This is a genomic window from Faecalicatena contorta (genome assembly GCF_021531895.1).
In the GTDB taxonomy this organism is placed as follows: domain Bacteria; phylum Bacillota; class Clostridia; order Lachnospirales; family Lachnospiraceae; genus JAFBIX01.
In genome coordinates this window covers 1-57,671 of the sequence record NZ_JAFBIX010000010.1, presented here as the reverse complement: position 1 = coordinate 57,671, position 57,671 = coordinate 1, and the positions used below count along the sequence as shown (strand labels likewise).

Genomic DNA, 57,671 nt, shown 5'->3' with positions numbered 1-57,671 from the left:
GCCATGATTGCATCTTCAGGTACACCAGTAACAGAGATGATGGATTCTTCTTCCTCCTCTTCCCCTTCAGCAAAAACAGGTAAGGTGATCATCATACTGCAGGCCACTGCCAATGCCAGTGACACCCCACATAATTTTCTCATCCATTTTTTCATATATGTGTTTCTTCCTTTCTTAGAATGATAGAGATATTCATACATGATAGAAGTCTAGCATTTCTAGGTTTTCCCATCAATAAGGTGAAATTTAACATTTTTATTATCAATTGATTTCTGGCGTTGGTGTCCCTGTAGGTCTTCCGGATACGAATAAAGTTATAGTAGCAGGAATGTGTGTTGGAGGGATGTGAATTTACACACGTCAATGTGCGAATGTTATCTGGAGGATGAAGAATGAATCATTTATATACTACAGAGGGGGTTCTTGAGCTTGCGAGGGAGTGCCTTCATATGGGGATGCAGGAGCGCCCGGAACTTGAGTGGCTTAAGGAGAGGCATGTGCGGGTTCGCTGCAAATATCAGCTTAAAAGCAAGCAGGAAACGGATGCTTTTCTCTATGAGCGTATGTATGGACGTGCACCGGCAAAAGATTCAGAAGCTTTGAAGATACGATATTGGCGGACCGGCAGATATATGCCGGCGAACCGGGAGCAGTGTCTGCGATTGGGGAAGGCTTTGGAGCTGTTGCCGGAAGAAATGGCTTACTTACTGCAGAATTACTATGACCGGTGTCTGGATGTCTATGATGCGTCAATGGATTTGTCGGATGTCCGTTACCAGGAAAAGAAGGATTGTATGAAGAAATTGGCAGGGACATATATCCAAAATGCATCACCGAAGAGGATGATTTGTCTGAACATTTCACTGGAAAATCCACAGGCCTGTCTGAGGCATCTGTACTTTACGGATGCATTTCATTATATAGATACGGTTGTTCCGGCGGATTCTGATATTCTGCTACGGCATATTACCAGTACAAGTTATGAATCGGAATTTGCAAGACAGATGAAATTATTAGGTGAGATTCCAAGAAAGACCATGCTGCGGCATCTGATTATCTTTAATCTGCCACAGCTTACATTGGACATAATAAATCAACAACTTGCATTTCTGGGGTATCTTCCGCTTTGTGAAGAACATACCATGGCCGGCGCAGAGCGGCTGGACTGGCTGCTGATTCGTATCATTCAATTGTATGAAGCGTTATGTGATAAAACAGACGAAGAAAAGAGTCTTGCATGGTTTCAAAAGACCTGTCGCGTGCTGGATCGGTTTTTTGTCGAGGAAAAGGAGCCAAAGATGCGCTTTATGCATTTTAAGGCATTGGATCTGCAGTTGTGAGATGGCTGGTCTGTTATTCGGTTTATGAAAATGTGGAAAAATGGGCTTTTATTCTCTGGCATATCTTGACATCAAAGCCTTCGTTATGCTACGATTTTTATTACGGATAAATATGTAAACGCAGTGATGAAGAGAGTATGCAATAGGAAGTTCTACAGAGAATTCCCGGGGATAGAGATCCGAAGGCTGAGAGGGATGGATGGAATATGGCAGAAGATGGCTTTGGAGCGGCGTGGATGAGCGAAGTAAGAAGTGCGAGGCGCACAACATCGTAAGTTCATGAAGGGAACCGCCCTTTACAGCGGCAGGATGTTTTCGACACCCAATAAGGCTTTCTGTCGTGAGGCAGGAGGTAAACAGAAGTGGTAACACGGGATTTCTCGTCTTCTCTGAATCTTCCGGATATAAGATCTGGAGGAGTCAGAGAAGGCGTTTTTTATTCTATATGATTCATAAAATAATCTGTAGGATGATCTGATGGGGTATTTTGTGGGGCATTTTGTGGTGGCCATAAAGTAGAAGAGAGAACATCTGCGAAAAAAACCGTCTTGTGCGTCAGACATATTTATGAACAATGAAAAAGGAGAGGGAATTATGAGCGATAAACCAAAATATTATATCACAACGGCGATTGCCTATACGTCCGGCAAACCGCATATTGGAAATACCTATGAGATCGTGCTGGCAGATGCAATTGCACGTTACAAACGCAGCCAGGGATATGATGTGTTTTTCCAGACCGGTACCGATGAGCACGGCCAGAAGATTGAGCTGAAAGCGCAGGAGGCAGGCATCACACCGAAGGAATACGTTGATAATGTGGCAGGAGAGATTAAGAGAATCTGGGATCTGATGAATACTTCTTATGATAAATTTATCCGCACAACGGATGAAGACCATGAGAAACAGGTTCAAAAGATTTTCAAAAAATTATATGACCAGGGAGACATTTACAAAGGATCTTATGAAGGTCTGTACTGTACTCCTTGCGAGTCTTTCTGGACAGAGTCACAGTTAGTAGACGGCAAATGTCCGGACTGCGGACGAGAAGTAAAACCAGCCAAGGAGGAAGCATATTTCTTCAGAATGAGCAAATACGCAGACCGCCTGATTGAGCATATTAATACACATCCGGAATTCATTCAGCCGGTATCCCGTAAAAATGAGATGATGAACAATTTTCTGCTTCCGGGACTTCAGGATCTGTGTGTGTCCAGAACCTCCTTCAAGTGGGGAATTCCGGTAGATTTTGATCCAAAACATGTTGTCTATGTATGGCTGGATGCGCTGACCAACTACATCACCGGAATCGGATACGACTGCGACGGCGACAGCACAGAGCAGTTCAAGAAGAACTGGCCGGCAGACCTGCATCTGATCGGAAAAGACATTATCCGCTTCCATACCATTTACTGGCCAATCTTCCTGATGGCACTGGATCTGCCACTTCCGAAACAGGTATTTGGTCATCCATGGCTTCTGCAGGGAGACGGAAAGATGAGTAAATCCAAAGGAAATGTGCTTTACGCTGACGAACTGGTAGATTTCTTCGGAGTAGATGCTGTACGTTACTTCGTACTCCACGAGATGCCATTTGAAAATGACGGCGTTATCTCCTGGGAATTGATGGTAGAGCGTATGAACTCTGACCTTGCAAATACATTAGGAAACCTGGTTAACAGAACCATTTCCATGACCAATAAATACTTCGGCGGTGTAGTGACCGACAAAGGTGTTGCTGAGACAGAAGAAGAAAAGGCAGTAGATGCCGATCTGAAAGCAGTAAGAGACAATACACCAAAGGCAGTAGATGCCAAGATGGAGAATCTTCGTGTGGCAGATGCCATTACCGAGATCTTCACACTGTTCAAACGCTGCAACAAATACATCGACGAGACCATGCCATGGGCATTGGCAAAAGACGAAGCGAAAAAAGACCGTCTGGAGACCGTGCTTTACAACCTGATTGAAAGCATCAAAGCAGGCGCAAGACTTCTGGAATCCTTCATGCCAGAGACATCCGAAAAGATCCTGGCACAGCTTGGCGACGGCAAAGTAACCGAAAAACCGGAGATCCTCTTCGCAAGACTGGACATCAATGAAGTCATGAAAAAAGTAGAAGAACTTCACCCACCGGTAGAAGAAGAGCCAGAAGCTTCCGCAGAGGAAGAAGAAGTCATCGACATCGAAGCAAAACCAGAGATCACCTTCGACGACTTCGGGAAGATGCAGTTCCAGGTCGGAGAGATCATAGCCTGTGAAGAAGTTCCGAAGTCCAGAAAACTCCTGTGCTCACAGGTAAAAATCGGGAGCCAGGTAAAACAGATCGTATCCGGCATCAAGGCACATTACAAACCAGAAGAAATGGTCGGCAAAAAAGTCATGGTACTTGTAAACTTAAAACCAGCCAAATTAGCAGGCGTGCTGTCCGAAGGCATGCTCCTGTGCGCAGAAGACGCAGATGGCAATCTGGCATTGATGACACCAGAAAAAGACATGCCCGCCGGGGCGGAAATTTGTTAATTTGGGGACGTAGACCTTTTTAAAAGGTCTACGTCCCCAAATGAAAAATGTGGTGTACCTTTTTGTAAAACGGGGTGTACCTTTTTGAAAGAAAGAGAGAGGTTTGAAGGAATTATGGAGAAAATTAGAATTGGTATTGTAGGTTATGGTAACATCGGCAGAGGTGTGGAGCTTGCGATTGCGCGCAATGAGGATATGGAGCTGAAAGTGGTATTTACACGAAGAGATCCGGCGAGTGTGCAGATTCACACAGAAGGTGTGGCTGTAAAGCGTTTCGATGACATGCTGTCGATGAAGGATGAGATTGATGTGATGGTCCTTTGTGGAGGTTCTGCAACGGATCTTCCGGTTATGGGTCCTGAGATTGTGAAGAATTTTAACACCATTGATAGTTTTGACACGCACGCAAAGATTCCGGAATATTTTGCCAATATGGATCGCGAGGCAAAGGCTGGCGGCAAGATCGGAATCATTTCCGTGGGATGGGATCCGGGTATGTTCTCGCTGAATCGTCTGTATGCAGAGTCCATTCTGGTGCAGGGAAGTACGTATACATTCTGGGGCAAAGGTGTCAGCCAGGGACATTCTGATGCGATTCGCCGTGTGCCGGGAGTGAAAAATGGCATCCAGTACACAGTTCCGATTGAAGAGGCAGTTGACCGTGTCAGAAGCGGAAGTGAGCCGGAGCTTACTACAAGAGAAAAGCATCTCCGCGAATGCTATGTGGTACCGGAAGAAGGCGCTGATCTTCAGGCAATCGAAGAAGCTATCAAGACCATGCCAAATTATTTCGATGAATATGATACCACGGTAACATTTATCACTGAAGAAGAATTGAAGGAAAATCACAGCAAGATGCCGCACGGCGGATTCGTTATCCGAAGCGGTGAGACTGGCAATGCAGGCAATAAACACGTTATCGAGTATTCTCTGAAACTGGACTCCAATCCAGAATTTACCGCAAGCGTCTTAATTGCCTATGCAAGAGCAGCTTACAGACTGTCACAGAAAGGTGAAAGCGGTGCAAGAACCGTGTTCGATATTGCACCGGCAATGCTGTCGATGAAGACACCAGAAGAGTTACGTGCAAAATTGTTGTAATTTGAAAAGGGGACAGGGTAAATTGAAAAAGGGACAGGGAGATTTTAATCTGGGACGGAGGAAAACTCAAAAACCCCCGTCCCCAATGATCTTTGATTCGCATGCGCATTATGATGATGAGCAGTTTGATGACGACCGGGAGGAGCTTCTTGGTTCTATGGCGTCGCTTGGTGTTGGCACGATTGTGAATGTGGGAGCGTCTTTGCGAGGCTGCGAGAGGGCGATGGAGCTTGCGAAGCGGTATCCGTTTGTCTATGCGGCGGTCGGGGTGCACCCGGATCATGTGGGCGATCTAAATGAGGAGACATTTGCCGTGCTGAAAGGCTGGTGCCAAGATGAGAAGGTGGTCGCAGTTGGTGAGATTGGGCTGGATTATTACTGGGATGTAGAGCCGCGTGAAGTGCAGAAAGAGTGGTTTGTCCGGCAGCTGGAGCTTGCGAGAGAGCTGAATCTACCGGTGAATATTCACAGTCGGGATGCGGCTGAGGATACGTTCGTGATCATGAAGGAACATGCGAAGGGGCAGGAAGGAATCATTCATTGTTATTCTGGGTCAAAAGAGATGGCGTTGGAATATGTGAAGTTAGGATTTTATATAGGGGTCGGAGGAGTTGTCACTTTCAAAAATGGCAAGAAGTTAAAGCAAGTAGTAGAAGCGGTTCCTCTGGAATCTATCGTATTGGAGACCGATTGCCCGTATCTTGCACCGGAACCAAACCGTGGCAAGCGTAATAATTCTTCTTATATCAAATATGTTGCAGAAGAGATTGCAAGATTGAAGGGGATGACCGGTGAGGAGGTCATAAAACAGACTGAAATAAATGCAAAAAAAGTGTATGGACTGGATGACTAGTCCATACACTTTTTTACTCTTATAGAAATTGATATGCCAAAGGATGATTCATCGGTAAGACTGCGACCAGTTCATCTTCCGCCAGAAGATATGCTTTATATTTCTGTACCCACCAGAACCAGCAGGTCCACCAGAGTCGGCAAATATAAAGACCCGGGATGCCGCACTTTGCAATGATGAAGAATGTAATTTCTTCAGAGAATTTTGTTAATGAGAATAAAGAAGATGAGCACTAAAAATCAATCTCGGTAACGATCTGACCCGAACCATTGCAGAGAACGGTGTCGTAAGGAATCCCGAGATAATAGTGCAGACTGGTGCGGTACAGCTCCAGTTCATAATATGAATTCAGATATTTTCCATTTCGCATCTGGCAGTCATCCACAATTTCTCTGGCCAATACCTCCTCTTTGATTGGAAAAAGACGGTTGATGACAATTGTCAGATGCGTTTCCGTAAGATTGGAAGAAGTAAAAATGGTAGAATGCATGACTTTGTAAGGCTGGTTTTCAAACCAGACGAAAAACAGCAGAATAAGCATAAATACAATGGCCGTAAGCCGTATCTTTCGTTTCAATATCTTCACTCCCTTGTGGATAATAACAGGCACTGTATCTTATTACAGTGTAAATTAATATATCTATTTTTTCAATGGAAATATGGGTATACTTAACACAAAGAAATGGCATGGTGTTGAGTATGAGTAAGATAGTGATTGATTTGGAAAGAGTTCTGGCAGAAAAAGGTGTCAGCAAAACACAACTTTGTTATATCTGCAGGCTGCAGCGGACACAGTTGAACAACTACTGTAAGAACAAGGTTGTCCGTGTCGATTTGAACACAATTGCAAAAATCTGCGATTGCCTCGAATGCGATGTAAATGACATTTTAAAATTGGAAAAAGAAGAAGTATAGCGGCCGCTGCCTGTTACAGGCAGCGGTTGTTTTATACTGTCTTTCATAGAAAAATAAAATATTTTGTAATTTCTTCTTCCCTTTATAGTAATTTTAGTGTATGATAGTAAATGCACTAGATATAGTGCGCAGGTAAATAATTAAAACAATATTTAGTACAAAAGTGAGGACGAGTATGAGAATAGACGTAAAAACGAATGTAATTAAGCGAAATGGGGAAGAGGTATATTTTGACCTGACAAAGATTATCAATGCGATCAAAGCAGCGAACAATGAGGTGGACAGGATCCATCAGATGAATGAATATCAGATTATGGCCATTGCGGACAATGTTGCGGATCAGGTACAGGAGTCTACACATGCGGTTCATGTAGAAGATATTCAGGATATGGTAGAGCGCGGCATTATGGAGATGCGTGGCTACGAGGTGGCACAGAAGTATGTCCGCTATCGTTTTAAGCGAGAGTTGACTCGTAAGTCTAACACGACAGATAATGGAATTCTGTCTTTGATCGAGAATATTAATGAGGAAGTGAATCAGGAGAATTCCAATAAGAATCCGGTGATTAATTCTACACAGCGTGATTACATGGCCGGAGAAGTCAGCAAGGATTTGTCAAAGCGTATACTTTTGCCGGAAGAGATTGTAAATGCCCACGAAGCTGGAATCATTCATTTCCATGATTCTGATTATTTTGCGCAGAAGGAACACAACTGTGATCTGATCAATCTGGAGGATATGCTGCAGAATGGTACAGTCATCAGTGAGACGATGATCGAGAAGCCGCACAGCTTCTTTACGGCTTGTAATGTAACGACGCAGATCGTGGCACAGGTCGCAAGTAATCAGTACGGCGGACAGTCATTTTCACTGGCACATCTGGCACCGTTCGTAGATGTCAGCAGAAAGAAGATCCGTAAGAACGTCATTGCAGAGCGGGAAGAATGCGGCGAGAGTATGGATGAACAGATCATCGATAAAGTAACTGAGCGCAGATTAAGAGACGAGGTAAAGAGTGGAATCCAGACGATTCAGTATCAGTTGATCACGTTGATGACCTGTAATGGTCAGGCGCCATTTGTTACGATGTTCATGTATCTGGATGAGGTGGAAGAAGGACAGACCAGAGACGACCTGGCAATGATCATTGAAGAAGTGCTGAAGCAGAGAATGCAGGGCGTGAAGAATGAAAAAGGCGTATGGATCACACCGGCATTTCCAAAGCTGATCTACGTGCTGGATGAGGATAATATTACGGAAGATTCCAAATACTGGTATCTGACAGAGTTATCTGCACAGTGTACGGCAAAGCGTATGGTGCCGGATTATATTTCCGCTAAGATTATGAAGCAGTTGAAAAAGGGAAATGTATACACATGTATGGGCTGCCGTTCTTTCCTGACGGTCGAAGAGAGTCAGAAGAATCCGGACGGTTCTTATAAGTTCTACGGACGTTTCAATCAGGGTGTTGTTACGATTAACCTGGTGGATGTGGCATGTTCTTCTGAAGGAGATATGGATCGGTTCTGGAAGATTCTGGATGACCGTCTGGAATTATGTCATCGTGCACTTCGCTGCAGACATGAGAGACTTCTGGGAACCGTATCAGACGTTGCCCCGATTCTGTGGCAGCATGGTGCACTGGCACGTCTGAAGAAAGGTGAGACCATTGATAAATTATTATATAATGGATATTCTACGATTTCATTAGGCTACGCAGGCCTCTATGAGATGTGTATGCGTATGCTTGGCAAGTCACATACAGATCCGGAAGGAAGAGTATTTGCCCTGAAGGTTATGCAGAGACTGAATGATAAGTGTGCAGAGTGGAAAGCAGCAGAGAATATCAGCTATTCTGTATACGGAACGCCGATGGAATCCACCACTTATAAGTTTGCAAAATGTCTTCAGAAGAGATTTGGAATCATCAAAGGTGTTACAGATAAGAACTATATTACAAATAGCTATCATGTTCATGTATCCGAAGAGATTAACGCGTTTGACAAGCTGGAGTTTGAAGCTGATTTCCAGAAATTGTCTCCGGGCGGAGCAATCAGCTATATCGAAGTACCGGATATGCAGCAGAACATTCCGGCAGTGCTGTCCGTAATGCAGTTTATCTATGATCATATCATGTATGCAGAGCTGAATACCAAGAGTGATTACTGTGAAGTATGTGGTTATGACGGAGAGATTCTGATCAAAGAAGATGAATGTGGCAAGCTGATCTGGGAATGCCCGAACTGCGGTAATCAGGATCAGGATAAGATGTCCGTGGCAAGAAGAACCTGCGGTTATATCGGAACCCAGTTCTGGAATCAGGGAAGAACCCAGGAAATCCAAGACCGAGTACTTCACTTGTAAAAGGAATCTGATGTTATGAATTATGCAAATATTAAGAAATATGATATTGCAGACGGCCCAGGGGTGCGGGTGTCATTGTTTGTATCAGGATGCCGGCACCATTGTAAAGGATGCTTTAATTACGAAGCATGGGATTTCGAGTATGGAAGGTCATACACAGCCGAGACAGAGGCTGAGATCCTGGAAGCCTTAAAGCCAGGCTATATCGCCGGGCTTACCCTCTTGGGCGGAGAGCCCTTCGAGCCGGAGAATCAGGCAGAACTTGTAAAACTGCTCCGGAAAGTCCGGGAAACCTATCCAGAGAAAAGCATCTGGAGTTACACCGGATACGTCTACGATAAAGACCTGGTGCCCGGCGGGCGGGCATATACCGATGTGACAGACGAGATGCTGTCCTATCTGGACGTGCTGGTAGATGGGCCGTTCGTAGAAGAACTGAAAGATATTACACTACAGTTTAGAGGCAGCAGTAATCAGAGAATTATCAAAATGGATAAAAAAGGGACGTAGTATTTTGCAAAAATACTACGTCCCCTTTTGCATTTTGCCCTGTACCCAATTGAGCGATTATCTTTTTTTTCTATATTGTGATGGGGTCATCCCGTATCGTTTCTGAAAGATCTTATAGAAATATCCCTTATTATGATACCCGACAATATCGGCAATTTCTTCCACGCTTTTTGGGGAGGTGGTCAGTAGGTGTTCTGTCTTTTCCAGGCGGATTTTCTGCACGTAGGCGGAATAGGTCATGCCGGTCTTGGCTTTGATCAGGCGGTTGAAATAATCTTCCTGATAATGGAAGGTGTCGACTAACTGTTGAATTGTAATGTCGGCAGAATGCTGCTGGATGTATTCGGAGACTTCTTCGAAGATGATCCAGTTCATGGTCTTGCGCTGTTCTCTGGATAAGGAGAATTCGTATGTGGTGCTGAGCAGGCGGAAGATGCGAAGCAACAGGCCTTTGCAGATGTAGCGGGAGCCGATGGTGTTGCTGCATAGTTCTTTTAGCAGCAGGTACAGGCAGTCTTCTAATGCTTCGGTGGCATCAGCGCCCGGACGGAAATGTAGATATTGTTGTACATCTTTTTGCTTCAGCAGTGCAGATTGAAGAAAAGATATAATTTTCTGAGTAGTTACATTTTCATCCATGATCTCTGCAAACATATCGTTAGCAATCCCGAGAAACAGAATGATGGCGGGCTGATCCAGCAGATAATCCTGGTGCAGACAGTTCTTGTCGATCAGGCATAGATCGCCTTTTGCGAAAATGATATCTTTACCAAGAATTCGCTGGCGAAATTCTCCTTCTACTACGTAGGTCAATTCGATGTAATCGTGGGTGTGAAGTTGTGTCTTCTCGCCGGAAGAAAAAGGAAGCTGATAACAAAAGGGTGAAGGAGCAGGCTGCATTGTGGCGTAAAGATTCTGTGCAGAATCAATGTTCCAGCACAGGGCGAAGATTCGGTCCTGCTTTAGTAATGGGTAAGTCTTTACTTCCTGGACGGACTTGGAATATTCTGGACAGACGAGTCTGGGACCAAGTTTATGGTCTGCAGGAAGAAGACCCTGGTCGGAAGAAGTAACCTGCTGGCATAAATCGGAAAGCATCAAAGTGATATCCTCCTGTCTGTGATATAGAAAATGGCAGAGCTAAAAATCAGGGTGTGGCCTGATAGTATATGTCAATTATAGCACAGATAGGAGCGAAGGAAAATGAATTACAGGTCGGAATAGGTAACTTTGGGGAGAAATCGACAGAGTTATGAAATTGCGGAAAACTTCCGCATTTTCTTATAATAAAACCAGAAAATGACATAGCACGTATCGATTACATCAATCAGAAAACGAAGAAAAGGAGAGGAGACATATCCGTGTCATGCGTATCGCAGACAATATGAGAAATGTTGCAGTAACAGAAGGCGACAAAGTAGAAGCGCAGATCAGATTTGGCTGGGAAGTGGATGCTTATCCGGTCAATGAGATTGTGGAAGCTGTCAATGCAGTATCTCAGGCAGACATTGACACACTTGTGGAAGAATATTATGATAAATATGAGATTCTTCTGGAAGGCAGAGATGCGAAAGAATTCCGTGACCATGTAGCTGTTCAGGCCGGAATCGAGATTGGATTTGAGAGATTCCTGGAGGAAAAGAACTATCAGGCAATCGTAACTCATTTCGGAGATCTTGGTGGATTGAAACAGCTTCCGGGACTTGCCATCCAGAGACTGATGGAAAAAGGATACGGCTTTGGAGCAGAAGGTGACTGGAAGACCGCTGCCATGGTGCGTGTCATGAAGATTATGACAGAAGGAATGAAGGATGCGAAGGGAACTTCATTTATGGAAGATTACACCTATAATCTGGTAGCTGGAAAAGAAGGGCCGGCAGTTGCAACATCCTTGATTGACCTTGGCGACAGATTCCGCCTGATCATCAATAATGTCAATTGCAAGAAGACTGAGAAACCAATGCCAAAGCTTCCGGTGTCAACGGCATTCTGGACACCGGAACCGAACCTTCAGACGGGTGCCGAAGCGTGGATTCTGGCAGGTGGTGCACACCATACAGCGTTTTCTTATGATCTGACTGCAGAGCAGATGGGCGACTGGGCTGCATATATGGGAATTGAAGCAGTCTACATTGACAAAGATACGACCATCCGTCAGTTTAAGAATGAACTTTTGTGGAACAGTGTAGTATTTCGTAAATAATAAGAAGAGGTAGGAAAAGATGCTTGAAAAATTAAAACAAGAAGTATATGAAGCGAATATGCTTCTCCCCAAATACGATCTGGTAACATTTACCTGGGGAAATGTAAGTGGTATTGACCGAGAGAGTGGCTTGTTCGTCATTAAGCCGAGTGGAGTAGAATATGAGAAGCTGACACCGGAAGATATGGTGGTTGTGGATCTGGACGGTAATAAAGTAGAAGGAAGATATAATCCGTCTTCCGATACTGATACCCATGTTGTTCTTTACAATCGCTTCCCGAACGTAGGAGGAATCGTACATACGCATTCTTCATGGGCAACGAGCTGGGCGCAGGCCGGAAGAGGAATTCCATGTTATGGGACGACCCATGCGGATTATCTCTATGGGGAGATTCCTTGTGTGAGAAATCTGACAAAAGAGGAGATTGAAGAAGCATACGAGAAGAATACGGGAATCCTGATTGCAGATGAATTTGAGAAAAATGGACTGGATTACGCTGCGACACCGGCGGTATTGTGTAAGAATCATGGACCATTTACCTGGGGAAAGGATGCCCATGAGGCAGTACATAATGCAGTGGTTCTGGAAGAAGTGGCGAAGATGGCAGCACGCTGTGAGATGATCAATCCACAGAATCAGCCTGCGCCGCAGGAACTGCAGGATAAGCACTATTATAGAAAACACGGCGCGAATGCTTATTACGGGCAGCCGGGGAAATAAAAAATAAGAGGAGGCTAATGAACATGAGTGATGTAAAGCAATTGATCGAGAGCGGAAGAGCATTTCTTGGAATTGAATTTGGCTCTACGAGGATTAAGTCCGTATTGATCGATGAGAATCACAATCCAATCGCATCTGGAAGTCACAGTTGGGAAAATCGTTTCGAAAATGGTATCTGGACGTATACGCTCGATGATATCTGGACAGGTTTGAGAGATAGCTACAGAGATCTGGCAGAGAATGTGCAGAAAGAATATGGAGTTGTGATTAAAAAGCTTGGAGCAATCGGCTTCAGCGCGATGATGCACGGATATATGGCATTTGATAAGGAAGGAAATCTTCTGGCGCCATTTGCAACCTGGAGAAATAGTAATACAGGTGCAGCGGCTGAGGTTCTGATTGATCTGTTCCAGTATAATATTCCTCTGAGATGGAGTATCGCACATCTGTATCAGGCAATCCTGGATGATGCAGATCATGTAAAGGATATTACCTATATGACGACACTTGCAGGATACATTCACTGGAAGATGACGGGAGAGAAAGTGCTGGGAGTTGGCGATGCTTCCGGTATGTTCCCGATTGATATGGCAACCGGAGATTATGACGAAGAGATGATTCAGAAGTTCGATCATCTCGTGGCAGATAAGAATTATCCGTGGAAGATTCGAGAGATTCTGCCAAAAGTGCTGGTGGCAGGAGAGGCAGCCGGAGTCTTGACGGAAGAGGGAGCAAGACTTCTGGATGAATCTGGCAATCTGGAAGCTGGAATTCCGTTGTGTGCACCGGAAGGAGATGCAGGAACCGGAATGGTAGCGACCAACAGCGTTGCCAAGCGCACCAGCAACATTTCCGCAGGAACATCCTTCTTCTCTATGGTAGTACTGGAGAAGCCATTGAAAAACCTGCATACAGAGATTGACATGGTTACGACACCAGACGGAAGCCTTGTGGCAATGGTACACTCCAATAACGGAACCACTGACCTGAACGCCTGGGTAGGCCTTTTCAAAGAATTTGCAGACAGCATCGGTGCAGATGTAGGCATGGATAAGATGTATGGTACCCTTTATAACAAAGCGCTGGAAGGCGATGTTGACTGTGGAGGAATCCTCTCTTACGGAAATTATGCAGGAGAGCCAATTACAGCGGTTGAAAAAGGAAGACCGATGGTAGTAAGAACCCCAGAGAGCAAGTTCACCCTGGCAAACTTTATGCGCTCCCATCTATATACAGCGTTAGGCGTCATCAAAGTCGGAATGGATATCCTCACCAAAGAAGAAGGCGTAGAGATTGATACCGTCCTGGGACACGGCGGATTGTTCAAGACCAAAGGCGTAGGACAGAAAGTCCTGGCAGATGCCATCAATACACCGGTTGTAGTCATGGAGACCGCAGGAGAAGGCGGCCCCTGGGGAATGGCAATCCTTGCGGCATACATGGTACAAAAAGAAGAAGGCGAAGCATTGGGCGATTATCTGAATCATAAAGTATTCGGCGAAGATGCAGGCTCAAGAATCGATCCAGACCCAGAAGGAGTGGCAGGATACGAAGTATTCATGGAAAGATACAAAAAAGGTCTGGATATAGAGCGGAAAGCATGTGAAGAACTATAAAAAGGTAAAAAGGGGACGTAGTATTTTTGCAAAATACTACGTCCCCTTTTGTAAAATGCCCTGTACCTTTTTGCACATATTTAGCGGTTGTTTCATATTTGTGTTTCAAAATGTTAACAATTAGTTTGCATTTTCATCACATTTTCATCACAGATTCTGGGTATACTATAATTGTTCTAAGGAACAACACTTAAATTCTTTTTCATAACTTTTTCCTCAGGGCTGCACTCCTCCCAAACATGCAGTCCTATTTTATTGCTTATATGTAACTATGTATATCTGACATAAAAAATCGTCGCTTCGAAGGCAACGATTTTTGCATTTTATACTGTTCTTATACTGTTGTATATAGATCGATACATTGTCCGGTCATGACCAGAGGTGCATCGGTCAGTAAGTAGACGATGGCGTTGGCTACATCTGTGGCGCTTCCCATAACCGCATCATCCTGTCCGACGGAGTGATTATATACGCGCTGTCCCGGAGTGTCGACGATTGCCGGTGCTACTGCATTGACTTGGATGCCGTATTCTTTGGTCTGGATAGCGGCTGTCTTGGTCATGGTGACGATGGCGCCTTTGGCGACAGAATAAGCACCCATCTGAGATGCAATTCTTCCCATTCTGGAAGAAACGCTGACAACTCGTCCGCTGCCCTGCTTTATCATTACTGGCAGAACATGCTTGAAGCAGAAGAATGGAATCTTGATGTTGGTCTTGATGATCTGATCCCATTGTTCTTCGGACCACTCCCAGAGTTTGATTGCCTGATGCTCAATGTTCTTATAGATTTCCTTTGGATATCCGCCGGCATTATTGACCAGAATGTCGATCCTTCCGTATTTTTCTACTACAGTATCTACCATAGCCTGGACTTCAGCCTCTATGGTAAGGTCGTGGGACAAAGAGATTGCCTTTCCACCGTTATCTTCGATCATTCTTACTGTTTCATCCAGGTCTGCCTGTGTTCTTGCGACAGCAACGACGGTGGCACCTTCAGCGGCGACAGCCAGTGCGGCTTCACGTCCGATTCCCTTTCCGGCGCCGGTTATGATGGCGATTTTTCCTTCTAATTTCATGATGATTCCTCCATATTATATGTTTTGATCATATTGGTTAAAAAATTCAATGGTTGCAGGGTATATATAACTGGAGCCGATATCATGCAACAGGATAATATTTAACTTGTTGTTCAGATTTTTCTTGTCAAGAGCAATTGCTGCGGTCAGATCTCGAAGCGGCAGATTGCACGCATGAGGCAGACCATATATATCCAATACTTTTCGTATGCGGTCAGCGGTTCCGGAGGCGGTCAGACCCTGGGCTTCGGCCAGCAGCGTGAGCTGGTACATGCCGATGGACACGGCCTCTCCATGGCTTTCTCTTCCATAGTTAAAATGTTGTTCGATGGTATGTCCGAGCGTATGTCCGAAGTTCAGGAGCATACGTTCGCCAGTGTCGAATTGATCGTGTTCTACAACCACGCGTTTGATATCTACGCATCGTTGAATGATGGCAGGCAGTTCTTCTTTCAGATCATCAAAAGAACTGTGCGATTCCAAGGTGTGGAATAATTGTGCATCTTTGATACAGCCGTATTTGATAACCTCTCCCATACCATCGCTGATAAATCGTTCCTCCAATGTGTTCAGTACCAACGGATCAATGAGTACCAGTGCGGGCTGATAGAATGCGCCAACCAGATTCTTTCCTTGTGGCAAGTCTACAGCGACCTTGCCGCCGACGGAAGAATCTACCTGTGCGAGAAGTGATGTTGGAATCTGTACCAACTTGACACCGCGCAGGTAACTGGATGCGGCAAAACCAGCCAGATCACCAATGACGCCGCCGCCAAGTGCGATGACCAGATCACTCCGGGAGATCTTGGCGTTAAGCATAGCACTGTAGACGCCGGGGAGTGTCTGGAAATCTTTTGTGGCTTCTCCGTGAGGAAGTACAACATGGTGGCATTCGTAACTGTCTGATAGTCCGGCAATGAGTTTCTCTCCATAGAGAGGAAATACATGATCATCTGAGATGATCATGATTCGTTTGCCAGAGAACACGTCAGCGATATAAGAAGCGGCCTGGGACAGGATGTTATTTTCAATATAGATGGGATAGCTGTTTTTTCCCAGATTCACGGTTAACTTCATAGGTTACTCCTGATTATGACATCTGCTTCCCGATCACTTTGGCAATCTGGGAAACTTCTTTGATAAGGGTATCGTATTTGGCGGGTTTTAATGACTGCGCACCATCACACAGCGCACATTCCGGGTCATTGTGGACTTCTACCATGAGTCCGTCTGCGCCTGCAGCGATCGCAGCCTTTGCCATTGGTTCTACAAGCCACCATTTACCGCCGGCGTGGCTTGGGTCTACGACAACAGGGAGATGTGTCAGTCTGCGGAGCACCGGAATGCTCTGGAGATCCAGAGTATTTCTGGTGTAAGTTTCAAAAGTACGGATTCCGCGTTCGCAGAGGATGACATTTTCATTACCGGCAGCCATGATATATTCTGCGGACATGATCCATTCTTCATAGGTCGCGTTGAGACCTCTCTTTAAGAGAATCGGACGGTCAAGCTGTCCTAACTGCTTTAAGAGATCGAAGTTCTGCATGTTGCGGGCGCCAATCTGGATCAGATCGACTTTTTCGTTGAAAACATCCAGATATTGTGGGGACATCAGTTCTGTTACGATTGGAAGACCAGTTGCAGCTTTGGCTTCACATAAGATGTCCAGACCTTCCAGTCCAAGGCCCTGGAAAGAATAAGGGCTGGTTCTAGGTTTGAAAGCACCGCCTCTTAATAAATTAGCACCGGAAGCTTTGGCAGCCTTTGCAATCTCCAGAACCTGGTCAACAGATTCGACAGAGCAAGGACCGGCAATCAATGCCAGATGACCGCCGCCGACCTTAACACCAGATACATCTACGATGGAGTCTTCTGGATGGAATGCACGGTTCGCCAGTTTGTAAGGTTCTTGAACGTGCATAACCTTATCAACAGCCTTGTCTACTTCAAAGAGTTTCGGGTCAACCTGCGTTGTGTCCCCAATACATCCGATGATGGTCATCTCAGCACCTTCCACAACATGAGTGTCCAGACCCTTCCTCTTGATCAATTGCTCGACACGGGACAAGTCATCTTTCGTCGCGCGTGGTTTTAATACAATAATCATAGTACTCCTCCATATATTTCAATACTTGTCAGATTGTCTAAATATTCACACTGTAAAACTTTAACTGTTTAAAGTGCGAAAAACTAATGTTATACTAACGCATGAATATTTGAATGTCAACACTTTTTTGGAAAATATTTTATAATCTGTGGTACACTACATATATAATAGTAGAAATAGAATTCCTATAAGATCGTCAAAAGTGCAGGAGGCAATTATGGTAAGAGTCTGGATGGCAGATATCACCCCATTATTAATAGAAGAAACATATCGGACATATTATCGAGAACTTCCCGAATGGCGTAAGGAGAAGGCTGACAGGCATCATCATCTGATTGACCGGGCACAAAGTGTAGGAGCGTGGAGTCTGTGGATGCGGGTAAAAGAACGGTATGGTTTACTCGATGAGGTTGTCTATAATCTCTCTCATTCGGGAAATTATGTGCTGTGTGCGTTCAGTGATACGCAAGGAGCCAAAGTAGGGTGTGACCTGGAAGTGGTCAAGGACTTGCGGGAAGCGGTGGCAAGGAGGTTCTTCTGTCAGGCGGAATATGAGCACCTGATGCAGACTGAGGAGCAGGAGCGGACACGACGATTCTTCCGGTATTGGGTGTTGAAGGAGAGCTTTCTGAAGGCAACTCGGCGGGGCATGGCGCTGGATACACGTTCATTCGAGATTGGATGGGATGAGAATGACAGCCCTTATCTAAAAGATCAGCCGGAAGAATTCCCAGAGAGATATTATTATCAAGAGTATCATAGGGCCAATGTGGATGCAGGGATTGCAGTCTGTACCACGGATCCAGAGATTGATAAGCAGCTTTATCTATTAGAATTGTAAGGAGTGGATGTGATGAAAAGACTTCGGACAAGGTGGGCAGACCGAGTAGATGAGAATCATGTGTTAGAGGAATATCCAAGGCCACGGATGGAACGAGACAGTTATGTGAATCTGAACGGGCGTTGGGACTATGCTATTACCAGAGAAGGAACCAAACCAGAGGTATATGATGGCACAATTCTGGTGCCTTTTTCTCCAGAAGCAGATCTTTCGGGAGTGAACCGCCAGCTGCAGCCGACAGAATATCTCTGGTATCATCGGGCACTGCCCGGGCAAGTGCAGCCGACAGAAGGAAAACGGTGGCTGTTGCATTTTGGTGCGGTAGACCAGTATGCGGTCGTGTATGTGAATGGAAAGCTTCTGAAAAGACATCTGGGAGGATATCTGCCTTTTACTGTAGATGTGACGGAGGCTTTGTCGGATACAGCGAATGAGTTGCTGGTGATGGTGCAAGATTACAGTGATGCTTCTTATTATAGTAGGGGCAAACAAAAGCTGAAGCGCGGAGGTATGTTTTATACGGCGCAGAGTGGAATCTGGCAGACAGTATGGATGGAAGAAGTGCCGCAGCAATATATTACGGACATTATCGTCACACCTCTTTATGATCAGAATGCCTTGCAGGTCAAGGTGACGGCTTCTCAAAAGGAATTGGCAGAAGAGGTGACGATTACCGTATCGTCTGAGGAAATGCAGCCACTTCAGGTGACCAAAGGGGTGGGAGAAGAGATTCTGATTCCGCTGTCGCAGGCACATCCCTGGAGCCCGGAAGATCCATTTCTATATAATATAGAAGTGCAGATGGGAGCGGATCATGTGCGAAGCTACGCTGCCATGCGAAAGATTAGTGTGGCAAGAGATCCGAAAGGAATTCCAAGAATATTTTTGAATAACCAGCCGTATTTTCAAAAAGGGGTACTGGATCAGGGATATTGGCCGGAGGGGCTGTATACACCGCCTTGTGATGAGGCGATGATCTACGATATTCAGACAATGAAAGATCTGGGATTCAATATGCTCAGAAAGCATCTGAAGATTGAACCGCAGCGGTGGTACTATCACTGTGACCGCCTGGGAATGTTGGTGTGGCAGGATATGGTCAATGGAGGGAATCCATACAAGGCCTGGCATGTGACGTACCTGGCGACTGCAATGGAATTCTTACATATAAAAATGAAAGATTCCTATCTGTGGCTGCTGGGAAGGAGAAATGAACGCGGACGGCGTCAGTTTGTGGAAGAGATGCGAAGAACCATCGAGCATCTGTATAGCCATCCGTCCATTGTAACCTGGGTCATCTTCAACGAAGGATGGGGGCAGTTTCATGCCAATGCAGTGACGAATATTGCAAGAGAGATGGATCATACAAGGCTGATCGATCAGGCCAGCGGATGGTTCGATCAGGGAGGTGGTGATATTCACAGTATCCACGATTATTTCTTCCCATTGAAAGTACACTCGGAGACCAGAGCGACGGCATTGACGGAATTCGGAGGATTCTCCTGGCGGATCCCAGAACATAGTATGTACCAAAGTGTCTATGGATATCGTGTGTATACGTCAAAGAAAGAATTGAACAGAGGTTATCGAGAACTGATAAAGAAAGAAATACTTCCCAACATCCCACGAGGATTGTCGGCAACCATCTACACCCAGTTGTCTGATGTGGAAGAAGAAGTAAATGGAATCCTGACCTACGATCGAGAAATTGTGAAAATTGACGAGGGGGACGGGGGTTTTTGAAAAAAACCCCCGTCCCCGTTTCGTACTATATTCTAAAATTGAAGTCTGCGTAAGCAGAAGAGCCATGTTCGTGTACATCCAGACCATCGATCTCTTCCTCGCGGGAAACTCGAAGTCCGATTGTCTTGTCGATTAACTTGAATACAATGAATGCCATTACGAGTACATACAATGCTGTTGCGCCAACACCAATCAGCTGTGTTACAAAATCACATCCGTCTCCAAATACTCCGGTAAGGATCGTTCCAAGGGCACCGCAGACACCGTGAACGCTGATAGCACCAACTGGATCATCGACTTTTACTTTCTGGTCGATAATCTCTACGGAGAATACGACTACGATACCAGCGATGATACCGATGATGATTGCTTCCCATTCACTTACTACGTCACATCCTGCAGTGATTGCAACGAGACCGGCAAGAGAACCGTTGAATGTCATAGATACATCAGGCTTACCATAACGAATCCAGGTTACGATCATCGCGAGTAAGGTTGCTGCAGCGGCTGCAAGGTTGGTTGTCATAGCGATATGTCCAAGGCTTGTTGTTGCAGCGGTTGTAGAACCACAGTTGAATCCGAACCAGCAGAACCACAGGATGAATACACCAAGCGCTGCAATTGGAAGGTTGTGTCCCGGAATCGCTTTTGCTTTGCCATCTTTGCCGTATTTTCCAATACGAGGTCCAAGGATCATGGCACCAACAAAAGCACAGATACCGCCGACCATATGTACTGCAGTAGATCCGGCAAAATCATGAAAGCCTAACTCTGATAAGAAACCGCCGCCCCAGATCCAGTGACCAGATACTGGATAGATGAAGATACTGATGGCTGCACTGTATGCCAGGTAAGCTGCGAATTTTGTTCGCTCAGCCATGGAACCAGATACGATGGTTGCAGCTGTTGCGCAGAATACAGTGTGGAAGATGATGAATACTCCGATTGGAAGTCCGTTAAACATTCCATCTGCATCTGCCAATGTGGTAGGATTAAAGAATCCTTTGATTCCAACGATTCCGTTCCAGTCATTTCCGTGCATCAGAGCAAATCCGAAGACGAAGAAGAGTAAACTTCCAAGAACGAAGTCCATCATATTTTTCATTAAAATGTTACCTGTGTTTTTGGCCCTGGTAAAACCGGCCTCACACATTGCAAAACCAGCCTGCATAAAGTATACGAGAATTGCACCGATCATGGTCCACATAATGTTCATGAGCAGGCCAGATGCTTCCGCCACATCCATGCCATTTTCTATTAAAGTTGCTAAATCCATAAAATTACCTCCTAAGCTTCTGTGTGAATGAAAAAGGAGATAATAGCGTTTTCTTATATCGCGATTATCTCCTTTGATAGTAGTGTATGTTCATGTTGTATTGGGGTGTATGTAGTTTACAAAGCATCGGATCCACGCTCACCGGTACGGATACGAACTGCATCTTCCACTTCATATACAAATATCTTTCCATCACCATAAGTTCCGGTACGAATCTCAGATGTAATCTTTTCAATTAATGTCTCAGCAATATCTGGTTCGATGACGGTCTCTACTTTTACTTTTGGCAGAAGGTTCACATTATATTCTGCACCACGGTATACTTTTTTGTGTCCTTTTTGATTACCGTAACCCATTACGTTGCTGATCATCAGACCATTTACATTACTTTCATCAAGTATGGTCTTCAGGTCTTCCAGCTTTTCAGGCTGAATAATTATTTCCAATTTTTTCATAGAGCCTACCTCCTTAATCTCACTCCGTATTCCTTTTTGAATCTGTCACCTTACAATGAATGCCTGAAATTGAACGCCTGCGATGACAGATTCATTCGGATACATCATAACAAAAATGGCGCCTTCCCCGAAAGGAAAACGCCTTTGTTTTTGATGTGTCTTATTATACACAACCGGAAAATTTTGTAAATAGAAATTTTATGAAAAATTAAGATTTTATGACAAATGTACAGAAAAATCAAAAAACTAAAGAAAATTTTGTTGGAAAATATGTTAAGAATCCATCACAATTTGGGCGAAAAAGAGAATATAGTTATATGTTTATAAAATGAAAACTTGTATAAGTAATATCGATAAAGTAGAATTGTTGTATAGAAGTTTTAGGAAAATGATAAAATGAGAGGTCAGAGAAATGAGTAGTGTAGTATATAAAAAAAGGAAAAATACTGATGCCGTGAAGTGGGACGGACTAAAGAAGAAGTTTGGACAAGATGATCTGATTCCGCTCTGGGTGGCGGATATGGATTTTGAAGCACCAGATTGTGTAAAAGAAGCCTTAAAAGAATATGTAGACTACGGGATATATGGTTATTATCAACCACCAAAAGGATATAAAGAGGCTTTTATCAGATGGGAAGAGACTTATCATCATTATCAGGTGAAAAGAGAGTGGATTCGTTTTGCACCGGGGGTTGTTCCGGGAATTAACTGGCTGTTACATGTTTTGACTAAAGAAGAGGATGGGGTTATTATTATGCCGCCAGTATATTATCCATTCCGTGATGCGATAGTTAATAATAATAGAAAACTAGTGGAAAGTCCACTGGTTCGTAAGGAACACAGATATGTAATGGATTATGAAGACTTTGAACAGAAAATTGTGGATAATAATGTGAAGTTATTCGTTTTTTGTACACCGCATAATCCTGTGGGGAGAGTATGGGAAAAACAGGAGATACAGAAAGTATTGGATATCTGTAAGAAACATAAAGTCTATGTGTTGGCAGATGAGATTCACCAGGATATTGTAATGAAAGGACATCAGCAGATTCCGGCAGCATCTGTGGGAAATTATAATGAGATTCTTGTTACTCTGACAGCGGCAACAAAAACATTTAATCTTGCTGGATGTCAGAATTCGATTCTTGTGATCCCTGATGAGCGTCTTCGTAAATTATATGATCAATATATGACTGAGATTCGGATAACGGGTGGCAATGCATTTGGTTATATAGCAGTGAAAAGTGCTTATGAAAATGGACGAGAATGGTTGGAGGAAGTACTTGATATCATTGAAGAAAATTATCATCTGATGAAGGAAACTCTGGAACGGGAGCTGCCGAAGGTGTGGATTCCTGAGCTGGAAGGTACTTATCTGATGTGGATTGATCTGGGGGCATATATAGAGCCAGAAGAGATGGAAATGGTTATTCAGGAAGAATGTGGATTGGCAGTAGACTATGGTGCATGGTTTGGAAGCGAGGGATACGATGGATTCATCCGCGTAAATCTTGCAACCAGTCGGGAGAATATCCAGAAAGCAGCACAGAATCTGGTTCGTGTATTGAAAGAGAAAAAAGGCTTAAGAGATAGTTGTTTGGAAAAATGAGTATTGTGGATCTGAAGGTGATGTTTTATAATAAATATAAGTACAATTGTTTGGTTGTTATGGGGTGAAAGAGATGAAAAAGAATAGGAAAAAGTTGTTAATATTTATTTTAACCATTGCATTATTCTGGGGGCTATTTCCGATGAGCCCTCAGTCAGGAATTCATGCGGAAGAAAAATATACGTTTACGAATTTGCAAATGTTCCATAAAACTTATGATGAATCGGTAGGAGATCAAATTGAGATCGGTACAAATGTTTCTACATTGGTTCTGCTTCCAGGCATGAGATTTTGGATGGATTTGTCTGATGAAGAAGGTAATAATTATACGATTCATGAAGAAGGATTTGCAGATAAACAGATTTTTCATGTTAATGATGGGCTTTATTATGTAAACGATGATGCAACTCCGGGTACATATACTATCCCTTATAATTATACGGATGAATCGAATCATACAATTACCAGTACTTTGACCATTACTGTGTTTGATAAGAAAGACTTGAGTTACAAAATTGGTTATTACAACGATAGTCCATACTATTACCAATTACTTGAGGATACAGCTCAGCAGACGACAAATAATCTTTTTAAAGTGGGTAGTCAGAAAGACCTGAAGTTGGTTGCGTATTATAAGTATACAGATGTTGATCATGAGCAATGGGTAGAGATTGTAGATGATAAGATGTTTCCTGTTTACAGTTGGAGTAGTAGTGATGAAAGTGTGGCTTCTATTGATAAAAATGGCACTTTGACGTTTAAGGGGGATGGAAATAGTACAATTACTTGTCGTGCGAAAGGAACAAATGGAGAGATTACTGTCACTGGTAACGTGTTTGGAAAAGAAGAAGGTGTGTATGTCACTAAATATTCCGATGTGAGTCGGATAACTTTAGGAAAATCTTTGGAGACAGATTGGTCAATAAATATTATTGGAGAAGGGTTGGTACCTGACTGGGCATATGGTCTTAGCAAATTATTGATGATCTTAGATAACAATACGATAAATATGTTGAATGAAAAATCACTTCTGGGTTATGATGGTGTTTTAGATCCTGAGAATCCGGTTATAACATTTGTCCCGGATGCTTCGCTTCATACTATATGGGCGATTAAGGGAAGTGGTAATTGTGCTCCATTTCTTGTGAGATGTAAAGATTTAGCTGGAATGACAATTACGGGAACGGTAGTTGTGCCTAAAAAAGAAGCATGTGATTATGATTTAATGACTCCTGAGAAGGCTATGTATGAAGCGTGCGATTGTTATAAGAATGAGGATAATTTGAATGATCTTCATATCACGAATCCAGACGGAACAACATACATTGCAAAAGCAATGCCGTTTACCATTGAATTCTTAGATGATACAGAAGAAAATAACATGGAGTTGATAGATGAAATTGAAAAAAATATATCTTCTGGGAAATATATTTCGGAAAAACAAAAGTTATATCTTGGAGATCTGTTATATCAATTAAAGCATGGATATAGTGTGTTTGATGAATATAAAGAAGAAAAAGAATTTCCGCTTCCGGAGTATTCTGCAGATAATCTTGGGCGAATTGAGAGCGTGATAAAATATGTTTTTGGGGCGCATATTTCTTGTAATATCCCGGAAGATGTACAGGTGTCGAATCTGACTTTATGTGGAGAAAGTTCTAATGGAAATGTTCCGAATCAGACGCTGACTTTAACAAAAGAGGATACTGTGACAAGTGATATCACGCAGAAGATGATGACCGAAGATCAAGAAACAGTTGCTTCTTATGATATTAATCTGTATCATCAAGTTGATGGTGAGGAAGAGACGCAGATTACTGAGACTGTGGTTCCATTGGGAATTACGATTGACACCAAGACAGATCTCGAAGGAAAAAATGTTGAAGTTATTCGTGAACATACGAATGAGGATGGTGTGACCACAGCAGATATCCTGCCTTGTGAAGTGAATGGCTCTCAGGTAAGTTTTTCGACTAATCAATTCTCAGCATATACAATTGTAACGTCGGAGGATAAATCCAATGGTAATCAGGGAGGAATTGAGGAGAATAAAGGAAATGGTACAATAACCGATAACAGTCAGAATGCGAAGGAAGAGAAATCAACTAATCTTACTAAGACAAATAAAAGTATAAAGACTGGAGATACAACAAATGTTCTGTTGCCGATGTTTTGTCTGACTTTATCAGTTATAGTTATTTTGATTTGCAGAAAAAAATTTTATCATAGGTAATCGGAACTATTAGTGAATAGAGTTAGATTAATAAATTGGTGCTTAGTGTGAATCTCTGGGCGCCAATTTTTATGTTATCATATATTTAAACAATAAAAATATGTTCCAGAAAGCATCCCAGAGGATTGTAGATGCATTGAAATATTAAGTCATCGGTTGACTGGATTTTTTTGATTTGTTAGAATAAGAAGGGGGAAAAAGCTAGATTTATCAAGCAATAAAAAAGTTTACAGGAGTATAATTTTTAATATAATAAGGAGGAAATGCAATGCTGGATTTAACATTTGGGGAGCAAGTCAAAATTATCTTAAGCCGTAAGGGCATGACGATCAAGGAACTCGCTGAGACGATTGAAAAACGTACCGGGAAGAAGATGTCTCGTCAGAATCTGACGCAGAGACTGGGACGAGATAATTTTCAGGAACAGGATATGCGTATGATCGCAGAGATTCTTGGCTGCCCATTTCAATTAAGTATTCTGGGCGATAATATTTCATCAGAGAAATCGAATAATAATATAGAAGAAAATGTACAGACGGACAAGGCTGATAATGCTGGTTCGATAGAGGTACCTGTTCAACCGCAGGCAGAGACTCATGAGAGGGACATTACCATCGGCGAACTTGTGGATATTCATGAGGAGCTGGACGCTATGATTGCAGAAGAAGGTGTGGGAGAACCAGAAGAATATATCGGTGAAGTGGATGCATATGTGTATGATGAAGAACCACAAGAGGAACAGATGGCAGGAGAATCTGAAGAGATTGTGAAGTCATTTGCGGAAGAATATGTTGAGCCACAAAGCGAATCGGTGGAAGAACTGCTGCAGGAAATCGAAGATATTGAAAGTGAGCGTAAGCCTCAGGAAGAAGAGAAGAAATCAGAAGAAAAAGAAGAGGAAGAGCAACTGCATGGGTGGAAAGCATATCTGATGAGACGTAAGAAAAAGCGTACGAAAGAGCAGGAGGAGCCAGTTGAAGATATGGCAGAAAACTCTGAAGCAATCCCAGAAGAAATCGCAGAAGAAATCTCTGCAGAAGAGTCACATGAAGAGCCATATGACGAAGCGGAAGAAGAATTTGCAGAAGAATTTGCAGAAGAATCTGCAGAAGAACATGCAGAAGAGCAGCCTGTAGAAGAACAATATACGGAAGAGCAATATACAGAAGAATATATGGATGAGGAAGAGGATCTGGAGAAGGGAGAGATTAACCCATACACTGGCAGAGAGTACGAGTCTAACAGTGTCCGTATGCATCCATCACGTATCGGTTATGTACAGGTCTATGACCGGTCAACTCATCAATGGACAGATATGACAGAGTGGGCATTTCTTGGCTATCAGGAACGTAAGAAGGTGTTACTTGGCAAGGATTATGAGCCGCCGATCTATCTGGATTAATCAGTATTTATAGAAGGAAAGTGTGAGAACGGGTGAATTGGGAACAGTTATTGTCAACGAAGAGAAATAGAGGCGGTTCGGGAAAGAACCGATTTGTGAGGAATACGGATCTGCGAAGTGAGTTCGAGAAGGATTATCATCGTATCATCGGAAGTGCATCTTTTCGCAGACTGCAGGATAAGACACAGGTGTTCCCTCTGGATAAGAGCGATTTTATCCGGACAAGGCTGACCCATTCATTGGAAGTATCGTCTTTTGCCAAGTCTCTGGGACAGAATATTGGAGAAAATATATTGGTATATAAGAAAGATTCCAGTTTTACACCGAGAATGAAGGAGGATATCTGCAGTATCCTACAGTGTGCAGGGTTGATTCATGATATTGGGAATCCGCCGTTCGGTCATTTTGGGGAGGACACTATCCGGGAATGGTTTCAGAAAAACCTGCCGGTGATGGAGTATCATGGAACTCCGATCGACACCATCCTTACGCCGCAGATGAGAGAAGATTTTTATCATTTTGAAGGAAATGCTCAGGCGTTGCGTCTGGTAAGCAAGCTGCATTTCCTGGTGGATGAGAATGGAATGAATCTGACGTATGCCTTGTTGAGTACGATTATAAAATATCCGGTATCTTCACTGGAGATGAATCCGAAGTCGGGAGATATCAAGGATCGGAAGATGGGATATTATTTTGCAGATCAGGAGATCTTTGAAGACATTTCCAAAGAGACGGGAACGAATGGAAAGCGGCATCCGCTGACGTTTATTCTGGAAGCGGCAGATGATATTGCTTATAAGACAGCCGATATAGAGGACGCATTTGTCAAAGGATTTTTAAGTTATCACAAATTATTAGAAGAACTTACAGAGCTTCAGGAATTGTATTTTCGAGGAGGAGGCGGCGGCTTCCAGCCGGCGGATAAATTAACGGAGCTATATCTTCGGGCGAAGGAAATGCATGTGGAGAATCCAGAAGAATATGCGATCAAGAATTGGATTGTCCGGGTGCAGGGATTTGTGATCAACTGCGCTACTTATGGATTTACATCGAATTATCAGGCAATCATGCAAGGGACTTACGGGCATGATCTGTTCTATCAGACATTTGCAGAGAAACTGATGGATCTGTTGGGAGATCTGGCTTTCCGGGAAGTATTTACTTCGGAGCCTATCTACCGCATGGAAGTCACCGAAGCGACCATGCTGGATTTCTTATTGGACAAGTTCATGACAGCAATTATAAAATATGATGATAAGACACAGAAGCTGGATTCCATTGATGAGCGTATGGTCTCATTTATCTCCAGTAATTATAAAAAGGCATATCATTACCATGCACGAGGGAAGTCGGAGATTGAGAGATTATATCTGCGAATCCTCCTGGTGACAGACTATGTCTGTGGAATGACGGACAGTTATGCCAAGAGATTATATCAGGAATTGAAGGCAATCGTATAAGAAAGGAATTTTTTTCGATTCTGGGGAATAGATTGTGATAAATAAACCAGAATGGGAAGTGGAAAATTGAAGCGTTTTATTCGTTATCTGTACGAATATGAACAAGGAAGAAGACTGCGAAATGTAGGATTTATTAAGGTAGAGCAGGGTGAAGATGATTGTGCGGTACATATTCATGGAAAGGGACTGCACATGAAGGGTGAGAAAAAGCTTCAGCTGTATCTGTTCTATGAGGAAAATGACGAATGTATAGGTGTATGGCAGGGAACAGTAGATAATGTAAACCCTGCCATTAATTACAGGCTGTATTACACGAAGGAGGATGTGGGCATACCGGAGAATTTTATGAAGATCAACGGTATGATCCTGGAAAGTGAAAATGGGCATAAGTACGCCGCAGTCTGGGATGATATGCCGGTAGATGTCGACCGCATGCGCGTATGGCAGCAGAAACCGGAGCGAGTTACGATTGTGGAAAAGCTGGAGCGTATGGCAAGAGAGAAGGATGCCGAGGAGGAAGAGCGTGCGCCAGAAGAAGCAGTCGTTCAAAAAGAGCGTAATCAGCCAGAGATGCATCGGCCTGTGGAGGAGCAAAATGAACAGCAGGAGCAGATGATTATGGCAGAACAGATTCCGATGGAAGAAGAACAGGCTGTAGAAGAGCAGGATGTAAAAGGACAGTGTCCCTCGTGCAGATTCCAATGCTCCAAGATTCAACGCAATGAGCTGGCAAGGCTCCCGCGGTGTGAGTGGAAACTGGCCAACAACAACTTCTTGTTGCATGGATATTATAATTACCATCATCTTGCTCTCATTGATGATGGAAAGGGATTAAGACTTGGCGTGCCGGGAATCTACCATCCGCAGGAAGCAAAAGCGGCAAGTGCATTTGGGTTCGCTGAATTTATCCCGATCCAGGAGATTGATCTGGAGCTTACGGAGGATGAGGGTGATGAATCGGAACAATTTGGCTATTGGTGTCGTTATGTAAAGGGGCCAAGAGCATTTTAGCTATAAAAGTTTATTGTATAAGATATGTATGGGGAGAAGATCATGCCGAGTGTAGATGAAAAGTACATGAAAGAGGCCATCAAGCAGGCCAGAAAAGCATATGCCATAGGAGAAGTGCCCATTGGATGTGTTATTGTATACCAGGATAAGATTATCGGGAGAGGATATAATCGACGCACGATCGATAAGAATACGCTTGCTCATGCGGAATTGATTGCTATTAAGAAGGCGAGTAAGAAGATGAATGACTGGCGGCTGGAAGAGTGTACAATGTATGTGACTCTGGAACCGTGCCAGATGTGTTCGGGGGCGATCGTGCAGTCAAGAATGACTCGTGTTGTGGTAGGATGCATGAATCCAAAGGCGGGCTGTGCCGGATCCATATTGAATCTTCTGCAGATGGAAGAGTTCAACCATCAAGTGGAGCTTACCACAGGAGTGCTGGGAGAAGAATGCAGCCAGATGATGAAATCATTTTTCAAAGAATTGCGGGAATCAAAGAAGAAAAAAGTTTAAAAAAAGCACTTTGTAAGCAGTGATGACTTGCAAAGTGCTTTGTTGTTCTCTTTTTCGTGCGATGCGCTTCGAACGCATTTTCACAGACGTTACCTTGACAGTTAACTCAGCTCAGGCACCCTCACGGCACCCGGAAGATTCTGCTTAGTGCTGCTTCGTTCCCGACCTGACACAGTTCACAGATTTCCGTCGCGTAAGACCCAGGCATCTACGCCACTTATCAAGGGCAGCTCTGCAAAAATGTGCCCTCTGCGCACCATACCCCTGCTATAGCGGATTGCAGGTACAAGGTACCGCTAACACCCCGGCTGCACGAGTCTTTATTTTACATTATTTTTGCAGAAATGTCAACCGGACTGAGCGGATTTGTCTCTGTCTTGGGTTTATAAGAGTTCTTCTACTATTGACCAGGGATGATGTGCAAGTATATAATCAGTTAAGGTGATGAGTATGAAGATATTATTAACAGCAATTAATGCCAAATATATTCACTCCAATCTGGCTGTATACAGCCTGAAGGCATACTCTCAGGATGAAGGGGTGGAGCTGGCGGAATATACGATTAATCAGCGAAGTGAAGATATTCTGATGGACATCTATAAACGCAGGCCGGATGTGCTGTGCTTTTCCTGCTATATCTGGAATCTGGATGTGGTTGAAGAATTAGTAAGAGAACTTGGGAAACTGATGCCGGATCTTGTTATATGGCTTGGAGGTCCTGAAGTATCTTATGATGCGAGGGATGTGTTATGCCGTCTGCCGATGGTCCGTGGAGTCATGAAAGGAGAAGGCGAGGAGACATTTGCCGAACTGTGTAAGATATATCGATGCAGCAAGCATACGGATGAAGAGCTGGAGAATCTTGCCGGAATCACATTTCGCAGAGCGGATGGGACAATCATTGAGAATCCATGGAGAGAAGTGATGGATCTGAGCAAGGTGCCGTTTGTTTATCAGCGCATAGAAGATTTTGAGCATAAGATTGTCTATTATGAATCCAGCCGCGGTTGTCCGTTTTCCTGCAGCTACTGCCTCTCTTCTGTGGACAAGCGTCTACGCTTCCGTAATCTGGAACTGGTGAAGCAGGAATTGCAGTTCTTTCTTGATCATGAGGTGCCGCAGGTCAAGTTTGTGGACAGAACATTTAACTGTAAGCATGATCACGCGATCGCAATCTGGAAGTATATTGCAGAGCATGATAATGGAATTACGAACTTTCACTTTGAAGTGGCGGCAGACTTGTTGAATGAAGAGGAGCTGAAGATTCTTGAAGGTATGCGTCCGGGACTGGTGCAGCTTGAGATTGGGGTGCAGTCAACCAATCCGGATACTATCCGGGCAATCCGCAGAACGATGGATTTTGACAAAGTAAGCGAAGTGGTCGCAAGAATCCAGAAGAAGGGGAATATTCACCAGCACCTGGATCTGATCGCGGGACTTCCGTATGAAGATATCCAGCGCTTTGCACGTTCCTTTGATGATGTCTATGCATTAAAACCAGAACAGCTTCAGCTGGGATTTTTGAAGGTGCTGAAGGGCTCTTATATGGAAGAACAACAGAAGACTTATGGGCTGGAGCATAAGAGCAGGCCGCCCTATGAGGTACTCTATACAAAGTGGTTGTCTTACGAGGATGTGATCCGGCTGAAAGGAATCGAAGAGATGGTGGAGGTCTACTATAACAGCAGACAGTTTACACATACGATAGAAGCATTAGAACAAGAATATACTTCCTCTTTTGAAATGTATGATCGATTGCGGGAATACTATGAAGAGAAAGGATATGGAAGTGTTCAGCATAAGAGAAGTGCGAGGTATGATATTCTGTTGAGTTATATTCTGTATCATCATCCCAAGAAAGTCCAATATTACCGGGAACTTTTGATTTATGATTATTATTTGCGGGAAAATGCGAAGACGAGACCGGAATTTGCAGGTGAATATAAAGTAAGCAAGGAAGAATTGCGGACGTTTTACGAAAATGAAGAGGAAAAACGAAAATACCTGGTGAATTATCAGGCATATGACAGAAACCAGATGCGAAAGATGACACACCTGGAATATTTTTCGTATTTTGGAAAATATATTCTGTTTGATTATATGGAAAAAAATCCGTTGAATCAAGAAGCCCGAACTTGCGTGGCAGATTTCCAAGATCTTCACAGGAAATAAGATAGAAATGTGTCTTGAAAAATACTTATAAAAAGTTTAAAATGTATAAAATATAGCGTTAGGAAAAAGAAGGAAAAATTATGAATTTTAATAACAAAAAAACCAGAAGAATTATTGCAATTATTATTATGGTTATTATATTGGCGATGATCGCGACCATGATCATACCATATCTTATGGTATAATGTATCTGGCAAGGGGGATTACGAGAGTAGTATGGCAGGAGAGCATCATAGGAAGAGAAGACGCAAGAAAAAGAGAATGTCAAAATTGAGATGGCAGAGAAGAAGAATTCTTCTGTGTCTTGGTTTTTTGTGTCTTGCTATTGTTTTTGGGGTGAGTTATGGAGTTTTGTATCACTATGTCAATGGTTTCCCGAAAGAAAAGATATGTGACAATATATATATCGGCGCAGTGAATGTCTCTGGCATGTCTGAAACAGAAGCGAAAAACGAATTGATGGAGCATCTGAAAGCGGATCAGGCATTAACGCTTACGATGCAGGTTGATAAGAAGTCACAAGAAGCATCTCTGGAGGAGATGGGACTGGGCTATCAGAACCTGGATAAGACGGTGCAAAAAGCGGTCAATTATGGCAAAAAGGGAAGCTTGTGGAAGCGGTATCGTCAGTTGAAAAAGCTGAAGAAGGAAAAAGTTGTATTTGATGAGTCTTTTGTATTGGAAGAAGAGAAGGCCGGTACAGTCATCAATGAAAGAATCGTTCCATTGGCGAATCATGCGGTAGACGCATCCATTGAAAAGAACAGTACGGGATTCAAGATCAAGGAAGAAAAAGAAGGCAAGACAGTAAATATAGAGGCTTCTGTTCAGGCGATCGAAAAGGCTCTGAATACCTCGTGGAAGCATGAAGCGTTGACGGTCGAGATGGTTCAGAAGAAGGAAAAACCGAAAGTGGTGTCGGCAGATCTGGAGACGATCCAGGATGAGCTGGGAGCATTTTCCACAGATGCCGGCGGCGGCGAGAGATGGCAGAACCTTAAGACGGGAGTGGAGCATTTGAACGGGACGGTATTGATGCCGGGAGAAGAACTGTCGGTTCATGATAAGACAGCTCCATATGACGCGGAACATGGATACGTGGAGGCGGGCTCCTATGAGAATGGCCAGGTGGTAGATTCATTTGGAGGAGGAATCTGTCAGGTGTCCACAACATTGTATAATGCTGTCTTGTTTGCAGAACTGGAAGTCGTAGAGCGATATCCACATTCCATGCTCGTCAATTATGTGGAGCCTTCCAGAGATGCGGCCATAGCTGGGGATTATCTGGACTTTGTATTTCGCAATAATTATGATACGCCGATCTATATTGAAGGTGAGATCGACAGTGCCAATCAGCTTCGATTCTGTATCTATGGTAAGGATACGAGAGATGCCGGAAGAAGTGTTGAGTTTGAAAGTGAGACTTTGGAGACAGAGGATTATGGCATCACTTATGAGGAAGATCCGGAAGCATCTCTTGGCAGCATGCAATACGCGGGAAGTCCACATACTGGTAAGACTGCCCAGTTGTGGAAGATTGTGTATCAGGATGGTGAGGAAGTCAGCCGCGATGTGATCAACAGCAGTAAGTATGAGAAATCCGATCAGATCATTAAGATAGGAACGGTTTCAGATAATTCACAGGCTTCAGCACTGGTAAGGTCGGCAATAGCGACGCAAGATCAGGCGAAGATCAATGAGGCAATCAGTCAGGCTTCGCAATATTAAGAAAATATATTTGTATTAGAAGGAACAGTTGGAAATCAACATGAAGATAATGACACAAGATGAGTACGTGTTAAGTGAAACTGCAATTGTGTATGGTCAGTCGAAATATATCGTAATCCATGCTCTTGCCTCTGTCGTCAACTCGTTGGCAGCAGCGGGAGGAAAGTGTCTGGGGATGGAAGTGCAGATAACGATTCCAGAATATGCGTATTCATCAAAAATTCACGCAATAGAAAAGATCATCAAGGAAAGTTGTACACAACAGAAGATAGAGGAACTTAATGTTACCGGGAGAAAGAGCGGTGCGGCTGCTTATCCTATGGTCGTGGTAAATGGAGTTGCCCGTGCGCCTAAGGAAGAACCGTGGTGCCTGGAGACTGGACGAGCGGGACAGGAGATTGTTCTGACGAAGTGGATAGGTATGGACGGAATGCTGCAGATTGCAGCAGAAAAGGAACAGGAATTAAGGGAGCGTTTTGCGCCGGCTTTTATGAAACAGATTCTTTCTTACAGAAAGCATCTGTTTGCACTTACAGAGATAGAAGTTGCAAAAGCCATGGGCGTGTCTGCCGTGCGTCAGATTACTGAAGGGGGAATCCTTGCGGCTTTATGGAATCTGGCGAAAGAAGCAGGGACAGGGCTGGAATTGGATATGAAGAGTTTGTCGGTGCTGCAGGAGACGATTGAGGTCTGCGAGCACTACAGGCTGAACCCATATCAGCTGACGTCCGTTGGAAGCCTTTTGATGGTAACAGACGATGGGGAAGCACTGACAGATGCGCTTCGTAGTCATCAGATCCAGGCAGTAGTGATTGGAAAGATGACGGATAATAATGATAAAATACTCCACAATGGAGATGAAATACGGTATTTAGACCGACCTGCGCCAGATGAGATTTTGAAAATATTTTGCGGAGGAATGCATGATGGAAGAGACAAGAAAGCAGATATTACTGTATCTGGAAAAAAATAGCAGAGTAAACCTGGAAGAATTGGCTATTCTTTTGGGAACGGATGAAGTAACAATTGCCAACGAGATCGCTCAGATGGAGAAAGAAAAGATCATCTGTGGATATCACACTTTGATTGATTGGGATAAGGCAGGTGCGGAGCTTGTCAATGCGTTGATTGAAGTCCGTGTTACGCCAATGAGAGAGAAAGGATTTGACAAGACAGCAGAACGAATCTGTAATTACCCAGAGGTGACAGCAGTCTACCTGATCTCTGGAGGATATGACCTTCTGGTCAGTATAGAGGGCAAGACGCTTCAGGAAGTATCCAGATTCGTATCCAGCAAGCTGGCTCCGATTGAAGAAGTAGTAAGCACTATGACGTATTTCATATTGAAGAAATACAAAGATCATGGGACGCTGATGTTCAAAAAGAATAAAGAAGAAAGGATGCTGGTGATGCCATAATGAGAGATCCATTATCAAAAAAAGTAGTTGGTATACAACCGTCCGGTATCCGAAAATTCTTCGATGTAGTTAATGAGATGCCGGATGCAATCTCTCTGGGTGTCGGCGAGCCGGATTTTGATACGCCATGGAGAATCCGAGAAGAGGGAATCTATTCACTGGAGCGAGGAAGAACGTTTTATACATCGAACTCCGGTTTGAAAGAATTAAAAGAGGAAATCAGTCGATATCTGCAGAGAAAAATCCATGTAACTTATGACCCGGAATGTGAGATTGCTGTAACGGTGGGCGGAAGTGAAGGTATTGACATCGCTTTTCGTGCGATGTTGAATCCGGGAGATGAAGTGCTGATACCACAGCCCAGTTATGTATCATATCTGCCTTGCACAATTCTTGCGGATGGTGTGCCGGTAGTCATCCCATTGCAGCAAAAGAATGAATTTAAACTGACAGCGGAAGAATTGGAAGCTGCGATCACACCGAAGACGAAGATTCTGGTTCTGCCGTACCCGAATAATCCGACAGGAGCAATCATGACAAAGGAAGATCTGGAGCCGATTGCAGAGATTGTGAAGAAATACGATCTGTATGTATTGTCAGATGAAATATACTCAGAGTTGACTTACAAATCTGAACACGTATCCATTGCGTCTCTGCCGGGAATGAAAGATCGCACTTTGGTGATCAATGGATTCTCCAAAGGCTTTGCCATGACCGGATGGAGATTAGGTTATATCTGTGGGCAGAAGAAAATCATGGAACAGATGATTAAGATTCATCAATATGCAATTATGTGTGCGCCGACGAACAGTCAGTATGCGGCAATCGAAGGCTTGAGAAATTGTGAGGGAGAAGTTCAGCAGATGCGAAATGCTTACAACCAGAGAAGACGGTATCTGGTTCATGAGTTTAAGCGGATGCAGCTGGATTGTTTTGAACCTTTTGGTGCATTTTACATATTCCCGAGTATTCAGGAATTTGGCATGACATCGGAAGAATTTGCCACTCGTTTTCTGGAAGAAGAAAAGGTGGCAGTCGTACCGGGAAGTGCATTTGGTGAATGTGGAGAAGGATACTTAAGAGTATCTTATGCGTATTCTCTGGAAGACTTGAAGGAGGCTATCGGAAGGCTGGGTGCCTTCGTGGGAAGATTAAGAAATGAAAGATAAAAAGCAGGAGGGATTGACATGTTGAATATTGTGTTGCATGAGCCAGAGATTCCGGCAAATACAGGAAATATCGGCCGTACTTGTGTGGCAACAAATACAAGACTGCATCTGATCGAACCGTTAGGTTTCCGCCTGAACGAGAAGAATCTGAAGCGTGCAGGAATGGACTATTGGGATCAGCTGGATGTAGTTACATACATCGATTATAATGATTTTCTTGAGAGGAATCCTGGCGCCAAGATCTATATGGCAACGACAAAGGCGCCAAAAGTCTACACAGAAGTTCAATATGAGCCGGACTGTTATATTATGTTTGGAAAAGAGAGTGCCGGAATACCAGAAGAGATCTTGGTGCAGCATAAGGATGACTGTATTCGTATTCCAATGGTCGGGGATATCCGTTCGCTGAATCTGGGCAATTCGGTAGCGATCGTTTTGTACGAGGCGCTGAGGCAGAATGGATTCGCGGGCATGAATCTGGAAGGCCATCTGCATCGGCTGGATTGGTGATGATTGTGTATTTAGCAGGCAATAGAGAAATTGGGACGCAGATTAAAATTGCGTCCCAATTTTTTGCCTTTATTTATCCGCGTTACTTGCGGCAATCTTTACTTTGCTCCACATATTACTAATGGTTTTTCTAGTCTCTTCGTTATATACGAAGACCTCATCGTTATCATTATCCGTTCTTGGCATATAGGCGCTGATTCCTTCGTAGTCACCGCCAGGACCGTACAGGTCATCCATGACTTCCTGATTCGGGGAAGTGTATCCTACATAACTGGAATTGTCGTAGGCACCATCGTAATCGCTGACGAAGTTGATAAATTCGTGAGCGAGTTCTGGATTCTTGGCATTCTTGGGAATGACCATAGCATCGGACCAGAGGTTGGTTCCGCTTTCTGGAAGATAGAATCCCATATCTTCATTTTCTGCCATGACGTAAGCTGCATCTCCTGAATAGATCAGTCCCAGAGCCTTTCTTCCCTGCGCCATATTATCAATGATCTCATCAGTAACAATCTCTGGTTTCATGGTCTGTACACACTGTACCAGCCAATTGTAAGCCTCTGTAAGTTCTTGCTCGTTGTCCGTGTTCATAGAATATCCAAGGGCTTTTAGCGCCATCATGAAGGAGTCTCGTTCAGAGTCATACAGATAGATGTCCCCACAATATTTTTCGTCCAGGAAGATGTTATAGCCTTCCTTTTCCAGATCTTCGATATCTACTTTGTTCTTATCATATACGATGCCGACAGTTCCCCAGAAATAAGGAACGGAATACTGGTTGCCCCGGTCGTAGGGCAGGTCTTTTACGGCATCTGCCAGTTTGTCCATGCAGTCCAGTTTGGAATGATCCAGTTTTTGAAGGTAATCTTCATCAATCAGACGCTGAATCATATAGTCACTTGGAACCAGGATATCGTACGCTTCCCCATTGGCCACCTTGATGTACATCTGTTCATTGGAGTCAAAGTTCTCCATGACTACAGTGGCACCGGTTGCAGCTTCAAAATCCTGAATGATATGTTCCCCGGTATATTCTCCCCAGTTATATACATAGAGAGTCTCTCCCTCGTAAGGGAGTGCATTGCTTGTTCCGTTAAGGTTTGCAAAGATGATGACTCCGACCATTGCGCAACAGGCAACAAGAACAGGGACAAGTGCTCGGCGTCGTTTGATATCGGTACGTTTTGCCTGTTTTGCCATGAACAGTGGTCCTACGTTGATGATAATCAGTGCAATCGTAATGATTACAACAACCAGAGTAGAGATCGCATTAATACTTGGATTTACACGTTTGCTCATGGTGTAGACCATGATACTTAAGTTCTTGACTCCGCTTCCTGTTACGAAGTAAGAGATGATAAAATCATCTACGGACATGGTAAATGCAATTAATGAGCCGGAGATAATACCCGGAGTAATCTCTGGGACGATGACTTTTATAAGTGCCTGCCAGGGAGTTGCGCCAAGGTCCATGGCCGCGTCAGCCAGATTGGGGTCCAGAGAGCGTATCTTCGGCATGACCGAAAGCATTACATAAGGTATACAGAAGGCAATATGAGCAAGGAGCATTGTAACATAGCCTTTTTCAATCTTAAATGTAATAAACAGAAGCATGAATCCGATGGCAGTTACAATCTCTGGGTTCATCAGGGGAAGATTATTCACCTGATCCATAATATCCCGGATAATTTTCTTGGATTTGCTAAGTCCAATGGCGGCAATCGTGCCGGCAATCGTTGAGATAAATGTTGCGATCAGCGCAATGCTGAAGGTTGTATACAAAGATTCCATCATATCGTGGGAATCCAGCATATGCTGATACCAGCGAAGAGAGAATCCGGTAAATACAGTCAGGGACTTTCCGTCATTAAATGAAAAGATCACCATATACAGGATCGGCAGATAGAAGAACACGATCATCAGAATCATTAATATTTTCCCAAAAGTGCGTTTGCTTTTTTTCATAATGATTATGCCTCCTTTCCGCCCTGGTTGTGAATCTCAATTTTGCGTACGGCCATCATAAGCAGCATCATAATGATTGCCATGATCATAGAGATGGCACTTCCGAAGTTCCACTCGCCAACCGTAATGAATTGATTTTCTATCATATTTCCGATTAAGAAATACTGTCCGCCGCCCAGGAGCTTCGGGATAAAGAAGGAGCTGACAGCAGGCAGGAATACCAGCGTAATTCCATTGATAACACCAGGCAGAGAAAGTGGCAAAGTTATGCGCAGAAACGTCTGCACAGGGCTTGCTCCCAGGTCTGCACCAGCCTCCAGTAAGGAATGATCCATCTTACAAAGAGAGGTATTGATCTGTAAGATCATAAATGGAAGAAAGTTGTAGACCATGCCGAGCAGTACAGCGGCCTCTGTATATAACAGCTCTGTATTGCCAAATCCGATCAGGCTGAAAATGCGTTGAATCAGTCCTCCTTCACTTAACAGACCAATCCATGCATAAGTCCTTACGAGCATGTTGATCCACATAGGGATGGTAATACAAAGGACAAGAATATTCTGCACATGTTCCTTACTGCGGGCAATAAAATATGCAACAGGATACCCTAGAAACAGGCATATTACCGTTGTCTTTACAGCAATCATGATGGAACGCCAGAGAATTAATAAAAAGTCAGGGTCGGTAAAAAACTTGATATAATGGTCCAGCGTAAAGGAGAACGATATGATGCTGTTCCCTGGTTCGGTAAAGGAATACATGGCAATGAGTGCCATTGGAAGCAGCAGCATGATCGCAGCCCATACAATATAAGGAATTGCTAATTGTGAAAAACGTTTCATTCTAATATACCATCCTTGACATCACGTGGATATCTTCCGGGAAGAATGTCAGGCCGACCTCCTGACCGACTTCGGAATAATCGGTTGTGTGAATCTTAAATTCACGTCCTGGTGTAGAGAAGGTAATCTGGTATACACCTTCGGTTATATTTTCAGGATCGAAATCATAATCAACACTGATATCTACGCTTTGGTCTTCATTGCTTAATTTCCAGCCCTGAGCGTTGGCCCATGTCTTGATATCTGTGTCTAGAGCCTGAGACTCGGTAATCTCGTCTACCGTCTTGAAGAAGTTAAATGCCATGATCGCTTCGTTGGCTTTCTCGTTCTTAACAAATGGCTGGTTTACGACGAAGATCGTACGCTCGATGCTGGTTCCGCTGGAAGTTGAGAAAGTAACTGGATATTGTCCTGGCTCTTCCTGAACGTTGTATTCGATCTTGGCGATTGAGATGTAATCATCACTGACCGGATCCCATGCCTGTGCATTGGAGAGGGCGATGATCTCTTTGTCATCCAGGTCTTTTACATCTTCCACATCTACATAGAAGTTGTTCGCGCTGATTTTTTCGCTTCCATCTTCACTGGTTACATCATGATTACGGATGACACGCATGTTGACGGTGACACTGGTACCAGGAACGGTCTCTACGATAATCTCGTAGTGAACTCCTTTAAATAAGACGCTTAGAACTTCACCTGTCATCTTACCGTCTTTGACATCTACGATATCTATATCTTCCGGTCGAATGATCACATCTACTTTTTCATTTTCACGGAACCCGAAGTCCACACAGTCAAAAGTGATATCGTCAAAACGTACTTTATAGTCTTCTAACATGGTTCCGGTCAGGATATTGCTTTCGCCGATAAAATTAGCAACATAGCGGTTGGCTGGCTCGTTGTAGATCTCCTGCGGTGTACCAACCTGTTGGATCTCACCATTTTTCATGACAACGATCTTATCTGACATGGTAAGCGCTTCCTCCTGATCGTGAGTAACGAAGATGAAGGTAATACCGACTTCCTGCTGAATTCGTTTTAATTCATACTGCATTTCTTTTCGAAGTTTCAGGTCGAGAGCCGCCAGAGGTTCGTCCAGAAGAAGGACCTTTGGTTCATTTACCAGGGCTCTTGCAATGGCAACACGCTGCTGCTGACCACCTGACAGTAAGGTTGTATTCTTGTTTTCATAACCTTCCAGACCAATCAGCTTTAGCATCTTCATGACCTTCTGTTCGATGACGTCCTTACTCATCTTCTTGATCTTAAGGCCAAATGCAATATTTTCGTAGACGCTTAAATGTGGGAACAGAGCATATTTCTGGAATACCGTATTTAATTCCCTTTCATAAGGTGGTTTCTGGCTGATCTCTTCGCCGTCAAAAATCACCTTTCCCTCATCTGCTTCCAGAAATCCGCCCAGAATCCGAAGCAAAGTAGTCTTTCCACAGCCACTTGGGCCTAACAGTGTTACGAATTCATTTTCGTAGATATCAAGATTAATTCCTTTTAAGACAATCTGTCCGTCGAAGTTCTTCACGATATTACGAAATTCAATCAGTTTCTTTTCCTCCATCTCACTTCTCCTTCCTTAGAACATCGGTGGTGTTGTGATCCATAGTATTTTTGCTTCGATGTTCGTGTGATTGTATAAATAATGGCTTTTTGAGCCGTCCAGGTAAAAGGTCTCTTTTGATTTCAGTCGATATCTTTTGTTCTCTTGAATCAAAGTGACACTTCCTTTTAATATGTAGCCGAATTCTTCTCCCTGGTGTGCAGACAGAATCTGGCTTTTTTTGTGTGGTTTCAGAGTCAAAAGGATTGGCTCCATTCTGTTTTTCTGTGCATTGGGGATTACCCATTCAATCTGGTAATCTTCCTGCTCATCTACAAAAAAATCTTGCGTGGAAAATACAATCTGCTGTTCTTCTTCCTCATGAAAGAATTCTGACAGATTGGTTCCGAGCGCTTCCAGAATATCTTCCAGTGTTGCGATGCTTGGAGTGGTCAGATTGCGCTCAACCTGAGACAAGAATCCCTTTGTAAGCTCACTGCGTGAAGCCAAGTCACCCAGAGTAAGATCATTTTGCAGACGCAATTCCTTGAGCTTCTTTCCTATATCCAAACTCTTCACCTCCTGTTAGCTAATACTATACTTTTTTTTAAAAAATATCAAACAATTACTATTATACATATCTGTGGCAACAATGCAACCATTTGCATAAAATAATGTAGATATTTATTCTATCGAGGTGTGTATATGGATCAGAGAATGCCTTTCTATATGGCGTATCAGACGCCGATACTTTTTGACGATGACAGAATGAACCGAAGGGATTACGACTATATGAAAAGCCTGTACCCAGATACTGCGAAGCGGTTGGTTCCGCTCATTGAAGAAGAGTGTGACCGTATGGAGTATGATGGAAGTATGATGTATGATGAATATCCTGATCGGCTTCAGTTAAGGATGATGTGCAGAAGGGTAGGAGACCGGGCGAGGGAAGGCGAAAAGGATCCCGGGAGATGGCTGGATGATCTGATTGAAGTGATGTTATATCAAGAATTATGCAGGAGACGGTGTGAGCACAGAAGCTATCGGAGGCGATTTTTTTAGAACTTTTGAAAAGTGGACGAAAGAAAAAACTTATGCTAAAATAGGTGAAAATACAGAAGAAGGAGCAATATGAATGAATAATGTTATTCTGATTGGAATGCCGGCGGTCGGAAAAAGTACGGTTGGTGTTGTTGTGGCAAAACGACTTGGATACAAATTCGTTGATACAGATATATTAATTCAGGAAGAAGAAGGAAGATTATTACGCGAAATCATTGAAGAAAAAGGAATTCATGGTTTTCTTGAAATAGAAGACCGGGTAAATGCAGGAGTTGATGTGAAGAATACCGTGATCTCACCGGGAGGAAGTGTGGTATATTGTGAAAATGCAATGGAACACTATAAAAAAATCGGAACGGTCGTATATTTACAAGTGTCCTTTGAGACAATAAATAAGAGACTGAAAAATGCAAAAGGCAGGGGTGTTGTATTAAAAGAAGGCCAGACATTGAAGGATCTCTACGATGAAAGAGTTCGCTTATTTGAGAAATATGCGGATGTCACAGTTGCAGAAGATGGATTAAATCTGGAAGAGACAATTGAAGAAGTGTTAAAAACGCTGAAAATCCTGTAAAATATTGGGAAATATTACGGATAAATTACATATTTGTAAAAATTATTTTACAAATCCCAATTCTATGGTATAATGTCCACGTGAGTATTGAGCAGTGCAAAAATAATCAATGACAATGATTCTGCTTGCAGAAGCGATTGTCAGGGATTATTTTTATAGGGCGAGAGCCCGTGATGAGGGAACCGAAGGTTACCGAATGGCACTGCGAAAAAGAGTGCAAAAATAATCAATGACAAAAATTGATAATGATTCAGATAGAGAAGCTTGAGAGTAAGTAATAGATAATAGTTTTGAGGTGTAATATGGAACAGTATATTATTAAGGGCGGGCATCCGCTTGTCGGAGAAGTTGAGATTGGCGGAGCAAAGAATGCTGCTCTGGCTATTCTTGCTGCAGCAATTATGACAGATGAGACGGTATATATTGATAATTTGCCAGATGTAAATGATATTAATGTACTGTTGGATGCGATCGCGGGTATTGGAGCGAACGTTCATAGAGTAGATCGTCATGCGGTCAAGATTAACGGAAAAAGCATCCAGAATGTTGACATAGAATATGATTATATTAAGAAGATTCGTGCATCCTACTACATGTTGGGGGCATTGCTTGGAAAGTATAAACGTGCCGAGGTTGCTCTTCCAGGAGGCTGTAATATCGGAAGCAGACCGATCGATCAGCATTTGAAAGGATTCCGTGCATTAGGCGCTGAGGTAGAGATTGAACATGGCAAGATTGTTGCTGAGGCAGAGCGTCTGGTAGGCAAGCATATATATTTTGACGTAGTAAGTGTTGGTGCCACCATTAATGTAATGATGGCGGCTACCATGGCAGAGGGAACCACTATTTTGGAAAATGTTGCGAAAGAGCCTCACGTTGTTGACGTTGCCAATTTCCTGAACAGTATGGGCGCCAACATCAGAGGTGCAGGAACGGATGTTATCAAGATCCGTGGAGTACAGCGCCTGCATAGTACAGAATATTCCGTAATTCCGGATCAGATTGAGGCAGGAACATTTATGTTCGCAGCAGCAGCAACCAGGGGAGATGTTACAGTATTGAATGTAATTCCAAAGCATCTGGAAGCTACCATTGCAAAGTTAATTGAGATCGGCTGCGAAGTAGAAGAATTTGACGATGCAGTCCGCGTGGTATCCAAAGGAGATCTGACCAGCACACATGTAAAGACGCTGCCATATCCAGGATTCCCGACAGACATGCAGCCACAGATCGGTGTAACCTTAGCTCTGTGCAAAGGGACAAGTATCATTACAGAAAGCATTTTCGAAAACCGTTTCAAATATCTTGACGAGCTTGCAAGAATGGGAGCGAATGTGAAAGTAGAAGGAAATTCCGCTACAATAGAAGGTGTAGAGAAGTTCTCCGGTGCAAGAGTCAGCGCACCAGACCTTCGCGCAGGAGCGGCACTTTGTATCGCAGGTCTCGCGACCGATGGCATCACAATCGTAGATGATATCGTGTATATCCAACGCGGATATGAAAGATTCGAAGAAAAAATTCGCGGAATTGGTGGAATTATTGAAAAAGTTGCTTCAGAAAAAGAAATTCAAAAGTTCAAATTAAAAGTCAGCTAATAATTGGGGACGGGGGTTTTTTCATTTTCCTCCGTCCCCAATTCATTTTTCCGTGTCCCTTTTTCAAATTACCCTGTCCCTTTTTAATATTTTGTAAAATATTGGAGAAAATAGATGAAAAAGATTCAAAACAGATATGCGATTCTTGTAATTGCATCTATTGTGAATTTTGTGCATGGTAATCCGTACATATGGACGGTGTTCCAGCCTTATGTGCAAAGTGAATACGACCTGTCGGTGGCAGCGTCCAGCCAGCCGTTCACGATTATCATTGGAATATTTGCGGTGGGAAATATGATCGGAGGCTATCTACAGCATAGATTGGGCGCAAAAAGGACAATTCTGGTAGGCAGTTTTGTCATGTGTGTCGGATTTTTTCTTGCAGGAATAGCACCATATGATATGCCGTGGATGATTTCTGTTGGATATGGTGTTCTGGGTGGATTGGGTTCTGGATGTGCATTTAGCCTCCTGGTGGCAGTGCCGCAGGCATGGTTCCCGGACAAGCGGGGGCTGGTGACGGGAATTACGGTAGGAGTAGTTGGAATATCTGGTGTACTGATGAATCCTTTATGTGATTTTACGTTAGCAAGACACGGATATCATTTTTCCATGCTGATGGTAACTGTTATCTATGCGGTATTATGTCTGGGCGCATTTTTTATAGAAGAAGCTCCTCCGGAATTGATGATACAGTCTTCTGGCAGCGAACATAATAATCTTCAGGGTAGGACAGAAAGCCAAAGACAATATACAACAAAAGAGATGATGCGGACCAGAACCTATTATGTGATCAGTATCGTGATGGCATTGGCAATCCCTGCATATGTGCTTGTGAATCCACTGATGAAATCACTGGGGATGGAGCGGGGACTGACAAACGCACAGGCACTCACAGGCGTAATGATCGCTTCATTTGCAAATATCGTCGGAAGATTCGCGGCTCCCTGGTTGTCTGATAAAGCTGGTTGTAAGATCGTAATTCGAATTATGTACGCTGTAGCGATGATATCTGTTCTTGGAATCACAGTAGCTAGAGGCGGCCTTTTTGTGTTGCTGATATCACTTGTGTGTATGGTATACGGAGGTGTGGTGAGCGTATTCCCAGTGCTAGTGTCTGAGAAATTTGGAATGAAATACCAAGGTATGAATTTTGGGGCGGTCATGCTCGGATATGGAATCGTTTCTATATTATGCTCCTATCTATTGGATGCAGCAGGACAAAGCCTGTCATTTATTATTGCAGGCGTAGCATGCCTGATTGGTCTGGTGGGGACAGGGTTATTTTAAAAAGGGACAGGGATATTTTAATTTGGGACGGAGGAAAATGAAAAAACCCCCGTCCCCATATTGACAAGTGTGGGAAAAGCGTGTAAAGTCTTACTCGTACACATTAACAATATAATAATGCAAACTTTCTCTTATTCAGAGCAGTGGAGATACAAAGGATCTGTGAAGCTGCGGCAACCCCAAGTGTATGGAAGGTGCCAACCTGAGCGAGTAATCGAACAATAAGAGGATTGGTTTATGAGAATATAAAACAGTCCGCTTAAGCGGGCTGCTTTTTTTCGTAAAGGCAAAAAGAGAAAGTGCGCGAAAGGGAGTTATCCCTTTGGTAGAAAAGGAGAGAAAAAGATGGAAAAACATTTATTTACATCCGAATCTGTAACGGAAGGTCATCCGGATAAGATGTGTGACCAGATATCTGATGCGATTCTGGACGCGCTGATGGAGCAGGATCCGATGAGTCGTGTGGCTTGTGAGACGAGCACCACTACAGGCCTGGTCCTTGTCATGGGTGAGATTACAACGAAAGCATATGTAGACATTCAGAAGATTGTCAGAGATACGGTAAGAGAGATTGGGTACACCAGAGGTAAATTCGGATTTGATGCGGACACTTGTGGCGTAATTACAGCGATTGATGAGCAGTCATCCGATATTGCAATGGGCGTTGATAAGGCTTTGGAAGCGAAGGAAAATAAGATGTCAGAAGAGGAACTGGATGCCATTGGAGCTGGAGATCAGGGAATGATGTTTGGTTATGCTTCTGATGAGACGCCGGAACTTATGCCGTATCCAATTGCGCTGGCACACAAGTTGTCACGAAGACTTACAGAAGTAAGAAAGAACGGTACACTTCCGTATCTGAGACCGGATGGCAAGACACAGGTGACGGTAGAATATGATGAAGACGGAATTCCAACTCGTCTGGATGCAGTGGTTCTGTCTACTCAGCATGACCCGGATGTGACACAGGAGCAGATTCATGAAGATATTAAGAAATATGTTTTTGATGCAGTAATTCCAGAAGGAATGACGGATGAGAATACGAAGTTTTTCATCAACCCGACTGGCCGTTTCGTTATCGGTGGACCGCACGGAGACAGCGGTCTTACCGGCCGTAAGATTATCGTAGATACCTATGGCGGTATGGCACGTCATGGCGGCGGGGCATTTTCCGGTAAGGACTGCACCAAAGTAGACCGTTCTGCAGCATATGCAGCACGTTATGTTGCGAAGAACATCGTGGCAGCAGGTCTTGCAAAGAAATGTGAGATTCAGCTTTCATATGCAATTGGTGTTGCACATCCGACCTCTATCATGGTAGATACATTTGGCACTGGAAAGATCAGCGAAGAGAAGATGGTAGAAATGATCCGCGAGAACTTCGATCTTCGTCCGGCTGGAATTATCAAGATGTTGGATCTGAGAAGACCAATCTATAAGCAGACAGCGGCTTATGGACATTTTGGACGTACAGATATTGATCTTCCATGGGAGAAACTTGACAAGGTAGAAGAATTGAAAAAGTATTTATAAAAATTTAATAAAAGTTTATGGGCGCTTTGATGTGAAGCGCCCTTTTTCATGCTATACTTTCCTTGGAGGTCATGTGTATGAAGCTAAAGACAAGATTGATCATCGCTTTTTTAACAGTGATTTTAATACCGATTTTTTTGACGGTTTCTATGGTGTGTCTGTTAGGGCATTATCAGATCAGCGCGATAGAAAAGACGTATGAGATATCTGGGACAACGGTTGCAAGCCTGTCGAACTCAGCACAAGTGCTAGCCAGACTAACCGAAAAGTCCTGGCATGAATTGAAAGAGATGGCATCGAAGAACCCAGAGAATATGGAGGATGCCACATGTCTGGAAGAATTTAATCAGAAGTTGGAGAAGAAAAAAGCTTATCTTCTGGTTCGCAAGGAAAATACAATCATTTACGTAGGAACAGATATGGAAGAGGCTGAGCCGGTGATCTCAGAACTTCCTGATTATGGAGAGGCAGATACGGAGTCGGAAAATGGCCTATACTTGGGCGGAGATGCCCATGCATTGGTAAAGCAAGTAGATTTTATGTATTCAGATGAAAAAGAAGGCAGTGCATTTATCGTCACCGATATGGGAAATATGATTCCGGAGGTAGAGCACTTTTTCCTGGAAGTGATCTTGATCGTGATTATTACGCTGGTTCTGACAGCGGCGGTCTTGATTATCTGGATTTATCGCGCAGTGATGCAGCCCTTAGGGAAGATGCAGGTTGCGGCAAAGAATATCAAAGAGGGGAATCTTGATTTTGAACTGAAACCGGAGGCTGATGATGAGCTGGGTGATCTTTGTCAGGATCTGGAAGAAATGCGAAAGAAGCTTCGGGATACCGCCGAAGAGAAAGTGAGATTTGACAAAGATAATAAGGAACTGATCAGCAACATTTCCCATGACCTGAAGACGCCAGTGACGGCAATCAAGGGATATGCAGAAGGGATTATGGACGGAGTTGCGGACACACCGGAGAAAATGGAGCGCTATATCCGAACCATTTACAATAAAGCCAGTGAGATGGATACGTTAATCAATGAGCTGACATTCTATACAAAGATTGATACCAACCGAATCCCGTATAATTTTAATACTCTTTCGGTTGATGCATATTTTGAAGATTGTGCGGAAGACCTTTCACTGGAATTAGAATCCAGGAATGTGGAATTTGGTTATTTCAATTATGTAGAACCGGGAGTCAAGGTCATTGCGGATGCGGAACAGATCAAGCGGGTCGTGCATAATATTGTAAATAATTCGTTAAAATATATGGATAAGCCGAAGGCGAAGATTAATCTTCGAGTCAAAGACGTGGGAGATTTTGTACAGGTTGAGATCGAAGATAACGGTAAGGGAATTGCGGCAAAAGATCTGCCCAATATCTTTGACCGGTTCTACCGTACAGATGCTTCACGCAATTCTTCCAAGGGTGGAAGCGGAATAGGGCTTTCTATTGTAAAGAAGATTATAGAAGAACATGGCGGCAAGATATGGGCGACGAGCAGAGAAGAGACTGGAACAACGATGTATTTTGTCCTTAGAAAATATCAGGAGGTACCGATATATGAGTAAAATATTAATCGTAGAAGATGAAGAGGCGATTGCAGAACTGGAACGAGACTATCTGGAGCTGAGTGGATTTCAGGTAGAAGTAGCCAATGATGGTGAGACGGGGTTAAAAAAAGCATTGAGTGAAGATTATGACATGTTTATTTTAGACCTGATGCTTCCGGGAATTGATGGCTTCGATATCTGCCGACAGATCAGAGATCTGAAAAATACACCCATTATAATGGTATCTGCCAAAAAAGACGATATTGACAAGATCCGTGGCCTTGGCCTGGGAGCCGATGATTATATGACAAAGCCATTCAGCCCAAGCGAGCTGGTAGCGCGAGTCAAAGCCCATCTTGCCAGATATGACCGACTGACAGGAAGCGCCAAAGAAGCTAATAAAGTGATTGAGATTCGAGGACTTAAGATTGATACAACAGCAAGAAGAGTCTGGATCAACGGAGAAGAGAAGACATTTACCACAAAAGAATTCGATCTTCTGACATTCCTGGCCAGCCATCCGAATCATGTATACACAAAAGAAGAATTGTTCCGTGAGATATGGGATATGGAATCCATCGGAGATATCGCGACCGTGACTGTGCATATCAAGAAGATTCGCGAAAAAGTAGAGATGGACACTTCCAATCCACAGTATATCGAGACCATCTGGGGCGTGGGATATCGCTTCAAGGTATAGTTTGGGACGGGGGAAATTGAGATTTCCCCCGTCCCAAACTAAATTCACCCTGTCCCCAATTCAATTTACCCTGTCCCTAATTCATTTGACAGTATCCCCCAGAATAAATATAATTGTGATATCATAGGTACATTAGAAAGAAAAAAGAGGATAGATTCATGAAGCAGAAAAAGCGAAGCATCCGATGGAATACCATGGGAATTTTGGTTGCGGGATTTCTTCTTGTGATATTGATCGGTGCATTTCTTTTGTGGCTGCCTGTCAGTAATCAGGAGCCGATATCTTTTATGGATGCATTATTTACGGCTACAACAGCCGTCTGTGTGACGGGGCTTGTGACGGTGACTCCGGCAACGCAGTTTACTGTGTTTGGGAAGGTGATTCTTCTGGTATTGATTCAGATCGGAGGACTTGGGGTGATTGCCTGTGCGACTGCTTTTTTCCTGATTTTGAAGAGAAGGATTACCGTGAAAGAGCGGGTTGTGCTGCAGGAAACTTATAATATGACATCACTTGGCGGCATCGTTGGAATGGTGAAGAAGATATTGATCGGTACTTTTTTTGTGGAGAGTGTCGGTGCGGTGTTGTATGCATTTCAGTTTGTCCCGGAGTATCATCTGATCAAGGGAATCGGCTATGCAATTTTTCATTCTGTCTCTGCATTCTGTAATGCGGGTATTGACATTCTGGGGGATTCCAGTCTTGCAGGATATGTGACAAATCCATTGATGAATATTACGACAATGTCATTGATTGTCCTGGGCGGCATTGGATTCGTTGTCTGGTATGATGTGATTGATAACGGACGGAAAATATATCGTCGTGAAGTTCCAAGAAAATGGTGGTTTACAAGGCTTAAGCTTCACTCGAAACTTGCAATTGTGACGACATTGGTTCTGCTGGGAATTGGAGCGGTACTTACATTTACATTGGAATATCATAATCCGGAGACTCTTGGCAATCTGAGGCTGGGGCAGAAGGTAATGGCATCGCTGTTTCAGTCGGTAACGACGAGGACTGCTGGATTCTTTACGATACCACAGGCTAAATTACACGAGGAGACGAGATTCATCAGTATTATCTTGATGTTCATCGGAGGATCGCCGATGGGAACTGCAGGTGGTGTGAAGACTACGACGATTACGATGTTGGTGCTTTCTTGCATTACATTGATTCGTGGGGGAAATGATACCGAGTGCTTTGGTCGTAAGATTTCAAAAGAGAATTTCCGGATGGGATTTACGATTGTAATGCTTGCATTTACGGTATTTCTTACAGGTACGACCGTGATTACGATTATAGAACCGGATGAAGTGCCATTTTTAAATATCATGTATGAGACGGCATCTGCAATCGGAACGGTAGGATTGACGGCTGATCTGACACCGCATCTGTCACGGGCAAGCCAGGTTGTAATTATGATGATGATGTATATAGGAAGGTTGGGACCGATGACACTGGCGCTGCTCTTTGCTGGGAAACCGAATCCGCGGGACAGAATTCGGGAACTTCCACCAGAGCGGATTATGGTAGGATAATGTCGGAAACAGACTCATAAATGGGGGTAGAAAAATGAAGAAACAATACGCAGTATTTGGCCTGGGAAGCTTTGGTGAGAGCGTGGCGATTGCGCTGCAGGGACTTGGATGTGAAGTCATCGTAGTGGATGACGATATGGAGAGGATAGAAGATATTTCCAATTCTGTATCCTACGCGATGAAAGCGGATTTTGGAGATCCAGATGTTGTCCGGTCGCTGGGCACGAAGAATCTGGATGGAGTAGTAGTCGCAGTTGCGGATAACATGGAAGCCAGTATTATGGCAACACTAGTCTGTAAAGAAATAGGCGTGCCATACGTTATTTCCAAAGCGAAAAATGATCTTCATGCGACTGTTTTAAAGAAAATCGGTGCAGATGCGATTATATTTCCGGAAAAGGAAATGGGAGTCCGCCTTGCGAAGAATCTAATGTCTGCAAATTTTGCTGACTGGATTGCGCTGTCACCAGATTATAGCCTGGTAGAGACGGTGATTCCACGTGGCTGGATCGGAAAGTCTCTGCAGGATCTGGATGTCAGACGAAAGTATGGAATCAATGTAGTTGGAATTAAGGTGGGAGAAGACGTAGAAGTGAATCCGAATCCCGAGAAAGCGCTGGAAGATGGAATGGTCATGATATTAGTGGGTGCGAATAAGGATCTGGAAAATATCTGACACGAAAGAGTGGAGGAAATCATATGATTACAAGTACTTCAAATGCCAGAGTCAAGCGTCTGGTGAATCTGAAGAAGAAAAAGAAAGCAAGAGATGAAGAACGGGTATTTCTGGTAGAAGGAATCCGTATGTTCCGTGAAGTGCCGACAGATCAGCTGGAAGAAGTCTACGTGTCAGAATCCTTTTATAAGAAGGAAAAAGATACGGTAGAAGCGGTGCTGCAAGGTACAGGAATCCGTCCGGAAGAATTGTCGGATACGGTATATGCTTATGCATCCGATACGAAGACTCCGCAGGGAGTTCTCTGTGTGGTCCGGCAAATGGAATATCCACTGGAAAAAGTAATCACCGGTCAATGTCCGATGATCATGGTATTGGAACACCTTCAGGATCCGGGGAATCTTGGCACCATCCTTCGAACGGCAGAGGGAGCTGGCGTGACGGGAATTGTGATGGACCGGGAATGCGTGGACATCTATAATCCCAAGACCATACGCTCGACCATGGGTTCCATTTACCGTATGCCGTTCTGCTATGTGGAAGACCTGAAGGCGGCGATCGGGAGTCTGAAAGAAGCAGGCATCGGTGTCTATGCGGCACATCTGGATGGGAGACATGATTATGACGAAGAAGATTATGGAAGACCATGTGCATTTTTGATTGGGAATGAAGGAAATGGTCTGTCACAGGAGACTGCAGAATTGGCAGATATTTATATTAAGATACCTATGGAAGGTCAGGTAGAATCGTTGAACGCTGCAATCGCGGCATCCGTCCTGATGTTTGAAGCGGGACGTCAGAGACGCCGACATGAGGGATAGAGAATTGCGCTTAGGGGAAAAGTATAGTAATATATAAGGCAAGGAATACTATCATTTAAGAAAAGAGGCGAAAGTTCATGCAGACAATTTATTGGCTGGCGATATTTGTTGTTCTGCTGATTATTGAAATCGTTACGATGGGATTGACTACGATCTGGTTTGCCGGAGGTGCGTTGATCGCATTCTGTGCAGGTCTGATGGGATTCGGAACCACAGTTCAGATTGTTGTATTTCTCGCAGTGTCTATTGTACTGTTGGTGATGACGAGACCAATCGCGGTAAAGTATTTTAATCAGGAAAGGCAGAAGACAAATGCAGAGAGCCTGATTGGGCAGCAGGCATTGGTATTGGAAGACATTGATACGATGCAGGCCGTCGGGCGGGTAGAGATTCGAGGTCAGGAATGGTCTGCCAAGACCGATGAGCCAGACGGCAAGATTGCTAAAAATACAGTTGTTGTTGTAGATGGGATTCAAGGCGTAAAATTAATTGTAAGAGCCAGAGAGGAGAAAAAATGATAGGGAAAATTTTAGGAATTATTTTATTGGTTATTGTAGTAATACTGTTGATATCCTGTGTCAAGATCGTCAGACAGGCACAGGCGCTGGTTGTGGAGAGACTGGGAGCTTATCAGGCAACCTGGGGTACCGGACTTCATTTTAAAGTACCGATCATTGACCGGGTGGCACGAAAGGTAGATCTGAAAGAGCAGGTCGTTGACTTTGCACCGCAGCCGGTGATCACCAAGGATAACGTTACCATGCGGATCGATACAGTCGTATTTTACCAGATTACGGATCCAAAGATGTTCTGTTATGGAGTTGCCAATCCGATCATGGCGATTGAGAATCTGACAGCAACCACGCTCCGTAATATTATCGGTGATCTGGAGCTGGATCAGACGCTGACTTCCAGGGAGACGATCAATACTAAGATGCGAGCATCCCTTGATGTGGCAACGGATCCATGGGGAATTAAGGTAAATCGTGTCGAACTGAAAAATATCATTCCACCTGCAGCCATTCAAGATGCGATGGAGAAGCAGATGAAGGCAGAGCGTGAACGTCGTGAAGCAATCCTGCGTGCAGAAGGTGAGAAGAAATCTACGATTCTGGTGGCAGAAGGACATAAGGAATCCGCGATCCTGGATGCAGAGGCTGAGAAGCAGGCTGCAATCCTGCGTGCGGAGGCTCAAAAGGAAGCTATGATCCGCCAGGCAGAAGGTGAGGCTGAGGCAATTCTTAAGGTACAGCAGGCCAATGCAGATGGTATTCGTTTCCTGAAAGATGCCGGAGCCGATGAGGCAGTCCTTACGATGAAGAGCTTAGAAGCATTTGAGAAGGCGGCAGATGGAAAAGCAACCAAGATCATCATTCCATCTGAGATTCAGGGAATTGCGGGTCTTGTAAAGTCTCTGGCAGAAGTCGGAGCAAAAGACGAGTAGATAGGAAAGGATGTGATGGATTCTGAGACCCATCATTGACACATCAAAAGAATATGGCCTTGTATTTGACGGCGGCGGTGCGAGAGGTGCGTATCAGATTGGCGCGTGGAAAGCTCTCACAGAAGCAGGTGTTAAGATCAATGCAGTGGCAGGAACATCCGTGGGCGCATTAAATGGCGCCCTCGTTTGCATGGGAGACGTTGAGAAAGCAGAAGATATATGGAAGCAGATGACATTTTCTACAGTCATGGATATTGATGACGATTGGATGGAACGCTTGTTTCAAAAGGAGATGTCACTTCGCGAATTCTTAAATGAGGTGAAGACGTTGTTGAAAGACGGAGGTGTGGACATTACTCCTCTGCGGCAGCTGATTCACGAGACGATCGATGAAGAAGCCATCCGCAGAAGCGGCAAGGAATTCTGCCTGCTGACATTTTCATTGTCAGAATTTCGCGAGCTGGATCTGGAGATGGAAGAGATCCCGGAAGGCATGCTGGAAGATTTCTTGTTAGCAAGTGCTTATCTCATCGGGTTTAAGAACGAACGAATCCACGGGAAAAAGTATATCGACGGCGGAGTCGTCAATAATGTGCCGCTCGGTTCGCTGGTGAAGCGGGGGTATAAAGATATCATCGAAGTGCGTATCTATGGACCGGGCCGTGAACCGCGGGTCAGGATGCCGGATGATGGCGTAAAATATGAGATCGCACCACGTGTAAAATTGGGAAGTATTATAGAATTCTCGGGAAAACGGAGTCGACAGAATCTGATGATTGGCTATTACGATGCGAAGCGGATGGTGTATGGCCTGGAGGGATTCATATATTATCTGAAGCAGACCCATGACGAGGCGTATTATGAAGAACTCATGAAAGAGATTCGGGAGATTGAAAAGGCGGAGATTGCATTTGTGCTCAAGCTGCCGCTTGGATTCTCGGATCAGGAATTATTCATGGGAATGTTGGAGGCAGCGGCGAAATTATTACGGATTCCGAAATATCAGATATACACAGTAGACGAATTATATGATATTGTATATAAGAAATATGAAACACGAAACGACCAGTTGAACCTTCCAAGGTTCGTACATGTACTAACGCAGCTGAGAAAGGAAATGAAGATGAACTTAAAAGGAAGAAATTTTTTGACATTAAAGGACTATACTCCGGAAGAGATTACATATTTGCTTGATCTGGCAGCAGATTTGAAGGAAAAGAAGAAGAATGGAATCCCCGTTGATAAATACAGAGGCATGAATGTGGCATTGATCTTTGAGAAGACCAGCACCAGAACCCGTTGCTCTTTCGAAGTAGCAGCTCACGACATGGGAATGGGAACTACTTATCTTGACCCGAGCGGATCACAGATCGGCAAAAAGGAAAGCATTGAGGATACAGCACGTGTATTGGGAAGAATGTATGACGGAATAGAGTATCGTGGATTTGGGCAGGAAATCGTTGAAGAACTTGCCAAATATGCAGGCGTTCCGGTATGGAATGGACTGACCAATGAATACCACCCGACACAGATGCTGGCAGACCTTCTGACCATCCGTGAACATTTTGGACATCTGGAAGGAATCAAGCTGGTATACATGGGCGATGCAAGATATAACATGGGTAATTCCCTGATGATTGCATGTGCCAAGATGGGAATGCATTTTGTTGCATGTACCACAAAGAATTATTTCCCAAATGAAGAATTGGTAGAGACTTGTAAAGGATATGCGAAAGAGAGTGGAGCTACTATCACCCTTACTGAAGACGTTGAAGCCGGTACAAAAGATGCGGATGTAATCTATACAGACGTATGGGTATCTATGGGTGAGCCGGATGAAGTATGGGAAGAACGAATCCGAGAGCTGACTCCGTATAAGGTGACTGCAGAAGTTATGAAAAATGCCGGAGAAAAAGCAATCTTCCTGCACTGTCTGCCAGCGTTCCATGATCTGAAGACCAAGATTGGAAAGGAAATTCATGACCGCTTCGGCATCGATGATATGGAAGTTACGGACGAAGTATTTGAATCCGAACAATCCAAGGTATTTGATGAAGCGGAGAACCGTATGCATACCATCAAAGCAGTCATGACAGCAACATTAGGAGAGAGATAGATGAAAGCGGAGATCTTACGCTTACTGAAAGAAAGTGACAACTATATATCCGGCCAGCAGTTATGTGATGATTTCCACGTATCACGTACAGCTGTGTGGAAGGTGATGGAACAGTTGAAAAAAGAAGGCTATCAGATCGAAGCGGTGCGTAATAAAGGGTACCGTCTGATCGACAGTCCGGATGTCATGTCACAGGCTGAGATCGACAGTCTGATGAAGACAGAATGGGCCGGAAGACATACCGTTTATTATGACGAGACGGATTCGACCAACAATCGGGCCAAGGATGCCGGCGAAAAGGGGGCAGAACACGGTACGCTTTTTGTGGCCGACCGACAGATCGCTGGGAAAGGCCGCCGGGGAAGAGCCTGGGAATCACCGGCTGGAAGCAGCATCTATATGACGATATTACTGTATCCAAGGATATCCCCGATGAAAGCCCCACAGCTTACACTTCTGATGGCCATTGCGGTGGCAGAAGGAATCCGTCAGGTAACGGGTCTGGATACAGGTATTAAGTGGCCCAATGATATTGTGAGAAATGGTAAGAAGATCTGCGGAATCCTGACGGAGATGAGCACGGAGATCGATTACATCAACCACGTGGTCATCGGAGACGGAATCAACGTGAATCAGGAGACATTTCCGCAAGACATCCAGAATACAGCGACTTCACTGAAGCTTGAATTGGGACGGAATGTGAAACGCTCCGAACTGATTGCCGCCATAATGGAACAATTTGAAAAATGCTATGAGACATTTCTCCAGACAGAAGATCTGTCAGGAGTAAAAGAACAGTACAATTCCCTGCTTGTGAACAAAGATCAGGATGTAAAAGTACTGGAGCCTGGTAATGAATACGAGGCCCACGCGTTGGGCATCAACGAGACAGGAGAACTGCTCGTAAGATTACCCGACGGGCAGGAAAAAGTCATCTATGCCGGAGAAGTGTCTGTCAGAGGAGTATATGGATATGTATGATGAAAAAGTGGTGCTCTGCGGCGCCAATTCGTATGAAGAAAAATATTATTTGAATCCGGATTTTGATCAACTGCCGGATACAGTCAAAGATGAATTAAAGATTATGTGCGTTCTCTACGTCCACGATGTGGGCGGAATCCTGACACTGGTCTATGAAGAAAACGGAGAACTGTGCTTCGAAGTAACGTCTGAAGAAGGCGATCCAATGTTCGACGATATCGGAAGCCAGCTCAAGATCAAGCAGCTACAGAGAGAGAAGAAAGACTTGCTGGAAGCTCTGCAGATGTACTATAAAGTATTCTTTTTAGGCGAAGAAGTGTAGGAGGAAAGAGAACATGCTGTTTGCAGCAGTTTAGAAAGAAAAAGAACATGCTGTTAGTAATAGATGCAGGAGGAAAAAGAACATGCTGTTAGTAATATAACTTCTCGGAATCTCAATGAATGAGATTCCAAGCGAAAATTGACAACTGAATATCGTGCAGGAAAAGAAATTTGCGAGAAATGGACATAAACATTGGACATAGAGGATACTATGCCTTGAAAAA

49 protein-coding genes, 1 other RNA gene, 2 pseudogenes and 1 riboswitch (1 of these 53 running past the window's edge) are annotated in these 57,671 nt (G+C 43.8%); of the genes and pseudogenes, 39 read left to right on the top strand and 13 right to left on the bottom strand.

What is annotated here, in order from left to right:
* A protein-coding gene (locus JQM81_RS05170) for a hypothetical protein (RefSeq protein ID WP_235232471.1) crosses the window boundary here: on the bottom strand, positions 1–155 show its start. Its footprint begins 943 nt before the window's first position; 155 of the gene's 1,098 nt are visible here — the first part of the coding sequence; the start codon lies at positions 153–155; the stop codon falls past the left edge of the window.
* Between the two features lie 237 nt (positions 156–392).
* Here JQM81_RS05170 and JQM81_RS05165 point away from each other — a divergent pair, with 237 nt between their 5' ends.
* The 4 genes from JQM81_RS05165 to JQM81_RS05150 all read left to right on the top strand — a co-directional run bounded on the left by JQM81_RS05165 (position 393) and on the right by JQM81_RS05150 (position 5,817).
* Positions 393–1,340: a hypothetical protein gene (locus JQM81_RS05165; protein WP_235232470.1), complete on the top strand. Its 948-nt coding sequence runs from the start codon at positions 393–395 to the stop codon at positions 1,338–1,340.
* Positions 1,341–1,934: 594 nt separating this feature from the next.
* The gene (metG, locus tag JQM81_RS05160; protein ID WP_235232469.1) at positions 1,935–3,863 is read left to right on the top strand and encodes a methionine--tRNA ligase; all 1,929 of its coding nucleotides are present in this window, start codon (positions 1,935–1,937) and stop codon (positions 3,861–3,863) included.
* A 114-nt stretch (positions 3,864–3,977) separates the two neighbouring features.
* Positions 3,978–4,964 (top strand): diaminopimelate dehydrogenase, encoded by a 987-nt coding sequence (locus JQM81_RS05155; protein ID WP_235232468.1) that lies wholly within the window; start codon positions 3,978–3,980, stop codon positions 4,962–4,964.
* 85 nt (positions 4,965–5,049) lie between these two features.
* Entirely contained in the window at positions 5,050–5,817 is a 768-nt protein-coding gene (locus JQM81_RS05150) for a TatD family hydrolase (protein WP_235232512.1), read from the top strand.
* 232 nt (positions 5,818–6,049) lie between these two features.
* Here JQM81_RS05150 and JQM81_RS05145 read toward each other — a convergent pair whose 3' ends face one another.
* A complete protein-coding gene (locus JQM81_RS05145) occupies positions 6,050–6,394 on the bottom strand; it encodes a hypothetical protein (protein WP_235232467.1) in 345 nt (114 codons plus the stop codon).
* A gap of 122 nt (positions 6,395–6,516) precedes the next feature.
* Between JQM81_RS05145 and JQM81_RS05140 the strand changes: the two genes are divergently transcribed.
* From JQM81_RS05140 to nrdG, 3 genes are all read left to right on the top strand, one after another.
* On the top strand, positions 6,517–6,732 hold the full coding sequence (locus JQM81_RS05140; RefSeq protein WP_235232466.1) for a helix-turn-helix domain-containing protein: 216 nt from the start codon (positions 6,517–6,519) through the stop codon (positions 6,730–6,732).
* A gap of 175 nt (positions 6,733–6,907) precedes the next feature.
* On the top strand, positions 6,908–9,097 hold the full coding sequence (gene nrdD, locus JQM81_RS05135; protein WP_235232465.1) for an anaerobic ribonucleoside-triphosphate reductase: 2,190 nt from the start codon (positions 6,908–6,910) through the stop codon (positions 9,095–9,097).
* 15 nt (positions 9,098–9,112) lie between these two features.
* Positions 9,113–9,607 (top strand): anaerobic ribonucleoside-triphosphate reductase activating protein, encoded by a 495-nt coding sequence (nrdG, locus tag JQM81_RS05130; protein WP_235232464.1) that lies wholly within the window; start codon positions 9,113–9,115, stop codon positions 9,605–9,607.
* Positions 9,608–9,664: 57 nt separating this feature from the next.
* Here nrdG and JQM81_RS05125 read toward each other — a convergent pair whose 3' ends face one another.
* Complete coding sequence (locus tag JQM81_RS05125; RefSeq protein ID WP_235232511.1) at positions 9,665–10,705, bottom strand: AraC family transcriptional regulator; 1,041 nt, start codon at positions 10,703–10,705, stop codon at positions 9,665–9,667.
* A gap of 247 nt (positions 10,706–10,952) precedes the next feature.
* Here JQM81_RS05125 and JQM81_RS13785 point away from each other — a divergent pair.
* From JQM81_RS13785 to JQM81_RS05110, 3 genes and pseudogenes are all read left to right on the top strand, one after another.
* Positions 10,953–11,810 (top strand): annotated as a pseudogene (locus JQM81_RS13785) (L-arabinose isomerase family protein); the annotation flags it as partial.
* 19 nt (positions 11,811–11,829) lie between these two features.
* Entirely contained in the window at positions 11,830–12,531 is a 702-nt protein-coding gene (locus tag JQM81_RS05115) for an L-ribulose-5-phosphate 4-epimerase (protein ID WP_235232463.1), read from the top strand.
* A gap of 23 nt (positions 12,532–12,554) precedes the next feature.
* A complete protein-coding gene (locus tag JQM81_RS05110) occupies positions 12,555–14,147 on the top strand; it encodes a xylulokinase (protein WP_235232462.1) in 1,593 nt (530 codons plus the stop codon).
* Positions 14,148–14,481: 334 nt separating this feature from the next.
* Here the strand turns inward: JQM81_RS05110 and JQM81_RS05105 are convergent, their stop codons facing one another.
* Genes JQM81_RS05105 through aroF form a run of 3 tightly spaced genes read right to left on the bottom strand, consistent with a single transcriptional unit; the run spans position 14,482 to position 17,332 of the window.
* Positions 14,482–15,225 carry an SDR family NAD(P)-dependent oxidoreductase gene (locus JQM81_RS05105; protein WP_235232461.1) on the bottom strand — a complete coding sequence of 248 codons (744 nt, stop codon included), beginning with the start codon at positions 15,223–15,225 and terminating at the stop codon, positions 14,482–14,484.
* Between the two features lie 15 nt (positions 15,226–15,240).
* The gene (aroB, locus tag JQM81_RS05100) at positions 15,241–16,302 is read right to left on the bottom strand and encodes a 3-dehydroquinate synthase (RefSeq protein WP_235232460.1); all 1,062 of its coding nucleotides are present in this window, start codon (positions 16,300–16,302) and stop codon (positions 15,241–15,243) included.
* A 13-nt stretch (positions 16,303–16,315) separates the two neighbouring features.
* A complete protein-coding gene (aroF, locus tag JQM81_RS05095; protein WP_235232459.1) occupies positions 16,316–17,332 on the bottom strand; it encodes a 3-deoxy-7-phosphoheptulonate synthase in 1,017 nt (338 codons plus the stop codon).
* A gap of 217 nt (positions 17,333–17,549) precedes the next feature.
* On the opposite strand from aroF, the gene JQM81_RS05090 reads away from it, so the two are divergent.
* Both JQM81_RS05090 and JQM81_RS05085 read left to right on the top strand, forming a co-directional pair.
* The gene (locus JQM81_RS05090; RefSeq protein ID WP_235232458.1) at positions 17,550–18,173 is read left to right on the top strand and encodes a 4'-phosphopantetheinyl transferase family protein; all 624 of its coding nucleotides are present in this window, start codon (positions 17,550–17,552) and stop codon (positions 18,171–18,173) included.
* A 12-nt stretch (positions 18,174–18,185) separates the two neighbouring features.
* Positions 18,186–19,916, top strand: coding sequence for a glycoside hydrolase family 2 protein (locus tag JQM81_RS05085; protein WP_235232457.1), 1,731 nt, complete (start codon positions 18,186–18,188; stop codon positions 19,914–19,916).
* 25 nt (positions 19,917–19,941) lie between these two features.
* Here the strand turns inward: JQM81_RS05085 and JQM81_RS05080 are convergent, their stop codons facing one another.
* Positions 19,942–21,192, bottom strand: a complete 1,251-nt coding sequence (locus JQM81_RS05080; protein WP_235232456.1) for an ammonium transporter — start codon at positions 21,190–21,192, stop codon at positions 19,942–19,944.
* A 116-nt stretch (positions 21,193–21,308) separates the two neighbouring features.
* A complete protein-coding gene (locus tag JQM81_RS05075; RefSeq protein ID WP_235232455.1) occupies positions 21,309–21,647 on the bottom strand; it encodes a P-II family nitrogen regulator in 339 nt (112 codons plus the stop codon).
* A 412-nt stretch (positions 21,648–22,059) separates the two neighbouring features.
* Here JQM81_RS05075 and JQM81_RS05070 point away from each other — a divergent pair, with 412 nt between their 5' ends.
* The 6 genes from JQM81_RS05070 to tadA all read left to right on the top strand — a co-directional run bounded on the left by JQM81_RS05070 (position 22,060) and on the right by tadA (position 29,878).
* A complete protein-coding gene (locus JQM81_RS05070; protein WP_235232454.1) occupies positions 22,060–23,256 on the top strand; it encodes a MalY/PatB family protein in 1,197 nt (398 codons plus the stop codon).
* Positions 23,257–23,329: 73 nt separating this feature from the next.
* Positions 23,330–25,489 carry a hypothetical protein gene (locus tag JQM81_RS05065; protein ID WP_235232453.1) on the top strand — a complete coding sequence of 720 codons (2,160 nt, stop codon included), beginning with the start codon at positions 23,330–23,332 and terminating at the stop codon, positions 25,487–25,489.
* 268 nt (positions 25,490–25,757) lie between these two features.
* The gene (locus tag JQM81_RS05060) at positions 25,758–26,891 is read left to right on the top strand and encodes a hypothetical protein (RefSeq protein ID WP_235232452.1); all 1,134 of its coding nucleotides are present in this window, start codon (positions 25,758–25,760) and stop codon (positions 26,889–26,891) included.
* Positions 26,892–26,923: 32 nt separating this feature from the next.
* Positions 26,924–28,351, top strand: coding sequence for a deoxyguanosinetriphosphate triphosphohydrolase (locus JQM81_RS05055; RefSeq protein ID WP_235232451.1), 1,428 nt, complete (start codon positions 26,924–26,926; stop codon positions 28,349–28,351).
* Between the two features lie 66 nt (positions 28,352–28,417).
* The gene (locus JQM81_RS05050; RefSeq protein ID WP_235232450.1) at positions 28,418–29,362 is read left to right on the top strand and encodes a DUF6128 domain-containing protein; all 945 of its coding nucleotides are present in this window, start codon (positions 28,418–28,420) and stop codon (positions 29,360–29,362) included.
* Between the two features lie 42 nt (positions 29,363–29,404).
* Positions 29,405–29,878: a tRNA adenosine(34) deaminase TadA gene (gene tadA / locus JQM81_RS05045; protein ID WP_235232449.1), complete on the top strand. Its 474-nt coding sequence runs from the start codon at positions 29,405–29,407 to the stop codon at positions 29,876–29,878.
* Between the two features lie 54 nt (positions 29,879–29,932).
* On the opposite strand, the gene ffs is transcribed toward tadA, so the two are convergent.
* Positions 29,933–30,194, bottom strand: an RNA gene (ffs, locus tag JQM81_RS05040) — signal recognition particle sRNA large type.
* A 134-nt stretch (positions 30,195–30,328) separates the two neighbouring features.
* Here ffs and JQM81_RS05035 point away from each other — a divergent pair.
* The 6 genes from JQM81_RS05035 to JQM81_RS05010 all read left to right on the top strand — a co-directional run bounded on the left by JQM81_RS05035 (position 30,329) and on the right by JQM81_RS05010 (position 36,875).
* Complete coding sequence (locus JQM81_RS05035) at positions 30,329–32,050, top strand: B12-binding domain-containing radical SAM protein (RefSeq protein WP_235232448.1); 1,722 nt, start codon at positions 30,329–30,331, stop codon at positions 32,048–32,050.
* A 216-nt stretch (positions 32,051–32,266) separates the two neighbouring features.
* Positions 32,267–33,778, top strand: coding sequence for a VanW family protein (locus JQM81_RS05030; RefSeq protein WP_235232447.1), 1,512 nt, complete (start codon positions 32,267–32,269; stop codon positions 33,776–33,778).
* A 40-nt stretch (positions 33,779–33,818) separates the two neighbouring features.
* The gene (locus JQM81_RS05025) at positions 33,819–34,751 is read left to right on the top strand and encodes an AIR synthase-related protein (protein ID WP_235232446.1); all 933 of its coding nucleotides are present in this window, start codon (positions 33,819–33,821) and stop codon (positions 34,749–34,751) included.
* Complete coding sequence (locus JQM81_RS05020; RefSeq protein WP_235232445.1) at positions 34,705–35,196, top strand: Lrp/AsnC family transcriptional regulator; 492 nt, start codon at positions 34,705–34,707, stop codon at positions 35,194–35,196. The genes JQM81_RS05025 and JQM81_RS05020 overlap by 47 nt, the downstream gene beginning before the upstream one ends.
* Entirely contained in the window at positions 35,196–36,365 is a 1,170-nt protein-coding gene (locus tag JQM81_RS05015) for an aminotransferase class I/II-fold pyridoxal phosphate-dependent enzyme (protein ID WP_235232444.1), read from the top strand. Before JQM81_RS05020 ends, JQM81_RS05015 begins: the two co-directional genes overlap by 1 nt.
* Before the next feature lie 18 nt (positions 36,366–36,383).
* A complete protein-coding gene (locus tag JQM81_RS05010; protein ID WP_235232443.1) occupies positions 36,384–36,875 on the top strand; it encodes a tRNA (cytidine(34)-2'-O)-methyltransferase in 492 nt (163 codons plus the stop codon).
* Positions 36,876–36,944: 69 nt separating this feature from the next.
* Here JQM81_RS05010 and JQM81_RS05005 read toward each other — a convergent pair whose 3' ends face one another.
* The 4 genes and pseudogenes from JQM81_RS05005 to JQM81_RS04990 form a co-directional block, all read right to left on the bottom strand.
* Positions 36,945–38,840, bottom strand: a complete 1,896-nt coding sequence (locus JQM81_RS05005; RefSeq protein ID WP_235232442.1) for an extracellular solute-binding protein — start codon at positions 38,838–38,840, stop codon at positions 36,945–36,947.
* 5 nt (positions 38,841–38,845) lie between these two features.
* Positions 38,846–39,682, bottom strand: a complete 837-nt coding sequence (locus tag JQM81_RS05000) for an ABC transporter permease (protein ID WP_235232441.1) — start codon at positions 39,680–39,682, stop codon at positions 38,846–38,848.
* Positions 39,683–40,181: 499 nt separating this feature from the next.
* Positions 40,182–41,261: pseudogene (locus JQM81_RS13580) on the bottom strand (ABC transporter ATP-binding protein); the annotation flags it as partial.
* A gap of 15 nt (positions 41,262–41,276) precedes the next feature.
* A complete protein-coding gene (locus JQM81_RS04990; RefSeq protein WP_328282595.1) occupies positions 41,277–41,819 on the bottom strand; it encodes an XRE family transcriptional regulator in 543 nt (180 codons plus the stop codon).
* Between the two features lie 126 nt (positions 41,820–41,945).
* Here JQM81_RS04990 and JQM81_RS04985 point away from each other — a divergent pair, with 126 nt between their 5' ends.
* The 15 genes from JQM81_RS04985 to JQM81_RS04915 all read left to right on the top strand — a co-directional run bounded on the left by JQM81_RS04985 (position 41,946) and on the right by JQM81_RS04915 (position 57,448).
* Positions 41,946–42,302: a hypothetical protein gene (locus JQM81_RS04985; protein WP_235232439.1), complete on the top strand. Its 357-nt coding sequence runs from the start codon at positions 41,946–41,948 to the stop codon at positions 42,300–42,302.
* Between the two features lie 73 nt (positions 42,303–42,375).
* On the top strand, positions 42,376–42,876 hold the full coding sequence (locus tag JQM81_RS04980; protein WP_235232438.1) for a shikimate kinase: 501 nt from the start codon (positions 42,376–42,378) through the stop codon (positions 42,874–42,876).
* A 302-nt stretch (positions 42,877–43,178) separates the two neighbouring features.
* On the top strand, positions 43,179–44,471 hold the full coding sequence (locus JQM81_RS04975) for a UDP-N-acetylglucosamine 1-carboxyvinyltransferase (RefSeq protein ID WP_235232437.1): 1,293 nt from the start codon (positions 43,179–43,181) through the stop codon (positions 44,469–44,471).
* A 114-nt stretch (positions 44,472–44,585) separates the two neighbouring features.
* Positions 44,586–45,761 carry an MFS transporter gene (locus JQM81_RS04970; RefSeq protein WP_235232436.1) on the top strand — a complete coding sequence of 392 codons (1,176 nt, stop codon included), beginning with the start codon at positions 44,586–44,588 and terminating at the stop codon, positions 45,759–45,761.
* 128 nt (positions 45,762–45,889) lie between these two features.
* Positions 45,890–45,989, top strand: a riboswitch (SAM riboswitch).
* A 117-nt stretch (positions 45,990–46,106) separates the two neighbouring features.
* On the top strand, positions 46,107–47,294 hold the full coding sequence (metK, locus tag JQM81_RS04965) for a methionine adenosyltransferase (RefSeq protein WP_235232435.1): 1,188 nt from the start codon (positions 46,107–46,109) through the stop codon (positions 47,292–47,294).
* 77 nt (positions 47,295–47,371) lie between these two features.
* Positions 47,372–48,868: a HAMP domain-containing sensor histidine kinase gene (locus tag JQM81_RS04960; RefSeq protein WP_235232434.1), complete on the top strand. Its 1,497-nt coding sequence runs from the start codon at positions 47,372–47,374 to the stop codon at positions 48,866–48,868.
* Entirely contained in the window at positions 48,861–49,550 is a 690-nt protein-coding gene (locus JQM81_RS04955; RefSeq protein WP_235232433.1) for a response regulator transcription factor, read from the top strand. The genes JQM81_RS04960 and JQM81_RS04955 overlap by 8 nt, the downstream gene beginning before the upstream one ends.
* Before the next feature lie 158 nt (positions 49,551–49,708).
* Positions 49,709–51,088, top strand: a complete 1,380-nt coding sequence (locus JQM81_RS04950; protein WP_235232432.1) for a TrkH family potassium uptake protein — start codon at positions 49,709–49,711, stop codon at positions 51,086–51,088.
* Positions 51,089–51,122: 34 nt separating this feature from the next.
* Positions 51,123–51,764 carry a potassium channel family protein gene (locus JQM81_RS04945; RefSeq protein ID WP_235232431.1) on the top strand — a complete coding sequence of 214 codons (642 nt, stop codon included), beginning with the start codon at positions 51,123–51,125 and terminating at the stop codon, positions 51,762–51,764.
* A gap of 23 nt (positions 51,765–51,787) precedes the next feature.
* Positions 51,788–52,585 carry a TrmH family RNA methyltransferase gene (locus JQM81_RS04940; RefSeq protein ID WP_235232430.1) on the top strand — a complete coding sequence of 266 codons (798 nt, stop codon included), beginning with the start codon at positions 51,788–51,790 and terminating at the stop codon, positions 52,583–52,585.
* A gap of 77 nt (positions 52,586–52,662) precedes the next feature.
* Entirely contained in the window at positions 52,663–53,103 is a 441-nt protein-coding gene (locus JQM81_RS04935) for an NfeD family protein (protein WP_235232429.1), read from the top strand.
* On the top strand, positions 53,100–54,029 hold the full coding sequence (locus JQM81_RS04930) for an SPFH domain-containing protein (protein WP_235232428.1): 930 nt from the start codon (positions 53,100–53,102) through the stop codon (positions 54,027–54,029). Before JQM81_RS04935 ends, JQM81_RS04930 begins: the two co-directional genes overlap by 4 nt.
* 22 nt (positions 54,030–54,051) lie before the next feature.
* A complete protein-coding gene (gene argF, locus JQM81_RS13780) occupies positions 54,052–56,145 on the top strand; it encodes an ornithine carbamoyltransferase (RefSeq protein WP_235232510.1) in 2,094 nt (697 codons plus the stop codon).
* Positions 56,146–57,126: a biotin--[acetyl-CoA-carboxylase] ligase gene (locus JQM81_RS04920; protein WP_235232427.1), complete on the top strand. Its 981-nt coding sequence runs from the start codon at positions 56,146–56,148 to the stop codon at positions 57,124–57,126.
* Entirely contained in the window at positions 57,119–57,448 is a 330-nt protein-coding gene (locus JQM81_RS04915) for a DUF6145 family protein (protein WP_235232426.1), read from the top strand. Before JQM81_RS04920 ends, JQM81_RS04915 begins: the two co-directional genes overlap by 8 nt.
* The last annotated feature ends 223 nt before the right edge of the window (positions 57,449–57,671 follow it).

Bases quoted from the DNA above. Each gene is read 5' to 3' on its own strand.
- JQM81_RS05165 (WP_235232470.1), top strand. From the start codon at position 393: ATGAATCATTTATATACTACAGAGGGGGTTCTTGAGCTTGCGAGGGAG.
- metG (WP_235232469.1), top strand. From the start codon at position 1,935: ATGAGCGATAAACCAAAATATTATATCACAACGGCGATTGCCTATACG.
- JQM81_RS05155 (WP_235232468.1), top strand. From the start codon at position 3,978: ATGGAGAAAATTAGAATTGGTATTGTAGGTTATGGTAACATCGGCAGA.
- JQM81_RS05150 (WP_235232512.1), top strand. From the start codon at position 5,050: ATGATCTTTGATTCGCATGCGCATTATGATGATGAGCAGTTTGATGAC.
- JQM81_RS05140 (WP_235232466.1), top strand. From the start codon at position 6,517: ATGAGTAAGATAGTGATTGATTTGGAAAGAGTTCTGGCAGAAAAAGGT.
- nrdD (WP_235232465.1), top strand. From the start codon at position 6,908: ATGAGAATAGACGTAAAAACGAATGTAATTAAGCGAAATGGGGAAGAG.
- nrdG (WP_235232464.1), top strand. From the start codon at position 9,113: ATGAATTATGCAAATATTAAGAAATATGATATTGCAGACGGCCCAGGG.
- JQM81_RS05125 (WP_235232511.1), bottom strand. From the start codon at position 10,705: ATGCTTTCCGATTTATGCCAGCAGGTTACTTCTTCCGACCAGGGTCTT.
- JQM81_RS05115 (WP_235232463.1), top strand. From the start codon at position 11,830: ATGCTTGAAAAATTAAAACAAGAAGTATATGAAGCGAATATGCTTCTC.
- JQM81_RS05110 (WP_235232462.1), top strand. From the start codon at position 12,555: ATGAGTGATGTAAAGCAATTGATCGAGAGCGGAAGAGCATTTCTTGGA.
- JQM81_RS05105 (WP_235232461.1), bottom strand. From the start codon at position 15,225: ATGAAATTAGAAGGAAAAATCGCCATCATAACCGGCGCCGGAAAGGGA.
- aroB (WP_235232460.1), bottom strand. From the start codon at position 16,302: ATGAAGTTAACCGTGAATCTGGGAAAAAACAGCTATCCCATCTATATT.
- aroF (WP_235232459.1), bottom strand. From the start codon at position 17,332: ATGATTATTGTATTAAAACCACGCGCGACGAAAGATGACTTGTCCCGT.
- JQM81_RS05090 (WP_235232458.1), top strand. From the start codon at position 17,550: ATGGTAAGAGTCTGGATGGCAGATATCACCCCATTATTAATAGAAGAA.
- JQM81_RS05085 (WP_235232457.1), top strand. From the start codon at position 18,186: ATGAAAAGACTTCGGACAAGGTGGGCAGACCGAGTAGATGAGAATCAT.
- JQM81_RS05080 (WP_235232456.1), bottom strand. From the start codon at position 21,192: ATGGATTTAGCAACTTTAATAGAAAATGGCATGGATGTGGCGGAAGCA.
- JQM81_RS05075 (WP_235232455.1), bottom strand. From the start codon at position 21,647: ATGAAAAAATTGGAAATAATTATTCAGCCTGAAAAGCTGGAAGACCTG.
- JQM81_RS05070 (WP_235232454.1), top strand. From the start codon at position 22,060: ATGAGTAGTGTAGTATATAAAAAAAGGAAAAATACTGATGCCGTGAAG.
- JQM81_RS05065 (WP_235232453.1), top strand. From the start codon at position 23,330: ATGAAAAAGAATAGGAAAAAGTTGTTAATATTTATTTTAACCATTGCA.
- JQM81_RS05060 (WP_235232452.1), top strand. From the start codon at position 25,758: ATGCTGGATTTAACATTTGGGGAGCAAGTCAAAATTATCTTAAGCCGT.
- tadA (WP_235232449.1), top strand. From the start codon at position 29,405: ATGCCGAGTGTAGATGAAAAGTACATGAAAGAGGCCATCAAGCAGGCC.
- JQM81_RS05035 (WP_235232448.1), top strand. From the start codon at position 30,329: ATGAAGATATTATTAACAGCAATTAATGCCAAATATATTCACTCCAAT.
- JQM81_RS05030 (WP_235232447.1), top strand. From the start codon at position 32,267: ATGGCAGGAGAGCATCATAGGAAGAGAAGACGCAAGAAAAAGAGAATG.
- JQM81_RS05025 (WP_235232446.1), top strand. From the start codon at position 33,819: ATGAAGATAATGACACAAGATGAGTACGTGTTAAGTGAAACTGCAATT.
- JQM81_RS05020 (WP_235232445.1), top strand. From the start codon at position 34,705: ATGGAAGAGACAAGAAAGCAGATATTACTGTATCTGGAAAAAAATAGC.
- JQM81_RS05015 (WP_235232444.1), top strand. From the start codon at position 35,196: ATGAGAGATCCATTATCAAAAAAAGTAGTTGGTATACAACCGTCCGGT.
- JQM81_RS05010 (WP_235232443.1), top strand. From the start codon at position 36,384: ATGTTGAATATTGTGTTGCATGAGCCAGAGATTCCGGCAAATACAGGA.
- JQM81_RS05005 (WP_235232442.1), bottom strand. From the start codon at position 38,840: ATGAAAAAAAGCAAACGCACTTTTGGGAAAATATTAATGATTCTGATG.
- JQM81_RS05000 (WP_235232441.1), bottom strand. From the start codon at position 39,682: ATGAAACGTTTTTCACAATTAGCAATTCCTTATATTGTATGGGCTGCG.
- JQM81_RS04985 (WP_235232439.1), top strand. From the start codon at position 41,946: ATGGATCAGAGAATGCCTTTCTATATGGCGTATCAGACGCCGATACTT.
- JQM81_RS04980 (WP_235232438.1), top strand. From the start codon at position 42,376: ATGAATAATGTTATTCTGATTGGAATGCCGGCGGTCGGAAAAAGTACG.
- JQM81_RS04975 (WP_235232437.1), top strand. From the start codon at position 43,179: ATGGAACAGTATATTATTAAGGGCGGGCATCCGCTTGTCGGAGAAGTT.
- JQM81_RS04970 (WP_235232436.1), top strand. From the start codon at position 44,586: ATGAAAAAGATTCAAAACAGATATGCGATTCTTGTAATTGCATCTATT.
- metK (WP_235232435.1), top strand. From the start codon at position 46,107: ATGGAAAAACATTTATTTACATCCGAATCTGTAACGGAAGGTCATCCG.
- JQM81_RS04960 (WP_235232434.1), top strand. From the start codon at position 47,372: ATGAAGCTAAAGACAAGATTGATCATCGCTTTTTTAACAGTGATTTTA.
- JQM81_RS04955 (WP_235232433.1), top strand. From the start codon at position 48,861: ATGAGTAAAATATTAATCGTAGAAGATGAAGAGGCGATTGCAGAACTG.
- JQM81_RS04950 (WP_235232432.1), top strand. From the start codon at position 49,709: ATGAAGCAGAAAAAGCGAAGCATCCGATGGAATACCATGGGAATTTTG.
- JQM81_RS04945 (WP_235232431.1), top strand. From the start codon at position 51,123: ATGAAGAAACAATACGCAGTATTTGGCCTGGGAAGCTTTGGTGAGAGC.
- JQM81_RS04940 (WP_235232430.1), top strand. From the start codon at position 51,788: ATGATTACAAGTACTTCAAATGCCAGAGTCAAGCGTCTGGTGAATCTG.
- JQM81_RS04935 (WP_235232429.1), top strand. From the start codon at position 52,663: ATGCAGACAATTTATTGGCTGGCGATATTTGTTGTTCTGCTGATTATT.
- JQM81_RS04930 (WP_235232428.1), top strand. From the start codon at position 53,100: ATGATAGGGAAAATTTTAGGAATTATTTTATTGGTTATTGTAGTAATA.
- JQM81_RS04920 (WP_235232427.1), top strand. From the start codon at position 56,146: ATGAAAGCGGAGATCTTACGCTTACTGAAAGAAAGTGACAACTATATA.
- JQM81_RS04915 (WP_235232426.1), top strand. From the start codon at position 57,119: ATGTATGATGAAAAAGTGGTGCTCTGCGGCGCCAATTCGTATGAAGAA.